Source organism: Microbulbifer variabilis (assembly GCF_052467165.1).
Genome location: NZ_CP174301.1, coordinates 4,235,343 through 4,293,013, shown reverse-complemented (window position 1 = coordinate 4,293,013; position 57,671 = coordinate 4,235,343). Strand labels below are relative to the sequence as shown.

Annotated in this window: 50 protein-coding genes (1 of these 50 only partly in view); 30 read left to right on the top strand and 20 right to left on the bottom strand. The window is 52.4% G+C overall.

The annotated features are described in order from the left end of the window. The 3 genes from rplI to ACJJIP_RS19185 form a co-directional block, all read left to right on the top strand. Positions 1 to 281 carry the 3' portion of a 50S ribosomal protein L9 gene (gene rplI / locus ACJJIP_RS19195; protein WP_020411624.1) on the top strand. The gene continues 166 nt to the left of window position 1, outside the view, so the window shows 281 of its 447 coding nt (coding positions 167-447); its start codon lies off the left edge, out of view; its stop codon occupies positions 279 to 281. 108 nt (positions 282 to 389) lie between these two features. Further along, positions 390 to 1,832 carry a replicative DNA helicase gene (gene dnaB / locus ACJJIP_RS19190; protein WP_020411623.1) on the top strand — a complete coding sequence of 481 codons (1,443 nt, stop codon included), beginning with the start codon at positions 390 to 392 and terminating at the stop codon, positions 1,830 to 1,832. Positions 1,833 to 1,886: 54 nt separating this feature from the next. Next, a complete protein-coding gene (locus ACJJIP_RS19185; RefSeq protein ID WP_444945807.1) occupies positions 1,887 to 2,978 on the top strand; it encodes a winged helix-turn-helix domain-containing protein in 1,092 nt (363 codons plus the stop codon). Here the strand turns inward: ACJJIP_RS19185 and ACJJIP_RS19180 are convergent. The 6 genes from ACJJIP_RS19180 to ACJJIP_RS19155 form a co-directional block, all read right to left on the bottom strand. Then, positions 2,968 to 3,642, bottom strand: a complete 675-nt coding sequence (locus tag ACJJIP_RS19180; RefSeq protein WP_020411621.1) for a DUF6515 family protein — start codon at positions 3,640 to 3,642, stop codon at positions 2,968 to 2,970. The two genes, ACJJIP_RS19185 and ACJJIP_RS19180, sit on opposite strands and share 11 nt — an antisense overlap. A gap of 108 nt (positions 3,643 to 3,750) precedes the next feature. Next, positions 3,751 to 4,620 carry an agmatinase gene (speB, locus tag ACJJIP_RS19175; protein ID WP_020411620.1) on the bottom strand — a complete coding sequence of 290 codons (870 nt, stop codon included), beginning with the start codon at positions 4,618 to 4,620 and terminating at the stop codon, positions 3,751 to 3,753. A 74-nt stretch (positions 4,621 to 4,694) separates the two neighbouring features. Continuing rightward, on the bottom strand, positions 4,695 to 5,888 hold the full coding sequence (gene nspC, locus ACJJIP_RS19170) for a carboxynorspermidine decarboxylase (RefSeq protein ID WP_353377118.1): 1,194 nt from the start codon (positions 5,886 to 5,888) through the stop codon (positions 4,695 to 4,697). A gap of 74 nt (positions 5,889 to 5,962) precedes the next feature. Then, positions 5,963 to 7,156 carry a saccharopine dehydrogenase family protein gene (locus tag ACJJIP_RS19165; protein ID WP_020411618.1) on the bottom strand — a complete coding sequence of 398 codons (1,194 nt, stop codon included), beginning with the start codon at positions 7,154 to 7,156 and terminating at the stop codon, positions 5,963 to 5,965. Between the two features lie 57 nt (positions 7,157 to 7,213). After that, the gene (gene speA / locus ACJJIP_RS19160) at positions 7,214 to 9,136 is read right to left on the bottom strand and encodes a biosynthetic arginine decarboxylase (protein ID WP_444945806.1); all 1,923 of its coding nucleotides are present in this window, start codon (positions 9,134 to 9,136) and stop codon (positions 7,214 to 7,216) included. Between the two features lie 246 nt (positions 9,137 to 9,382). After that, positions 9,383 to 10,084, bottom strand: a complete 702-nt coding sequence (locus tag ACJJIP_RS19155) for a DUF6515 family protein (protein WP_444945805.1) — start codon at positions 10,082 to 10,084, stop codon at positions 9,383 to 9,385. A 294-nt stretch (positions 10,085 to 10,378) separates the two neighbouring features. Here ACJJIP_RS19155 and panC point away from each other — a divergent pair, with 294 nt between their 5' ends. Further along, positions 10,379 to 11,227 carry a pantoate--beta-alanine ligase gene (panC, locus tag ACJJIP_RS19150; protein WP_020411615.1) on the top strand — a complete coding sequence of 283 codons (849 nt, stop codon included), beginning with the start codon at positions 10,379 to 10,381 and terminating at the stop codon, positions 11,225 to 11,227. Positions 11,228 to 11,241: 14 nt separating this feature from the next. Then, positions 11,242 to 11,628, top strand: coding sequence for an aspartate 1-decarboxylase (gene panD, locus ACJJIP_RS19145; RefSeq protein ID WP_020411614.1), 387 nt, complete (start codon positions 11,242 to 11,244; stop codon positions 11,626 to 11,628). A 44-nt stretch (positions 11,629 to 11,672) separates the two neighbouring features. On the opposite strand, the gene ACJJIP_RS19140 is transcribed toward panD, so the two are convergent. Further along, a complete protein-coding gene (locus ACJJIP_RS19140; RefSeq protein ID WP_444945804.1) occupies positions 11,673 to 12,590 on the bottom strand; it encodes a polysaccharide deacetylase family protein in 918 nt (305 codons plus the stop codon). 180 nt (positions 12,591 to 12,770) lie between these two features. On the opposite strand from ACJJIP_RS19140, the gene ACJJIP_RS19135 reads away from it, so the two are divergent. The 11 genes from ACJJIP_RS19135 (at position 12,771) to ACJJIP_RS19085 (ending at position 22,543) form a co-directional block, all read left to right on the top strand. Then, entirely contained in the window at positions 12,771 to 13,256 is a 486-nt protein-coding gene (locus tag ACJJIP_RS19135; protein ID WP_444945803.1) for a 2-thiouracil desulfurase family protein, read from the top strand. Between the two features lie 57 nt (positions 13,257 to 13,313). After that, entirely contained in the window at positions 13,314 to 13,679 is a 366-nt protein-coding gene (locus tag ACJJIP_RS19130; RefSeq protein ID WP_444945802.1) for a cupin domain-containing protein, read from the top strand. 243 nt (positions 13,680 to 13,922) lie between these two features. After that, positions 13,923 to 15,860, top strand: a complete 1,938-nt coding sequence (gene acs / locus ACJJIP_RS19125) for an acetate--CoA ligase (RefSeq protein WP_444946939.1) — start codon at positions 13,923 to 13,925, stop codon at positions 15,858 to 15,860. Between the two features lie 194 nt (positions 15,861 to 16,054). Beyond that, positions 16,055 to 16,471, top strand: a complete 417-nt coding sequence (locus ACJJIP_RS19120) for a RipA family octameric membrane protein (protein ID WP_020411609.1) — start codon at positions 16,055 to 16,057, stop codon at positions 16,469 to 16,471. A gap of 231 nt (positions 16,472 to 16,702) precedes the next feature. Then, positions 16,703 to 17,080, top strand: coding sequence for a VOC family protein (locus ACJJIP_RS19115; protein ID WP_020411608.1), 378 nt, complete (start codon positions 16,703 to 16,705; stop codon positions 17,078 to 17,080). 40 nt (positions 17,081 to 17,120) lie between these two features. Next, a complete protein-coding gene (locus ACJJIP_RS19110) occupies positions 17,121 to 17,504 on the top strand; it encodes a DUF6632 domain-containing protein (protein ID WP_444945801.1) in 384 nt (127 codons plus the stop codon). A 156-nt stretch (positions 17,505 to 17,660) separates the two neighbouring features. Further along, positions 17,661 to 19,160 carry a catalase gene (locus tag ACJJIP_RS19105; RefSeq protein ID WP_444945800.1) on the top strand — a complete coding sequence of 500 codons (1,500 nt, stop codon included), beginning with the start codon at positions 17,661 to 17,663 and terminating at the stop codon, positions 19,158 to 19,160. 54 nt (positions 19,161 to 19,214) lie between these two features. Next, positions 19,215 to 19,685, top strand: a complete 471-nt coding sequence (locus ACJJIP_RS19100; protein ID WP_444902326.1) for an ankyrin repeat domain-containing protein — start codon at positions 19,215 to 19,217, stop codon at positions 19,683 to 19,685. Between the two features lie 160 nt (positions 19,686 to 19,845). Continuing rightward, positions 19,846 to 20,832, top strand: coding sequence for an SrkA family protein kinase (locus ACJJIP_RS19095; protein ID WP_020411604.1), 987 nt, complete (start codon positions 19,846 to 19,848; stop codon positions 20,830 to 20,832). A 1-nt stretch (position 20,833) separates the two neighbouring features. Further along, complete coding sequence (cysE, locus tag ACJJIP_RS19090; RefSeq protein ID WP_444945799.1) at positions 20,834 to 21,661, top strand: serine O-acetyltransferase; 828 nt, start codon at positions 20,834 to 20,836, stop codon at positions 21,659 to 21,661. 81 nt (positions 21,662 to 21,742) lie between these two features. Next, a complete protein-coding gene (locus tag ACJJIP_RS19085) occupies positions 21,743 to 22,543 on the top strand; it encodes a GNAT family N-acetyltransferase (RefSeq protein WP_020411602.1) in 801 nt (266 codons plus the stop codon). Positions 22,544 to 22,580: 37 nt separating this feature from the next. Here the strand turns inward: ACJJIP_RS19085 and epmA are convergent, their stop codons facing one another. The 4 genes from epmA to ACJJIP_RS19065 all read right to left on the bottom strand — a co-directional run bounded on the left by epmA (position 22,581) and on the right by ACJJIP_RS19065 (position 26,115). Further along, positions 22,581 to 23,534, bottom strand: coding sequence for an EF-P lysine aminoacylase EpmA (gene epmA, locus ACJJIP_RS19080; protein WP_020411601.1), 954 nt, complete (start codon positions 23,532 to 23,534; stop codon positions 22,581 to 22,583). Between the two features lie 53 nt (positions 23,535 to 23,587). Continuing rightward, positions 23,588 to 24,160 (bottom strand): elongation factor P, encoded by a 573-nt coding sequence (efp, locus tag ACJJIP_RS19075; protein ID WP_020411600.1) that lies wholly within the window; start codon positions 24,158 to 24,160, stop codon positions 23,588 to 23,590. A gap of 282 nt (positions 24,161 to 24,442) precedes the next feature. Continuing rightward, positions 24,443 to 25,237 (bottom strand): aldolase, encoded by a 795-nt coding sequence (locus tag ACJJIP_RS19070; RefSeq protein WP_020411599.1) that lies wholly within the window; start codon positions 25,235 to 25,237, stop codon positions 24,443 to 24,445. Positions 25,238 to 25,404: 167 nt separating this feature from the next. Continuing rightward, a complete protein-coding gene (locus ACJJIP_RS19065; protein WP_020411598.1) occupies positions 25,405 to 26,115 on the bottom strand; it encodes an iron-containing redox enzyme family protein in 711 nt (236 codons plus the stop codon). Between the two features lie 676 nt (positions 26,116 to 26,791). Here ACJJIP_RS19065 and epmB point away from each other — a divergent pair. After that, the gene (gene epmB / locus ACJJIP_RS19060; protein WP_020411596.1) at positions 26,792 to 27,832 is read left to right on the top strand and encodes an EF-P beta-lysylation protein EpmB; all 1,041 of its coding nucleotides are present in this window, start codon (positions 26,792 to 26,794) and stop codon (positions 27,830 to 27,832) included. 342 nt (positions 27,833 to 28,174) lie between these two features. Further along, complete coding sequence (locus tag ACJJIP_RS19055; protein ID WP_444902322.1) at positions 28,175 to 30,262, top strand: EAL domain-containing protein; 2,088 nt, start codon at positions 28,175 to 28,177, stop codon at positions 30,260 to 30,262. An 83-nt stretch (positions 30,263 to 30,345) separates the two neighbouring features. Here ACJJIP_RS19055 and ACJJIP_RS19050 read toward each other — a convergent pair whose 3' ends face one another. After that, positions 30,346 to 32,007: an alkaline phosphatase D family protein gene (locus ACJJIP_RS19050; RefSeq protein WP_444945798.1), complete on the bottom strand. Its 1,662-nt coding sequence runs from the start codon at positions 32,005 to 32,007 to the stop codon at positions 30,346 to 30,348. 311 nt (positions 32,008 to 32,318) lie between these two features. Here ACJJIP_RS19050 and ACJJIP_RS19045 point away from each other — a divergent pair, with 311 nt between their 5' ends. Continuing rightward, a complete protein-coding gene (locus tag ACJJIP_RS19045; protein WP_444945797.1) occupies positions 32,319 to 34,262 on the top strand; it encodes a M1 family metallopeptidase in 1,944 nt (647 codons plus the stop codon). Positions 34,263 to 34,776: 514 nt separating this feature from the next. On the opposite strand, the gene serB is transcribed toward ACJJIP_RS19045, so the two are convergent. Then, on the bottom strand, positions 34,777 to 35,892 hold the full coding sequence (gene serB / locus ACJJIP_RS19040) for a phosphoserine phosphatase SerB (protein WP_282951828.1): 1,116 nt from the start codon (positions 35,890 to 35,892) through the stop codon (positions 34,777 to 34,779). 362 nt (positions 35,893 to 36,254) lie between these two features. Between serB and ACJJIP_RS19035 the strand changes: the two genes are divergently transcribed. The 7 genes from ACJJIP_RS19035 to ACJJIP_RS19005 all read left to right on the top strand — a co-directional run bounded on the left by ACJJIP_RS19035 (position 36,255) and on the right by ACJJIP_RS19005 (position 44,687). Then, positions 36,255 to 37,337, top strand: a complete 1,083-nt coding sequence (locus ACJJIP_RS19035; RefSeq protein ID WP_040628081.1) for a hypothetical protein — start codon at positions 36,255 to 36,257, stop codon at positions 37,335 to 37,337. Positions 37,338 to 37,466: 129 nt separating this feature from the next. Next, positions 37,467 to 37,883 carry a MerR family transcriptional regulator gene (locus tag ACJJIP_RS19030; RefSeq protein WP_020411590.1) on the top strand — a complete coding sequence of 139 codons (417 nt, stop codon included), beginning with the start codon at positions 37,467 to 37,469 and terminating at the stop codon, positions 37,881 to 37,883. 134 nt (positions 37,884 to 38,017) lie between these two features. Then, positions 38,018 to 39,187 carry an isovaleryl-CoA dehydrogenase gene (locus ACJJIP_RS19025; RefSeq protein WP_353377102.1) on the top strand — a complete coding sequence of 390 codons (1,170 nt, stop codon included), beginning with the start codon at positions 38,018 to 38,020 and terminating at the stop codon, positions 39,185 to 39,187. 118 nt (positions 39,188 to 39,305) lie between these two features. Continuing rightward, a complete protein-coding gene (locus ACJJIP_RS19020; protein ID WP_020411588.1) occupies positions 39,306 to 40,913 on the top strand; it encodes a carboxyl transferase domain-containing protein in 1,608 nt (535 codons plus the stop codon). Positions 40,914 to 40,985: 72 nt separating this feature from the next. Further along, positions 40,986 to 41,783 carry an enoyl-CoA hydratase/isomerase family protein gene (locus ACJJIP_RS19015; RefSeq protein ID WP_444946938.1) on the top strand — a complete coding sequence of 266 codons (798 nt, stop codon included), beginning with the start codon at positions 40,986 to 40,988 and terminating at the stop codon, positions 41,781 to 41,783. A 4-nt stretch (positions 41,784 to 41,787) separates the two neighbouring features. Continuing rightward, entirely contained in the window at positions 41,788 to 43,788 is a 2,001-nt protein-coding gene (locus ACJJIP_RS19010; RefSeq protein WP_444945796.1) for an acetyl/propionyl/methylcrotonyl-CoA carboxylase subunit alpha, read from the top strand. Then, on the top strand, positions 43,788 to 44,687 hold the full coding sequence (locus ACJJIP_RS19005; protein WP_444938240.1) for a hydroxymethylglutaryl-CoA lyase: 900 nt from the start codon (positions 43,788 to 43,790) through the stop codon (positions 44,685 to 44,687). The genes ACJJIP_RS19010 and ACJJIP_RS19005 overlap by 1 nt, the downstream gene beginning before the upstream one ends. A gap of 60 nt (positions 44,688 to 44,747) precedes the next feature. On the opposite strand, the gene ACJJIP_RS19000 is transcribed toward ACJJIP_RS19005, so the two are convergent. From ACJJIP_RS19000 to ACJJIP_RS18985, 4 genes are all read right to left on the bottom strand, one after another. Further along, positions 44,748 to 45,170 carry a hypothetical protein gene (locus ACJJIP_RS19000; RefSeq protein ID WP_353377101.1) on the bottom strand — a complete coding sequence of 141 codons (423 nt, stop codon included), beginning with the start codon at positions 45,168 to 45,170 and terminating at the stop codon, positions 44,748 to 44,750. Between the two features lie 202 nt (positions 45,171 to 45,372). After that, positions 45,373 to 45,522 carry a hypothetical protein gene (locus ACJJIP_RS18995; protein WP_444945795.1) on the bottom strand — a complete coding sequence of 50 codons (150 nt, stop codon included), beginning with the start codon at positions 45,520 to 45,522 and terminating at the stop codon, positions 45,373 to 45,375. A gap of 40 nt (positions 45,523 to 45,562) precedes the next feature. Then, positions 45,563 to 47,479 carry a multicopper oxidase family protein gene (locus ACJJIP_RS18990; RefSeq protein ID WP_444945794.1) on the bottom strand — a complete coding sequence of 639 codons (1,917 nt, stop codon included), beginning with the start codon at positions 47,477 to 47,479 and terminating at the stop codon, positions 45,563 to 45,565. Positions 47,480 to 47,598: 119 nt separating this feature from the next. Further along, a complete protein-coding gene (locus ACJJIP_RS18985; protein WP_444945793.1) occupies positions 47,599 to 48,513 on the bottom strand; it encodes an SDR family NAD(P)-dependent oxidoreductase in 915 nt (304 codons plus the stop codon). A gap of 209 nt (positions 48,514 to 48,722) precedes the next feature. On the opposite strand from ACJJIP_RS18985, the gene ACJJIP_RS18980 reads away from it, so the two are divergent. The 4 genes from ACJJIP_RS18980 (at position 48,723) to ACJJIP_RS18965 (ending at position 52,353) form a co-directional block, all read left to right on the top strand. Further along, the gene (locus ACJJIP_RS18980; protein WP_353377098.1) at positions 48,723 to 49,154 is read left to right on the top strand and encodes a DUF4345 domain-containing protein; all 432 of its coding nucleotides are present in this window, start codon (positions 48,723 to 48,725) and stop codon (positions 49,152 to 49,154) included. A 58-nt stretch (positions 49,155 to 49,212) separates the two neighbouring features. Then, positions 49,213 to 49,515, top strand: a complete 303-nt coding sequence (locus ACJJIP_RS18975) for a DUF1330 domain-containing protein (protein WP_020411580.1) — start codon at positions 49,213 to 49,215, stop codon at positions 49,513 to 49,515. An 80-nt stretch (positions 49,516 to 49,595) separates the two neighbouring features. Then, positions 49,596 to 50,450: an AraC family transcriptional regulator gene (locus tag ACJJIP_RS18970; RefSeq protein ID WP_020411579.1), complete on the top strand. Its 855-nt coding sequence runs from the start codon at positions 49,596 to 49,598 to the stop codon at positions 50,448 to 50,450. Between the two features lie 655 nt (positions 50,451 to 51,105). Continuing rightward, positions 51,106 to 52,353: a DUF945 family protein gene (locus ACJJIP_RS18965; protein ID WP_444945792.1), complete on the top strand. Its 1,248-nt coding sequence runs from the start codon at positions 51,106 to 51,108 to the stop codon at positions 52,351 to 52,353. Between the two features lie 110 nt (positions 52,354 to 52,463). Here ACJJIP_RS18965 and ppc read toward each other — a convergent pair whose 3' ends face one another. The 3 genes from ppc to ACJJIP_RS18950 form a co-directional block, all read right to left on the bottom strand. Continuing rightward, the gene (gene ppc, locus ACJJIP_RS18960) at positions 52,464 to 55,124 is read right to left on the bottom strand and encodes a phosphoenolpyruvate carboxylase (protein WP_444945791.1); all 2,661 of its coding nucleotides are present in this window, start codon (positions 55,122 to 55,124) and stop codon (positions 52,464 to 52,466) included. A 425-nt stretch (positions 55,125 to 55,549) separates the two neighbouring features. Continuing rightward, a complete protein-coding gene (locus tag ACJJIP_RS18955) occupies positions 55,550 to 55,903 on the bottom strand; it encodes a DUF4870 family protein (RefSeq protein WP_282951817.1) in 354 nt (117 codons plus the stop codon). 135 nt (positions 55,904 to 56,038) lie between these two features. Continuing rightward, the gene (locus tag ACJJIP_RS18950) at positions 56,039 to 57,412 is read right to left on the bottom strand and encodes a response regulator (protein WP_282951816.1); all 1,374 of its coding nucleotides are present in this window, start codon (positions 57,410 to 57,412) and stop codon (positions 56,039 to 56,041) included. Positions 57,413 to 57,671: the final 259 nt, after the last annotated feature.

The following is a 57,671-nucleotide window of genomic DNA, read 5'->3' as shown; positions in this document are numbered from 1 at the left end:
CCGCTGCTGCCGCTAAGCTGGCTGAAGCTGAGAGCCGTGCTACCAAACTGGCCGACCTGGTTGTTACCATCGCAGCTAACGCTGGCGACGAAGGTAAGCTGTTCGGTTCTATCGGCACCCGCGATATCGCTGAAGCGATCACCGCTGGTGGCGTTGAAGTAGCTAAAGCTGAAGTGAAGCTGCCGGAAGGCGCTCTGCGCGAAGTGGGTGAGTACGATGTAGACGTACAGCTGCACTCTGACGTAATTGCTGCAGTTAAAGTCGTTATCGAAGCCGAGTAAGGTTTTGCTGACGAGTGGTTGGTGCCTTGAGCGCCGGCCGCGCTACAATCGGGCGCTGCTCCCTGTCGGGTCAGCGCCTGTTTTGTTTCTGGAATACAGTAAAGTCCAATGATCGACGAATACGCCAATCCTGAAGAAGAGATCCACAGTGAGGAGAGTTCACCGCTACCGCATTCGGTAGAGGCGGAACAGTCAGTGCTGGGTGGTCTGATGCTGGACCCGGGCCGTATCGATGCCGTTGCCGAACAGCTGAGTGAAGAGGACTTTTTCAGTGCCAGCCACCGCAAGATTTTTGCGGTCATGCGCGAGCTGAGTGATGGCGAGCAGCCCCTGGATATCGTCACTCTCGCTGAAGGCCTCACCAGCCGCGATCTGCTCGGTGAAGTAGGTGGCCCTGTCTACCTGGCGGAATTGGCCGAGAATACTCCCTCCGCAGCAAACATCGTCGCCTACGCCAAGATAGTGCGAGAGCGCTCCATGCTGCGCCAGCTGATCGCCGCTGCCGGTGAGATCAGCCGCACCAGTTTTAACCCCGGTGGCCTCGCCTCTGCCGATCTGTTGCAGATGGCCGAGCGCCGGGTAGCGGAAATTGCCGAGGGGCGTGCCAAAGAGGGCGGCTTCGTCGGTGTAGATACCCTGCTGAAGAAGACTGTCGAGCGTATCGACGAGCTATTCAAGACCGAGGGCGATATCACCGGCCTCAGCACCGGTCTCACCGAACTGGACCAGCGCACCTCCGGCTGGCAACCGGGAGAGCTGGTTATTCTCGCGGCGCGTCCTTCCATGGGCAAGACCGCGTTGGCGTTGAATTTCATTGAGAGCGCCATGTTGCTGCAGGAGCGCCCAACGCTGATTTTCAGTATGGAGATGCCCTCGGATAGCCTGGTGATGCGGATGTTGTCCTCCATTGGCCGTATCGACCAAGGGAGAATCAGGAACGGCAAGCTGCAGGAAGAGGATTGGCCCAAGCTCTCCAGCGCTGTGCAGAAGATGAAGGGCAAGGCGCTGTATATTGACGATACCCCGGCGCTCAGTCCCAGTGAGGTACGCGCGCGCACCAAGCGCACCGTGCGCGATCACATCAATAAATTAATGCGTGAGAATCCCAAGCTGAGCCGTGAGGATGCAGAGGCCAAGAGTATGCCCGCCATGATTATGGTGGACTACCTGCAGCTGATGCAGGTGAAGGGCACTACCGAGGGGCGTACCCAGGAGATCTCTGAGATTTCCCGCTCTCTCAAGGCATTGGCAAAGGAATATGAATGCCCCGTGATTGCTCTGTCGCAGCTCAATCGGGGGGTGGAACAGCGCCCCAACAAGCGACCGATGAACTCAGACCTACGGGAATCTGGGGCGATTGAGCAGGACGCAGACGTAATCCTGTTTATCTACCGAGACGAGTACTACAACGAGGACAGCCCGGACAAAGGCATGGCTGAGCTGATTATCGGCAAGCAGCGTAACGGTGAGATTGGTACCTGCCGCGCGGCCTTTGTCGGTAAATATACTCGCTTCGATAACTTGGCGGCGGAATACTACCAGGGCGAGTAATCCCTTCCGCTAAGTTTGGGGCTGCCGAGTATCGGGATCCAAGGGGGTCATATATTGTTATCCGAGCAAAAGATTCGCGCCTTGGTGCTGCAGAAACAGTTTATCCACAGCCCCTGGAATGAGGGACTTTCACGGCTATTGCAACACCTGGGCGCTTTACAGCTTGATGCTATCCAGCGAATTACCAGGGCCCACCATCACCAGCTTTACATTCGCTTGCCCCGTTACCGCGAATCACACCTGGCTGAAGCGGAGCAGCGTCGCGAAATTTTCGAATACTGGTCCCACGCCGCCGCCTATCTGCCAATGGCCCACTACCCCTATGCGCGGGTGCGTATGGATCGTATTCGCGCGGGCCAGCGCCACTGGTTTGAGAAAAACGCCAAGTTATGTCGCTATGTGCTGGATCGAGTGCGTGATGAAGGCGCTTTGCGGGCCAGTGATTTTGTGCGCACCAAAAGCGGGTGGTGGGAGTGGTCCGATGAAAAGAAAGCCCTTGAGCAGCTGTTTCACGAAGGTGAATTGATGGTCAGCCAGCGTGAGGGCTTTCAAAAAGTCTTCGATCTTTCGGAGCGGATACTGCCGGCAAATACACTGACCCAAGCCGCTTCGAAGCTGGAATATGGCAGCCATCTGGTGCGCACTTTTCTTGGCTGCCAAGGTATTGGCCGCATCGAGGAAATTGCCTACCTGCGCCGGGAAGATAAACCTCTTATTCAGCTGGCAGCAGATAGCATGTTGGCAACTGGAGAGCTGACCCCCCATGGTAAAGAGCTGGTACTGACCGAACAGTTGGAGCAGAGCCTGGGGCGACCATCGCGCAAGGTGCGACTTTTATCGCCTTTTGACCCTTTGATATTGCAGCGCAAGCGCTTGCGCCGCCTGTTTGGTTTTGAATACCAGCTGGAGTGCTATGTACCGGCGGCTAAACGCCGTTACGGCTATTTCTGCCTGCCGATTTTATACGGAGACAGATTTGTGGGGCTCGTTGATCTGAAGGCTGACCGGGACGCGGGGTTGTTGCGGGTAGAGAGTCAGCACTGGAAAGAAAAGCCCGGCGGGTCTCTCGAGGCGAGTTACCACCGGGCTCTGGGGCAGTTTGCCCGCTTTCACGGGCTGGAAAGCGAAACAGCGCTTACAGCTTGACGACTACGTAGACTTCGCGACCATCGCGCTGGGTAGGCATAAAATAGTTACCGCCATAGCGGTAGTACTGAATGCCATTGATGATCTCAGCTGCATAACCTGTAGGTAGAGTTTCCACTACCTGGCCAGGCTGAAAACCGTCGGGGCCTGGATTTGGGGTGGCGGGAACTGTGGCTGGAGCGGGAGCCGGAGCCACTGTTGGGACGGCTACTACTGGCGCTGGAACCGGTACTACAGCGACGGGAGCCGGTGGTGCTACCACCACATAAGTACGGCTGGCAGGAACCCACTGGTAATAGGCATCAGCATATCGGTAGTAGGTCGCCCCCCCCACTTGAACCTGCACGGCTCTACTTGGCAGTGTTACAACTGAAGCACCCAGAGGCGCATTAACGACGACATAACCCCTTGGGCCATGGCGATAGAAGTGTCCACCGTGGTAGTAATAAGGGTGCCCGCCTACGGCAACGCGAACATGGCCCCTGGGCAATATGGGAGCGATAAACCCAACGGAAACACGGGGGCCGCGATAGTAGCCACCACCTCGGTGATGGTGGTGATCGCCCCCGCGCTCATAGCCGCGTGCATCTGCAGAGGGGCTAAATGCAAAAGCCGCCAGCGCAATGAAGGCACTGGCGCCAAGAACTAAATTCAACTTGTTCACAGTCTCTCCAGCGAAGTGATTACTCACGTCGACATACTAACCCTTATTCTGACAGCAAAGACAGGATAATTGGTTAAGAATTGTCAAAGCGCCGGAGTGGAGCCTTGGTCAGCGGTTGCGCTGGATGATACCCATCAGTTTGTACATTAGCTGTGCAGCGGCGAAGTCGTAGGCATGAAAGCCCTCGATCGGCGCGAATTCAAGCAGATCGAAGCCAATTATCTCTCTTTGCTGTGCCACAGACTCGAACAAGTTGAGGGTTTGGTACCAGCCGAGGCCGCCGGGGACCGGAGTGCCGGTGGATGGGAAGACCGATGGATCCATACCATCTACATCCAGAGTAAAGAAGACTTTTTTGGGGAAATTGTCCGGTAACTGGAATTCCTGTATGTTGTTGGGTACCAGCTGGTGAGCGTCCAGGTACCCCACGTTGTAGTCCTTGCGCGCCTGCATCTCCTCTTCGCAATAGGCGCGAATTCCCAGCTGGAACAGGGGCACACCGGCCTCTACCACCAGGCGCATAACACTGGCATGGCTATGTTTATGGCCCTCATAGCGATCGCGCAAGTCGGCGTGGGCATCAATTTGCACTACGCCAAAGTCAGTTTCTCCGGCATCCAGCAGACCTTTGATAATGCCCCAGGTCACTGAATGCTCACCGCCGATGCCTACCGGCATTTTTCCCAGTGCCCGCACCTCCTTGGTGACTGTGGCGATATTATCCATCACCTGCTCTGCAGGACCGGAAACCGATACGGGTGGGCGGGTGTAGATGCCCAGATCACATGGATTGGAGAAGTTATCGAAAGTCTCCAGCTGCCAGGAGGCCTCGAGGATGGAGGCTGGGCCCTTCCCGGTACCACCGCCGTAAGAGACGGTTTCTTCATAGGGTATAGGGATGATATGAAAGAGCGCATCTTCCGGTTTCGGCTGCTCAATTTCGGAGCCGAGAAAAATGGGATAATTTTTTTCTGACATTAAATTTCGTTCCTCAGGCGGCTGGGTCGGGTCTCTGTGAGACCCACCGCATCTTAATCTCGATCGGCAGACGCTTAAGAGAGCCGTCCCTTGAAATCGTCGTAGTCAAAGCTTTTGATCATTTTCAGCTCGTCGGTTTCCGAGTTCCACAGGGCTATGGCAGGTAGGGGAATACCATTGAATGTGTTGGTTTTCACCATGGTGTAGTAAGCCATTTCCTCGAACACTAGGCGCTCTCCGACCCGGAGTGGATCGTGAAAACTGTACTCACCGATACTGTCTCCGGCCAGGCAGCTCTGTCCACCCAGGCGATAGGTGTGGGGCAGCTCACCGGGGCGTGCAGCACCGGTAATTTCAGGGCGGTATGGCATTTCCAGGACATCCGGCATATGGCAGGTTGCGGAGGCATCAAGAATGGCCAGATTCTGGCCATTCCAGGCGGTATCCACCACTTCTGCTACCAGAATGCCGGCAAATAGTGAGATGGCCTCACCCGGCTCAAGGTAAACCTGCACATCGTACTTGTTGGAAAAGCTGCGCACGGCTTCAACCAACTCATCCACCTGATAATCGCGGCGGGTGATATGGTGGCCGCCGCCGAAATTAATCCACTCCATCTGTGGAAGCAGATCGCCAAACTTTTCCTCCACCGCGGCGATGGTGCGCTCCAGTGGTTTGAAATCCTGCTCGCATAAGGTGTGGAAGTGCAGACCGCTGATACCTTCCAGGGATTCGTCTTCGAACAGGGAGCGCACTATGCCCAGGCGTGAGCAGGGAGCACAGGGGTCGTAGAGATCGGTGTGGCCCTCCGAGTGCTCAGGGTTGATACGCAAACCGAAGCGCAATTCCGGGCGCTGCTTTTGCATTTCCAGGCACAGCTCCCGATAGCGCTTCCACTGGGAGAAGGAATTGAAGATTACATGGTGGGCAAACTGCAGTATTTCATGCAGCTCTTCATCTTTGTAGCCGGCACTGAATACATGTACTTCTTTGCCCTGGTCACGACCACCGTATTCTTCAAAGCCGAGCCTGGCCTCATACAACCCACTGGCGCAGGTGCCAGATAGGTACTCAGCCACGATCGGCCCTGTGCTGAACATGGAAAAGGCCTTGAGAGCGGCGAGTACCTTGGCTCCGCTGCGCTTCTGTACATCGGCGAGTACTGCCAGATTATCGCGCAAGGCAGTTTCATCGACGACAAAACAGGGGGAGGGTACGCGGTGGGGATCAAAGTGACCGAAATAATCTACGCGGGGAGTGAGGTCCATGAGTGGCGTTATATCCTGATGCGACGGGATGGGCACTGGCGCCCATCCCTAGGAGTATGCGGAAAAGTGCACAATTACTGGAAGGGTTTATCCAACCAGGTTTCCTGCCAGGGTAGGCCGTACTTATTCAAGTCGTCCATAAAGGGGTCTGGGTCCAACTGCTCCATATTCCATACACCCGGCTTCATCCACTTGCCCTCCATCATCATTTTGGCACCGATCATAGCGGGTACGCCGGTTGTGTAGGATATCGCCTGGGACTGCACTTCTTTGTAGCAATCCTGATGGTCGCAGGTGTTGTAGACGTAGTAGATCTTTTCTTTGCCGTCTTTGGTGCCCCGGATAATGTTGCCGATGCAGGTCTTGCCTTTGGTCAGCGGTCCCAGGCTGGCGGGATCAGGCAGCATGGCTTTGAGGAACTGGATAGGCACAATTTCCTGGCCCTGGAATTGCACTGGCTCGATGCTGGTCATGCCGACGTTTTGCAGTACTTCCAGGTGCTTCAGGTAGCTTTCCCCAAAGGTCATCCAGAAGCGCGCGCGCTCGATTTCGGGGAAGTGCTTGGACAGGGACTCAAGCTCTTCGTGATACAGCAGGTAGATGTCTTTGTCACCGATACCTTCTGGGAAGTTGAAGATACGTTTCTCTTCCATTGGTTTGGTGGTAACCCACTGGCCGTTCTCCCAGTAGCGACCGTTGGCGGTAATCTCGCGGATATTGATTTCCGGATTGAAATTAGTAGCGAACGGCAGGCCATGGTCGCCGGCATTACAGTCGAGAATATCCAGGGTTTGGATACGATCGAAATGGTGCTTCTTGGCGTAGGCGGTAAATACACTGGTTACACCGGGATCGAAACCGCTGCCCAGCAGTGCCATCAGGCCGGCCTTCTCGAACTTCTCCTGATAGGCCCACTGCCATTTGTATTCAAACTTGGCCTCTTCCGGCGGCTCGTAGTTGGCGGTGTCCAGGTAGTGCACGCCGGTTTCCAGGCAGGCATCCATGATGTGCAGATCCTGGTAAGGCAGGGCCACATTGATCACCATGTCCGGCTTCACTTTCTCGATCAATTTGACCAGCTCAGGTACGTTGTCTGCATCTACTTCGGCAGTATCGATTTTGCGCGGCAGCATGGCTGCAATCTTGTCACACTTGCTCTTGGTGCGACTGGCCAGGGTGATATTCTCAAATACATCCGCAACCTGGGCGCATTTGTGCGCAACAACCTGGCCGACGCCGCCGGCGCCGATGATCAGTACGTTGGCCATAAAGGTCTCCTCAATCTGCAGCTTTTCTTGCCGCTATCTTCTCAAAGGCGCAGGGCCTTATTTTTCAAAATAGGTGTAACCGCTCATGCTAGCGGTATAGGTCTGTAGGATCTGCTTGCGCTGCGCGGCGGTAATCAACCCCTGTTTTACCGCACGCTCCGCCAGGCGACGGAAGCGCTCGAACAGCACTTTGGGCTGGTATTCTACGTAACTCAGTACGTCTGAAATACTATCGCCGTGAATCTCGTGGCTGAAGTCGATACTGCCATCGTTCTGGATTCGCACGCTCACTACGTTAGTATCGCCAAACAGGTTGTGCAGGTCGCCAAGGGTTTCCTGATAGGCGCCGATCAGGAAGGTTCCGAGGATATAGTCCTCACCTTCTTTTAGCTCGTGCAGTGGCAGAGTTTTCTGTTCTTTTTCGCGGCCAATAAAACGGTCGATCTTGCCGTCGCAGTCACAAGTGATATCGGCAATGATGGCTGAACGTGTCGGTGCTTCGTTCAAGCGGTGGACCGGCAGAAGAGGGAACACCTGGTCGATGGCCCAGATATCCGGCACCGATTGAAATACGCTCATATTCGCGTAGTAAATATCCGACAGAACTTCTGGTAGGGCCTGTAGATCCGCTGGGATTTCCTCAGCCTCATCGAGCAGTTTGCGAATTTCCTGGGCGCCCTGCAGGAACAGGTTTTCCGCATTGGCGCGTTCGCGCAGGCTCACCTGGCCATGCAGGTAAAGGGAGCGCAATTCATCGCGGTAATAGAGGGCATCGTTGTAGCTTTCCTGCAGGTTTTTTGGAGTGATATTGCGCACCGCATCCTGCAGGTTGAGTAGCATCTGGTGATCGCCGTCACTGATCTTGGTATGTTCGAGCTCCACCGGTTCAAAACGGGTGGTATCGAGGATATCGAACAGCAACACTGAGGAGTATGCCACAGTGGCGCGACCGGACTCGGTAATAATCACCGGGTGTGCCACGCCCTCACTGTCGAGGGTGCCCATAATGGCTTCCACAACATCCACACAGTACTCATCCAGGGAATAGTTCTTGGAGTGTGTGTAGTTGGTTTTCGTGCCGTCGTAGTCCACTGCCAGGCCGCCGCCCAGGTCCAGGTAACCCATGGGGGCTCCTTCCTCCACAAGGTCGGCATAGTAGCGGCAGGCTTCCAGCACACCGGTGCGAATATCTCGGATATTCGGTACCTGTGAGCCCAGGTGGTAATGCAGTAGCTTGAGACAATCCAGCATATCGTGATTGCGCAATTGGTCGACCATGGCAATCAGGTCGTTACTGCCCAACCCGAAGATACTGCGGTCGCCGCTGGTGGCATTCCAATAGCCCCCCACTTTGGAGGCGAGTTTCACCCGCGCGCCGATATTGGGTCGTACCTGCTCGCGTTCCGCACAACGAATAATGGTCTCTACTTCGGAGGGGGTTTCCACTACAAAGAAAACCTGTATACCCAGGCGCTGTGCCTGCAGGCCGAGGTTAATAAATTCCTCGTCCTTGTAGCCGTTGCAGACAATCAGGGATTCGGTGTTATCCAGAATAGATAGCGCCGCAATTAGCTCCGCCTTGCTGCCGGCCTCCAGACCGTGGTTAAAGTGACTGCCAGCAGTGGCGATCTCCTCGATCACCTGACATTGCTGGTTCACTTTGATGGGGAAGACTCCACGGAATACGTTGCTGTAGCCACAGTTGTCGATAGCGCGAGCAAAGGATTCGTTGATGCGGGCGATCTGAGCATCGAGCAGGTTTTCGATACGCAATAACAGCGGCATGCCCAGGCCGCGTTCGGTGGCGCCGCGGGCAATCTCCATCAGGGAAACACTGTAGGACTCTCCGTTTTGGCCCTCTACCTGAACTGAAATTTCACCGTTTTCATTTAGATCGAAATAGCCGGCGCCCCAGTTGCGGATGCCGTAGAGTTCGGCCGAATCTTCGCAAGTCCAATCTTTTACTTGTTGCTGTTTCATGGCGCCTTTCTGTTGACCTTTGGCGGGCGCGAATCTTGGGCCCAGCAGGGCTGGAAAGCAATAACTATAGATAAAAAAACGCTAATTTTTGATACGGCAAAACCAAATGATTGCTCAGTCAATTTGAGAGGTATTTGCGTGCTGTGACAATGCTGAATTTTTGATCGGATTTGAGGGGTATGGAAGTAGGGGGAATAAAAAAGCGGCCCGAGGGCCGCAGGAGCGGGGGGGGGGGGTGGTATTGGGCTATAGCAGGCCGGGTCGTGGCACTACACGGTAACCGCGTCGTACATCGTCCCACAGATAGTAGGTATCGTAAGCGACGTAGTAGTTGTGGCCGCCGACAATCACGGTGAGTGCTGAGGCTGGCAAACTGTGTACTATGGCTCCATGGGGCGCATGGGTTACCACATAGCCGTGGGATGCCGGGCGGTAAAAAATACCCTCGCTGTAATAGAAGCCGGCTGCACCGATGCTAATACTGACGAAGTTGCGAGGCAGGTGGCGCCAGCGATAGCCATAACCATAGTGCGTCGGACGGTGGTGGGGGCGATGACCGCGATAACCGTGGCGGTAAAGGGGCCTATGAGCCGCGCGATGCCCATGCCGATGGCCTTTTCTGTGGCCTTTCTTGTAGCCTTTGTTGTAGCCATCATTGTAAGCATGGCGAATTTCGCGGCGATGTTTGCGTTCTTCCCTGCGCTGTTGTCTGCGCTGCTCTTTCTTGCGCTCCTGCCTGCGACGCTTTTTTTCCTGCTGGCGATCGTAGTGCTTATCGTGATGCTTTTTATGACTGCGCTCAAAATGACGCTGCTCACGTTGAGCTCTCCCTTGCCCATGATGGTCGTGGTCTATTGCACGCTGGTATCCCTGGTTGACTTCGGACAGCGCTGGGGTTGCTATCAGCAGCAAGCCCGCAGTAGCGATGGCGGTAGCAAGGTGTCTCATGGCAGCACTCCCGAGCACGAGTGGCTCTGTTATGTCGTTTGAGGTCTTTTGTGTATCTTGGCGGGCAGTTTGCCTTGGCGGGTCTGAACACTTCCTGAACTGTAGGCAGACCTAGTCAAAAGAAAGGCAGCTGATGGGGGTGACTGACAATCCATTTGTCAATGTTTTCTCCAATCTGGGGAGTTGAGCGGTACACTCGTCGGAAACCTATAGATAGCGGCGATTTTTGCTCTGTTGAGACACCCGGTCGCAGCGAGTATTATGCCGCGCTGATTCACAGTGAGCGGTAGAGAGATGCAAGTCTTCCACCACGTAGCGAGCCTGCGCGAGACGCTGGCCAAAGCCCGCAGGGACGGCAAGACCGTTGGGTTCGTGCCTACGATGGGCAACCTTCACGATGCCCATATAGAACTGGTCAGGATTGCCCAGCAACATTGCGATCTGGTAGTGGTGTCTATCTTCGTTAACCGCCTGCAATTTGGCCTGAACGAGGATTGGGACAAGTATCCGCGTACCATGGAGCGGGATATGGCCAGGTTGCGCGAAGCCGGGTGTGATTTCCTGTTTCATCCTGATGAGAACGAAATCTACCCCAATGGCATGGATCAGCAGACCCGTGTGGTTTGCCCGGCTATGACCGATGTACTTTGTGGTGCCAGCCGTCCCGGTCACTTCGAAGGGGTGACGACGGTAGTGGCCAAGCTTTTCAATATTGTACAGCCGGATAAGGCCGTATTTGGCATCAAGGATTTCCAACAATTGGCGGTGATTCGCCGCATGGTGGAAGACCTGTGCATGCCAGTGGAAATTGTTGCGGCCCCGGTGCACCGGGAGGTGGATGGCCTGGCGATGAGTTCCCGCAATGGTTATATCACGGTGGATGAGAGGCCCAAGGTTTCTGTGTTGAACCAGTCGCTGAACTGGGCAAAAGACGAGATCATTGCGGGGCGTCGGGACTTTGCCGCCCTTGAAGAAGAGGCGCGCAAGCGTATAGAAGATAGCGGTTTTCGCGTAGATTATTTCTCCATCTGCTATAGCAAGGATTTACAGCCGGCGGCAGATGACGACAAACAAATTACGATTCTGGGAGCGATGTATACCAGCGCTGCACGCCTGATCGACAACGTTTCCCTGGAACTTTAAAGGGGCATCCAACTATGCAAATCGAAATGTTGAAGTGCAAACTGCATATGGCCGCGGTGACCCAGGCTGAACTCTGGTATGACGGCTCCTGCGCAATTGATGGAGAGCTGGTGGAGCTGGCCGGTCTGCGCGAATTCGAGAAAATCGATATTTATAATGTGAGTAATGGTGAGCGTTTTCATACCTATGTAATCCTGGCCGAGCGCGGCTCAGGAATCATCTCTATGAATGGGGCTGCAGCTCGCCGTGTCCAGGTGGGCGATCGTATTATTATCGCTTCCTATGCGCAGATGACCGAGGAACAGGCTGATAGCCATAAGCCCAAGCTGGTCTACCTGGATGAGAAAAACAAGGTTGAGCGCAGCACTAATACTATTCCGGTTCAGTTAGCGGAAGCCTGATTCTTCTCGCTACAGGGCGTTGTGCCCTGTAGCATCTCTGCCGCTTATTGACCAGACATTAATAACACTTCCTGTTTAAACCTCTTTTCCAGGTAGGACTCATCCAGGGTGTAATGCCAGAGGTTTTTCTTTTGTCCTTTAGCTAGAGCGATTTCGCCAATTCTGCCGGGGTTGTATTTAATTGGTTGACCGAGTTGGTAATCAGCGATGGGGTCCTGATAGGCCTCTTCCAAAGAAATTATTTCCCACCCCTCCAGCCTTAGTCGCTGAGCCAGATCGCCAATAAACAGTGCTGTGATATCCATTTCATGCAGCAATATTACGTGTTTGGGTGAACGTCCGAGATATTTAATTGCCATATCATCGTAGTAATTAATACTTGCCATAAGGACGTCGACATAAAAGTTGGAGAGTCTCTCCAAATCAACCGGATTCCCATCTTTCACTGCCGTTTGGAAAAGCTCTTCGATATACCAGTCGTAATTATTTAAGGTGATATAGGCATTGAGATAATTATGTTCCTGCAACAGGTTTCGCATGCCATCCCGTTTTTCGACAGTCTCCCCTTCGCGCAGGTAGGGGAAGCGAAAATAAGGCTTAAAATTGTCAAATTGCTGGAGTAACTGGTGTGCCTGTAGAAACTCCTTCTGGTAGGTGGGTAGCTCTGTATTTAGAAAGTTTGGATGGCTGTGAGTGTGATTGCCAATAATATGTCCGGCTCTGTCGTATAGGCGCATTCGCTCCAAGCCTTCCTTGTCCAGGAACCGGGTATTGGAAAAAAAGGTCACTTTGCCAATCTGATGCTCTTTCAGGCTATCAATTAACGTTTTGGTTCGGGTTGGTCCATCAAAGTAGCCATCGGCTTTACGAGGGGCATCATCGAATGTAATTGCCAGTTGCTTGGCGTTAGCCACAGGGGTTGTTAACAGGCAGATTATCAACAATAAGATTGAACGCTGCATGATTTCTGTCTCTAATGAGTTTATGTATGGGCAGTTCGCTAGGACCGGTTTAACCTGTCTTGCTAATCAGGCTTTCTGTCTCAATCTGCTTGCCAGGCAACTTATCCTCACCGTGTAATCTAAAGTACACTGACCATTGAACTGGATTCCCTATTGTGTCTACTTTGGCCGCAGGTGTATATGACCCAAATACTAGTTAGTTCCTGCCTCCTGGGGTGTGCCGTGCGTTACAACGGTAGTGATGTTGAGGTCTACAACAGTGATTTTGATTGGCTTGTGGAAACCCAGGAGATAGTTCCTCTGTGTCCGGAAGTTGCGGCCGGACTGCCTATTCCGAGAGCGCCGGCGGAGATCAGCGGTGGTAATGGAGCAGACATTTTAACGGGTGCAGCCAGAGTTATAGGAAGCGAAAAAAAAGATTTAACCGACCAGTTTTTGTTGGGGGCTAAACTGGCCCTCAAACTATGTCGTCGACATAATATTCGTTATGCAGTGCTTACTGAAAACAGTCCGTCTTGCGGCAGCGGTTATATTTACGATGGCAGTTTTTCAGGAAAGAAAATAGTCGGTGTTGGTGTCGTATCTGCGCTTCTTGAAAAATCGGGAATACAGGTATTTAGCCAGCATACTGTGGGTATTCTCAGAAAACTTATCGGTTCTTCTTGACCAAATTGAGTTTTGAGCATAAATAAATTTAGACCAATGATAACTAGGCATCAAAAAGTGAGTTCTGAAGTTGTCAATTTTAAAGAAAAGCTGAGTCTTTTCTCGGAACACTGGTCCCCTAAGGTAATTGCCCAGATGAATGATTACCAGTTAAAACTGGTGAAAATCCAAGGGGAGTTTACCTGGCATGATCATCCCGATACCGATGAAGTATTTATTGTAATTTCGGGCAATATGGAGATTGAATTTCGTGATAGTGTCATTTCTCTGGGGCCCGGTGAGGTGACAGTAGTGCCTAAAGGTGTGGAGCATAAACCTAAGGCTGAACAGGAATGTGAAGTCCTGCTGATTGAGCCCAAAGGGGTTGTTAATACCGGTGATGCCTGTGGAGAGTTAACTGCTGAAAATGATATCTGGATTTAATCGGTATCTGCATTTTCTGCAATAAACAGGCGATTTATTAACCGATTTTATTCCATTACCCTCTTTTTTGTTGTGGCTTTATCTTACAGGGCCTGCATAGAATTATCGCCTACCAATACACTGGGCTGTGAGATGTGGAGATTATTTCGCAGTGGCTATGTTATAAAGTGGCAAGAATAAAGCTCTAATAATTTCAGGTTTCTCTAAGCTGGCCTTGCTGCGCTAATAATAAAGGAGAGGATGATGTCTGAAGTGCATACCCGCCCGGTTCCCCCCAGTTTTGCTGCCAACGCGCTTATTAGCGCTGAAGACTACGAAAGAATGTACCGCCAATCGGTGGAGAGCCCAGAGGCATTTTGGGCGCAACAGGCCAAGGACTTTTTGCAGTGGGACAAGCCGTTTACGCAAGTTCTTGAGGAGGATCTGCACAAAGGCCACGCCGCCTGGTTCTCTGATGGTCAGTTAAACGTAACCGTGAACTGTATTGACCGACATCTGGCCAACCGTGGCGAGCAGACAGCGATTCTTTGGGAAGGGGATGATCCCGCGGACAGCAAGGCAATCAGCTACCAAAGCCTATACGAAAATGTGTGCCGGCTGGCCAACCTACTGAAGTCCCGAGGGGTTAAAAAAGGGGATCGGGTTTGTATCTATATGCCGATGATCCCCGAGGCAGCCTACGCTATGCTCGCCTGTGCCCGTATCGGTGCGGTGCACTCGGTCGTGTTTGGTGGCTTCTCCCCGGTATCCCTGAAAGATCGCATCCTCGATTCCGATTGTCGCCTGGTGATTACTGCTGATGAAGCGGTCCGCGGCGGCAAGCGAGTGCCCCTGAAAGCCAATGTGGATAAAGCATTGGCAGACTGCCCCAATGTGCATACGGCGATAGTGGTTAAACATACGGGCACAGCGGTGGACTGGGACAGTAAGCGGGATATCTGGTATGCCGAGTCCGTGGTCGAAATGGAAAGTGACTGTCCGCCAGAAATTATCGGCGCAGAGGACCCTCTCTTTATTTTGTATACCTCCGGATCCACTGGAAAGCCCAAGGGAGTTTTACACAACACTGCTGGCTATCTATTGATGGCCACTATGACTTTCAAATATGTATTCGATTACAAAGAGGGCGAGGTTTTTTGGTGTACTGCTGATGTTGGTTGGATCACAGGACACAGCTATATCGTCTATGGACCCCTGTGCGCTGGCGCTACGAGTTTAATGTTTGAGGGAGTACCCACTTACCCCGATGCATCCCGGTTCTGGCAGGTTGTAGATAAACACAAAGTAAATAGCTTTTACACGGCGCCGACAGCAATTCGCGCGCTGATGGGAGCCGGTGATAAATTTGTAACAGGTACGGATCGAAGCTCATTACGTCTGCTGGGTACCGTTGGTGAGCCGATTAATCCGGAGGCCTGGGAGTGGTACTACAAGGTAGTTGGCGATGAGCGCTGCCCAATTGTGGACACCTGGTGGCAGACTGAAACTGGTGCCCATATGATCACCCCTCTGCCTGGAGCTCTGGCACTTAAACCCGGCTCCGCTAGCAAGCCATTCTTTGGTGTCCAGCCGGCGCTTTTAGATGGGAACGGCAGGGAAATTCATGGTGTAGGTGAGGGTTCTTTGGTGATCAAGAGAAGCTGGCCCTCAATAATTCGTGGAGTTTACGGAGATCGCCAGCGCATGATCGATACCTATTTCTCCATGTATCCCGGTTATTACTTCACCGGCGATGGGGCGCGCAGGGATGAGGATGGCTACTACTGGATTACAGGCCGCATAGATGATGTATTGAATGTGTCCGGCCACCGCCTGGGCACTGCGGAAATTGAGAGTGCCTTGGTATTGCACAATGATACGGCGGAAGCGGCAGTCGTTGGCTATCCCCACGATATTAAGGGGCAGGGCATTTATGCTTTTGTTACTTTGAAGTCAGGGTGCCTTCCCTCTGATGCGCTACATCAGGAGCTTATAGATCTCTGTTCCAAAGAAATAGGTCCTATTGCCAAGCCCGATTTCATCCAGTGGGCACCTGGATTACCAAAAACCCGCTCGGGCAAAATTATGCGTCGTATTTTGCGTAAGATTGCTTGTAATGAGCTGGATAACTTGGGAGATACCTCCACACTCGCGGACCCTTCAGTAGTTGACGAGCTGGTAGAGCATCGCGAAAATCGCTAATAGAGACTTACCACATCAATGCTTTGATTAGTCGCCATAGCGCGCTGAGACATAATGCAAAAGCCGGGTTTAGCCCGGCTTTTTTACTGGCAGTAAAAACAGCCATTTTATAGCTGACAAGGCTTGAACATAACGACAAGCTTTTAGCAGATTGGGGTAAGCCCAGTTACTCAATGCAGTAAAGGAGAATCCGTTTGGAGCAGGGACAGTATCTTTGCGAGCACTACCGTTTTGCCGCAGATCAGCGACTCAAGGTATTTAATTTCTTTGTGGTATTAACCATGTTTGTCGAGGGGGGCATCTTCACCGCGGTAGAGAAAAACTTTCATCCCCTTATCCTGGCTCTGCTGGGCGGATTTGTGGTAATCCTGGTAACTGTATTCTGGCTAATGGATATCCGAAGCCGTCAACTACTTAAACTTGCTGTGCCGGCTCTTAAAACGTTGGAGCAGAATTTTCCAGAGGAAGCCAGGATCTTTTCCAATGACGCAATACGCAGGGGGGATCTCGCTCGATATACGTTTGCATTTCGTGTGTTACTAGTCGGCCAGCTTATCTTTGGTTTTGGGGTGGCGGCCTATGGATTACATCATTGGTATGTCACCCCTTAGGTGATGACGTGAATACTAAATTTTTCTGGCCAGTTTTCCTGGCCAAATTAGATATATTATTTGAGATTTGTATACGCAATGGCATTCTCTACTGAGTTTTTTGTTCGCTTAAAGACAGTCTCATAGGCTGTAAAAGCCGACATGATTTTCCCCAAAAAGGGCACACTTCAATCCGCTGGACTATCTTGCAGGTTGTCGATATTGCCGCTGCTTTACTTTGGAAGCTTATGCATGTTGGACCATATCAAAATTCCAGTTCAGGACCTTGCGCGTAGCAGTGACTTTTACCGCCAGTCCCTCACTCCTCTGGGATATGAGCTGGTGATGGAGTTTGATAATTCTGCCGGTTTTGGCTGGGCGGATAAACCTGAGTTCTGGATCTATAGTAGCGGACCTGCCAGCGGACAATTACATATCGCATTTCGCGCGGAAGAGCGCGAGGTGGTGCGTGATTTCTACCGGGCCGCGCTCCAGGCCGGAGGCACCGATAATGGTGTGCCCGACGTCTATGAGCAGTATCATCCAGACTACTATGCGGCCTACGTTTTAGATCCCGATGGCAATAACCTGGAAGTGGTCTGCCATCTTCCAGGCGACCTGCAGGGCTAGCTGAAGAGCTTAACTTAACTGATAACTGCTGGAGAGCTTTATGGATGATAATGCTCGCGCCAAGTATCTGTCTATTGCGCTGGTTGTTGTTGGCTTGATTTTTATTCTGGCTATTTTTCCAATGATGATGTGGATATGGCCTGCGGGATGGGGCTGGACTCCTCGACAACCGGAATATGAGCAGATGATAATGGGTGTATATGCCACCCTGGGAGTATTTCTAATTTGCGCGGCCAAAAACCCGGCGGCTAATGCCAGCTTAATTTGGTTTACTATTTGGTCGAGTCTGGTGCATGCAACCATTATGTTAATTCAGGCCCTTGTTGATGTTACAGAGCGAGAAAACCTGATGGGAGATATACCTGCGCTTTATTTGGTTGCTGTAATCCTTTGGTATCTGATGCCCAAGCATGTGAAAAAATAACAGGATAATTGAGGGCATTATCTCTGGGGTAATTCAACTTTCTCTCTCAATTAATCCCCGCTATAAGAACGATAATAAGGTCCAATTTCCAGCTTATTGTTCGCCCCTATAAGCTTTTCCCCTGTGATAGAAACAACTACAGGGGCAAACCCAGCGATGAAATACCTTCCCTTATTTGCATTAACTATTGGCCTCATAGGAGGCGCCAATGCTGAGACACTTACCCGCGATAATGGTGCGCCGGTGGGTGATAACCAGAACTCCCAGACTGCAGGAGAGAATGGCGGTAACCTATTACAGGATGTGCACTTAATTCAGAAATTGCAACGCTTCGCGCGAGAACGTATCCCTGAGAGAGTGGTGCATGCGCGAGGAACCGGAGTTCACGGTGAATTTGTGCCTATAGCGGATATCAGCCACTTAACGCGCGCTGCGGTCTTTGAGCCCGGTAGCAAAACTCCCGTGTTTGTGCGCTTTTCTACTGTAATTCACTCTAAGGGTTCACCGGAAACCCTGCGCGATCCGCGTGGATTTGCCACCAAATTTTATACAGAAGAAGGTAACTGGGATTTGGTAGGGAATAACCTGCCGGTATTTTTTATCCGTGATGCGATTAAATTCCCGGATATGGTTCATTCGCTGAAGCCCTCCCCGGTGACTAATCAGCAGGACCCCAATCGCTTCTTTGATTTTTTCAGCCACGTGCCGGAATCCACCCATATGTTGAGTTGGGTCTATTCCGATTACGGTACACCAGCCAATTTGCGTCAGATGGATGGCTGGGGCGTTCACGCCTATAAGCTTGTTAATGACAAGGGTGATGTGAATTATGTGAAATTTCATTGGAAAACCCGTCAGGGTATTAAAAACCTGAATGCGGAAGAGGCAGCGGAAATTCAGAGCAAGGACTTCAGTCATGCTACCCGCGATATGTATGCGGCGATTGAAAAGGGCGAATATCCCCAGTGGGACTTGTATATTAAAGTGCTGAAGCCCTCGCAGCTGAACAGCTTTAATTACAATCCGTTAGATGCCACCAAAATGTGGTTGGACGTGAAAGAAACCAAAGTCGGCACTATGACGCTCAACCGTGTGCCCACTAATTTCTTCCAGGAAACCGAACAATCCGCGTTTGCGCCAGCCAATATTGTTCCCGGTATTGAGCCATCTGAAGACCGCTTGTTACAGGGGCGTGTGTTTTCCTACTCTGATACTCAAATGTATCGCCTGGGCGCCAACCACCAGCAGTTGCCGATCAACCGCCCCCGCGTGGCGGTAACCAACTGGAATCAGGATGGAGCAGGCAATTACGGTCAACAGGCTTCTACTGTGAATTACCAGCCGAGCCGCATCGATGTGCGCAATGAGGACCCGAAAGGCCTTTACAGCAGTAAACCTCTAAGTGGTCGCACCCAGCAAAAGGCGATTGAGAAGAAGCTGCCTTTTGCTCAGGCGGGTGCCTTCTATCGCAGTCTGAGCCCGGAAGAACGCCAGAATCTGATCGAAAACCTGGCTGGCGATCTGGGTAAAGTGCGCGATGACAATACCAAGCACATTATGCTGAGCTACTTCTACCAAGCCGACAATGATTACGGACAACGCCTGACCAAAGCTGTTGGTGGAGATTTGGTTCGAGTCAGGAAACTGGTTCAGTAAATTTAGCTGGAGAGCGGGTGGCTTTGTCACCCGCAATATTTGAGAGATGCAACTATGAGATCAATATTATCCACGCTGCTCTTACTTGCCCTGGGTGTTCAGGCCGAAGAGCCAGGAAATGCCGGCTCTGGTTTTGCCGAACTCTCCCGGTATTATTTTGCTGCGGCCAGGGTCGGTGATACTGAAGTATTGCGTGAATTTTCTGAAGCGGGTTTTCCTCTGGACGTTCGCAATTCCAAAGGCTATACGGCCCTTATGATTGCTACTTATAACGGCAATGCGCAGGCGGTGAACTACCTATTGCAAAAAGGCGCTGACGCCTGTGTACAGGATCGGCGTGGGAATACTGCTCTGATGGCGGCGGTTTTCCGCGGTGAATTTGCCCTTGCCCGCACTTTACTTAAGCAGGATTGTGATCCACAGCAAGCCAATAAAGCTGGGCACTCTGCAGAGGATTTTGCCAAGGTGTTTGGCCGCGACCGCGTAGTTCAGCTATTGCAGCAACAGCGGGAAAATGGCGGTTAAAATTGCATAGAGCACGGCTGGTACGTCAGAGTGCCGAACGGCAACACTGCACTTATTTTTCTACTGAGGCCACAGCCAGGCATAACAATCTAATTCAGTGTTTGTCCCCGCCCCTGCCACCGCGTTAGCATAGCCAGCTGCAATCCAGTTGGTACCCGCTATGGCCCAGAATCACCATCCCTACGAAGCCCTCACGCCGGACGTGGTGATTGACTGCGTTGAGAGTAGTGGGCTTGTCTCTGATGCGCGTATTTTCCCTTTAAACAGCTATGAAAATCGCGTTTACCAGGTGGGTATTGAGGGTACGGAACCACTGATCGCCAAGTTTTATCGCCCGGATCGCTGGAGCGATCAGCAGATATTGGAGGAGCACCAGTTCACCCTGGAATTGGCAGAAGAGGAAATTCCCGTAGTGGCGCCCCTGCAATTTGACGGACGCACCTTGCTGGAATCCCAAGGTTTCCGCTTTGCGTTGTTTCCCCGTCGCGGTGGGCGCCAGTTAGAAATGGATAATTTTGATCACCTGGAGCAGGTGGGGACCATGCTTGGACGCATCCATGCTGTAGGTAGTGCTAAGCCGTTTAGCCATCGCCCGTCCCTGACCCTGCAGCACTTTGCCATCGACAGCCGCGAATTTATTCTCGGTGGTGATTTCCTGCCCTTGGAGAACCGGGAGGCCTATGCCTCCGTTACGGGTCATATCATTGAGCAGGTGGCCCCACTTTTTGAGCGTGACTGGGATCTGTTGCGCCTGCACGGTGACTGCCACAGCGGCAACTTCCTGTGGCGCGATGACACCCCCTGGTTTGTTGACTTGGATGATTGCCTGATGGGGCCGGCTATCCAGGATATTTGGATGTTGATCTCCGGCAACCGCGCTGAGCAAACTGCATACCTGGACACGGTTCTCGAAGGTTATGAAACCTTCTATCGTTTTGATCCCCAGCAGTTACAGCTGGTGGAACCGTTGCGTTGCCTTCGCCAGATGCATCACGCTGCCTGGCTGGCACGTCGCTGGCAGGACCCGGCATTTCCCCAGGCTTTCCCCTGGTTCAATACGGCCCGCTATTGGGCTGAACATATACTGGCATTACGCGAGCAGCAGTCAGCGCTGCTGGAACCTCCACTGACACTGGGAGCGGTCTAACATGGAAAAACCCGCAATGAATGTCACCTGCGCAGAGGCAAAGGCGGACCTGTTATGGGAAAGAATTCGTACTGAAGTAGCGCAGCAAGTAGAGCAGGAGCCCATTCTCGCCAGCTTTCTGCATGCCACTATTCTCAATCACAGCTCTCTGGAGGCGGCGCTTAGCTTTCACCTGGCCAATAAACTGGATAACGCTGTAGCACCAGCATTGTTGATCCGCGAAGTGATCGATGAGGCCCTGGAGGCGGACCCAAGTATTGGTCACGCTGCCCGCGCAGACCTGAATGCTATTTACTTGCGTGACTCTGCCTGTAACTCCCTTTTTGAGCCCTTTTTATATTTCAAGGGCTTCCACGCGCTGCAGGTATACCGGGTGGCACATTGGTTGTGGAAACAGCAGCGCCGCTCACTGGCATTATTTCTACAACATCGGGTATCTGTAGTGTTCAGTGTGGATATTCACCCCGCAGCTAAGGTGGGAGAGGGGATATTATTGGATCACGCGACCGGTATTGTTATCGGTGAAACCGCAGTGGTGGAGAATAATGTCTCCATTATGCAGTCGGTGACCCTGGGTGGCACTGGTAAAGAGAGTGGCGATCGCCATCCGAAAATCCGCTGTGGCGTCCTGATTGGCGCTGGTAGCAAAGTACTTGGCAATATTGAAGTGGGTGAATGTGCCCAGGTGGCCTCCGGCAGTGTGGTACTAAAACCGGTCCCGGAAAAGACACTGGTGGCTGGGGTACCTGCCAAGGTTCAGGGGCCGGCAACTTGTGCCCAGCCGGCTATGTCCATGGATCAATGCGCCCTTTCACAAGTGGAAAAGTAGCGATTGTTACTCCGTTTGTATTGAAACAACGGGGTAACTTCTTCCCAAGGGAAACGGATAAATGGAACTATCCTTGTACCCATGAAATACAGTCTCAGCGCCAAAAACCTCGTCTGTCGAAACCTCGAGAACCACGCCAGCTATTGTGCGGGCTTACTCAATCCAAATCACACCAAGGAAATCACCGGAATAGTGCGTAGCGATAGTGGTCTACTGTCGGGTCGTCTCAACCAGGTGGTCTCAAATTCGGTAATGCCACCGCGTATACTGCAACGGTTTGCGCTGGATTATTTTGCTGAGCGCCACAGTCCTTTTACCCTTTGGCACAGTGCCTCCAAGCCTCAGGATGACAGCGCCTTGGCAGAAATGGGTTTGCAGCGCAGGCAGTCGCAAGTGGCTATGGCGGCAGAGATCCAGCGCCTCAGCCCGGATGCTGCGGCAGGGGCAGATGAAAATGAAAAATTGGTGATATCCCCCGTAAAAAAAGAGGATCTCGCCAGCTATGCAGAAGTACAGGCGGCTGGGTGTGGCAGCGTCCAGGAAGGGGCGCAGCTGAAAAAGTTTTATCGGGCGTTGGTAGATATACCTGAACAGAAACGTGCGCGGCTCAAGTTTGTTCTCGCGCGCTTGGAGGGTACCCCAGTGGCGGCGGGTTGCCTGTTTGCCTCCGCCGATGCATTGGGTCTTTATGACCTCGTTACGTTAGAGGCATACCGGAGCCGTGGAATCGGCCGTGCACTCTTTCGTCACTTGCTTCAGCAGGCCCAGGCCAGCCACCATCGCAGCCTGGTGGCACTTGCGCCGGCGAATAAACAGCAACTGCCTCTGGATTGTGGTTTTTTTGCTGTGGGCGAAGTAGCCCGCTATGTTTACTCTCCCTAACTTACTGTACACGTTAGTGAATAGGTATCAGTAGAATTTAGGCGCGCTCTATGGGGAAGGCGATGACATCCTCGATAGAGTCATAGCCTCCTGCCAGCATCAACAGGCGGTCCACCCCTAAAGCCACACCTGCACATTCGGGCATGCCCTCTTGCATGGCAGAAACCAGGCGTTCTTCAAAGGGGTTTGCAATGCGGTTATGGGCCCTTCGGTAGGCCAAGTCTGCCTCGAAACGACGTAGCTGTTCGGTGCTGTCGGTCAACTCCCAGTAGCCGTTTGCCAATTCCAGCCCTCCGACATAGGCCTCAAAGCGACGCGCGACCGGAATGCCCTGTTCGTCTGGAATCACTTTGGCGAGTGCGGCCTGGTCAGCGGGGAAGTCGAAGAGCAGGGTAATACCCTCGCCCATGGCGGGCTCCAGGCGATGACTCATCAGTAGATCGAGGCATTCGGCACGCTCGACAGGGGTAAAGGACAACTCCACTTCCCGTTCGACACAGGCGATCAACTCTCTGTCGCTGGCGCTGTGGGGGTCCAGTTGTAGTTCACGCTGAAAAAGCGCGCGATAACTGAGGGATTGCACCTGGGAAATACCCAGTACCTTGCGGAGTAAGTCTGCTACCTCATCCATCAGGCGGTGGTCATCCCAACCGCAGCGGTACCACTCCAGCATGGTAAATTCCGGATTGTGGCGGCTACCTGCCTCGCCCTGACGAAAGGCTTTGCCCAAGTAGTAGCAGTCGCCAATGCCTGCGGCCAGCAGCCGTTTTAAGCCGAACTCCGGGCTGGTGGCGAGGTAGGCGGGAGAGCCAATACACAGGGCACTGATAGATTCGATGTGTGGATCGCTGGTAGCGCGGCGTGATAGCACCGGTACGTCCGCCTCCAAAATCTGGCGTTGGGTAAAAAAGTGGCGGATCTTTGCTAGCAGCGAGGCGCGTTGGCGCAGGGCTTTAATGGTGGCGCTGGGGCGCCATAGGTCAGTAGTCATTGAAGTGGCTCAGGCAGCGGGCGGCCGGGTGGCCGCCCGCAGGGAAGGAAAAATCAGTCTTCTTTGGCGCGGCCCAGATATTCGCCGGTGCGCGTGTCCACTTTGATGGTTTCGCCAATCTCCAGGAACAGGGGCACCTTAACTACGGCGCCGGTAGCCAGGGTAGCGGGCTTGGTGCCACCCTGGGCGGTATCACCGCGCAGGCCAGGGTCGGTGTCAGTGATTTCAAGGATCACATGATTGGGGGGGGTTACTGCCAGCGGTACACCGTTGTAAAGGGTCACAGTGCAAATATCCTGTTCCTTGAGCCACTTAGCTGCATCCCCCACGGCATCTGTACTGGCCTGGTGCTGTTCGAAAGTTTCTGGCTCCATGAAATGGTAGAACTCTCCATCGTTGTAGAGGTATTCCATTTCGCGATCCATTACATCCGCGCTTTCCAGGCTCTCGCCGGAGCGGAAGGTACGTTCCCAAACTCGTCCGGTCTTCAGGTTGCGCAGTTTTACGCGGTTAAATGCCTGGCCCTTGCCAGGTTTTACGAACTCGTTTTCCACGATAGAGCAGGGGTCGCCGTCCAGCATTACCTTGAGGCCGCCCTTAAATTCGTTGGTGGAGTAACTAGCCATAGCAAATAGAGCCCTTATAAGTCGTTTATCTATATGATTTTTAACGAGTTTTTCTTCCCGTTCAGGCCGGGTAGCTCTGTTGGCTGCCGCCAAATCTGATAGCTGCGAGCGACTCGTTCGGCTCCGGCGCAAAGAATTCACCGGCAGCCCTGAAAAGATGGGGCGAGATTATACAGGAGGGGGGCGCCTTGAACGAAGCGCTACGGCTGGGCCTAGTGGTAGATTTGAAGCAGTCCGCGAACCGCAAGGCTTGCGGACTGAAGAGGGTGACAGGAGTGTGTATCAGCTCAGGGGGTTATCGCTGGTGTTATCAATGTCCCGCAGCAGGCGCCTGGCGTAATAGGCAAAGGTTGCCTGGCTGCGCTTTTCCTGCAGTATCCAATCGTGAGCCTCGCGGCCCAACTCCGGCGCTATGTCCTGAATGGTACCTGCAGATTCCGCCAGCATCTGCAGCTGGGCGGCACGCTCGCATTGCAGGGCCATGGAGCAGGCTTCCTCCACCGAGCGACATGCGATGATCAGACCATGGTGGGCAAGGAGAATGGCACGTTTGTCCCCTATTGCCTCCGCAATAATTTCGCCTTCGTTGTTTCCTACCGGTACGCCGGGCCACTCTTTGAGGAAAGCGATATCCTCATACAACATGCAGGCGTCCATATGGGAAATTTTCAGTGGACGCTCCAGCATGGACAGTGCGGAAATATGAATTGGGTGGGAATGCACAATACACTTTACATCCGGCCTTGCTCGGTAAATCCAAGTATGAAAACGGTTAGCGGGGTTAGCCATCCCTTCACCGGACAGGACATCAAGGTCTTCGTTGACTTCGAGCAGGTTGGATGCGGTAATTTCATCAAAGCCTAAGCCAAGGCGCTGGGTATAGTAATTGCCCGGGGTTTCTGCGCGGGCTGTAATTTGCCCTGCCAAACCGGAATCGTGCCCATGAGTAAATAAAATGCGGCAGGTAAGTGCAAGCTTCTCCCGCAGGGACCATTGGGGCATGTCCAAGTGTAGTTTCATGGATTTGCTGGCGCGCTCAATAAGCTCGCGTTTTTGCATGGATAGTGTTTCAGCCATGTTGTACTCCAATGCTGATAGCATAGGATTTCGAGGGGCACTGTCTTGCAGAATGCCTCTAGAAAAATCCCATTTTGAATTTATCGCAACAGGTGTGGGGTTAGTGCTATTGCCTTCACATCCTTGTGCAGTGCCCAGCTACTTTTTAGTTGCTGGGCACACACGGCTTAGGCAGGGATTGCCTGGACTTGCTCTGGGGTCATGGCGTGGTAGGCAGTTTCGATCGAGTCAAAAAACTGCTGGCGGGCTTGTACCAGGCGGCGGCCTGCATCCAGCATAACGTCGAGTTGCGAGGCATCCTGACTGCCGATCTCGATCATAATGTCACGAATGGTTTCTGCATGACCATCATCACATTCAATGTGCAGCAAGAAGAAGGTGAGATGTTTGTCAGCGATACCACAGGAGCGGAAGCCGGCAACAATATCGCTGTACAGATCCGGTACCAAGGCTTCGGCTCCCAGACACAGTGCGCCCAGACCGGAGCTTGCTCGCAGGTCGCGACAGTGCTGGAACATAGTGTCTATCAAATATTGAGTGCCCGGCAGCATTTCCGCATTTTCCAGGCTCAAGCCAAAATGCTCGAGGGTTTCACGGTAAATTTCTGCATGTGGCTTGGGGCTGTCCGGCTCCAGGCCAAGCTCCTCCATCAGGTTTTCTGCCAGTTCGTGAACTTCTTTATTACTGGGGAGATTTGCCATCATCGCACACAGGTAACGCACGAAGTAACTACTGTAAATTCCCTGTTGTACCAGGAAAATTTTCAGCTCTTCTATGGTTACAGAGCCATCGCGGCAGCGCTTGAGGAAAGGATGAGCGCGGGTCTGCTCAATCAGTAAATCTTTATTTGCCTCAAGTAATTCGAGCTGCATTTCCATCGAATTTTTCCTTTTTGTAATTCCATTTTTCTGCAGGGCTAGGTTATTACCCCGATTTAATTTTTATTGAAATTCGAGTGCACTGAATTCAAGAAAGACAAGGTTATTATTGCTTTGTCTTTGGTTAAATTAACACCGTATTAACCCTGTTGGGAATGGGGGAATTATGAAGAATTTCCTAAAGAAATTTGTACGAAAAGTAATATTTTCAATTTGATAGTTATTTTTTTACTAAGCGTGTTTCTTTATTCAAGGATAATTCTTTGTTCTCTCGGGCGATGAAGTTGCCGCTTCGCTTCCAGGCCAAGCCCATAGGGACCTGCTGGGGCGAACCGTATTGCTACTACTGTTTTCTCAAGCCGTTTGGCGCTAGTTTATTCTTCAATTTTTTTTTACTGTTTTTGTGATGAAGTTGAATAGAGAATAGTTGGAAAATATACGGATAAACTCTTGCGTTGGGCTTGCTTCATAGGGTTAAGGTCGAGCTTTTCGGCCTGGATCGATATTTGTTGGTTTGCAGTGCGCGTGACTATATGGTTCTGATCCTCTTGCTTTGATGATATTTGGCTTCGAGCCAGGATTATTCAGGCATGCATCGCAGAGTTGCCCGGGCTGTAGTCCGCTTCTGGTACAATTGCCTCACCTCTAGTGTTTTCCCTAATGCCTGCGTAACCCTATGGCGAATCCATCACCTATCGACAGCAAACTGATCGGCACTCGTGAGTCCCGCCGCTGGCAGGACGATTTATCTGATGTGGTCACTGATCCTGCCGAGCTAATCCGGTTGTTGCAATTGGATCCAGCCCAATTACCCGAAGCCCTGAATGCTAGTAGCCAGTTTTCCTTGCGCGTGCCGCGTCCATTTATCAAGCGTATGCGACCTGCTGACCCGAAAGATCCATTACTTCTGCAGGTTTTACCCGGTGCTGCAGAGTTGGAAACAGTGGTGGGGTTTAGTGCAGACCCTCTTCAGGAGGCTGAGGCAAACCCTCTGCCCGGAGTGGTGCATAAGTATCACGGTCGCCTGCTGCTAATTACTGCAGGGCAATGTGCGGTGAATTGTCGTTACTGTTTTCGCCGCGAATTTCCCTACAGTGAGAACCACCTGAATCGAAAGCAGTGGTCGGCGGCTCTGGATTATGTGCGTGCACATACGGAGTTGCGAGAAGTGATTTTAAGCGGTGGTGATCCTTTGGTGATCAATGATCGCCAGCTCTCTTGGCTAAGTAATGAGCTGGTGCAGATAGCACATCTGGATAAACTGCGCATTCACACCCGCTTACCAATAGTGGCGCCGAGCCGTATCACCGACGAAATGCTGTCCTGGTTTACTGGCTCACGCCTGAAGCCGGTATTGGTTCTGCACTGTAATCACGCCAACGAAATTGATGATGAGGTACGTAACGCACTTTCTTGTCTTCGCGCTGCTGGAGTCACATTGCTGAATCAAGCGGTACTGTTGCGTGGTATCAATGATAGTTGTGCAGCCCTGGAAGGCCTTAGCGAAACACTGTTTGACGCGGGCGTGTTGCCTTATTACCTGCACCAGTTAGATAGGGTCAAGGGTGCGGCGCATTTTGAAGTGAGTGATAGCAGGGCGTTGCAAATAATTGAAGAACTACGTCATCGATTGCCTGGATACTTGGTACCGAAATTGGTGCGGGAAATCCCCGGTGTACCCTCCAAAACACCCATAGAGTTATCTGAAAGCAACTAGAAAATACAGAAGGTTATTCCTCTATAAAGTACCAGGATTAAAGTGCTGTAAAAATAGCGTTAAATTGATCTAGGCTAAATGTACCGACTCGCCTATCTATATAGTTGCCGCCGAGCTCTGGGCTCGTCTTAGGCTGTAGGTTGAAAGAGATAAGGTTTCCAGAGCCAATTAGTGATTGCTAATTAGCAGATGATAATTCTAAGGCGTGCATTTACGACAGGGAGATTTGTGTGACTTGAGTCACGCGTACCACCCCGATGTGGCCTTGTATGCCACTACAGGAGGCCCCTAAACTTACCGCATGCGGTAGCGGTACGCTGCCCTGAATAAATAGAGCAAAAAATGAGTAGCAACGACACTATCCGACTTCTCCTGATTCACGATATGCCCTCCGAGGCGCAGCGCTTGGTCAGCATGCTGCACAACGCGGGTCGACCCAACCGGGCTCAGCATGTTGCCAGTGAAGCGGTCTTTACTCGCTTGGTACAGGATAAAACCTGGGACCTTGTGATCGCCGCAGAGGGTAGCACCCAGATTCCGCCGGCAGTGGCGCTACGCACCATCAGTAAGCTGCAAAAAGATGTACCGGTTATCCTGTTGACCGAACGCAGTGGTTCCCAGCCAATTGTGGAGGGGTTAAAACAGGGTGCACGGGATGTGGTGACAGTAGATGAGGACCAGCACCTTCTGCTGGTGATTCAGCGAGAGATGCTCGCCTTGGATAACCGTCGCCAGGCACGCCTGCATGATCGTCGTTACCACGCAACTCTCGGTCGTGCCAAAGAGCTTCTGGACAGTTCCAAGGATGCAATAGCCTATGTATCCGATGGGCTAATCGTTTATGCCAATGATTCTTTCGCCGAGCGCTTTGGCTATGAAAGTGGTGAGGATGTTGAGTACCAGCCACTGATCGACATGCTGGCTGAAAATGAGCAGGGAGGCGCACGGGATTTTCTCAAGCGCTGTGCGATCGATAACAATGAAGTGGAAGCTAAGGAGTGGAAGTTTACTGCTCGAACCGTTGCAGGTGATCCGTTACCCACTCGCGCGGAGGTACTCAGTACTACTTACGAAGAGGAGCGCTGCCTGCAAGTGCGCATCGCCATGCGCAAGGGCGACACTGAGCAATTGGAAGCCCAACTCAGTGATATTAAAAACCGCGACCCGCTAACTGGCCTGTTTAATCGACAGCACTTTTTATCGTTACTTGACTCCACGATTAAATCTGCAGCGGACTCCCATCGCACCGGTGGCCTGATGTTTATCCAGGTGGATCGCTTTGCCGAGGAGGTGCAAAAGACCGTAGGCGTTGCAGGTGCAGACGCACTGCAGAAAGCCATGGCTGAACTGCTACAGGGATGCCAGCGAAGCGGTGATACCCTGGCGCATTATAGTGATGACAGCTTCTGCCTGTTGAGCCCGGATACCACGCCGGACAGTATTGAGCAGCGCGCGCGCGATATCCTGAAGAAAATTTCCGATACCATTTTTGACGCTGCAGGCAAAACCCAGCAGGTTACTGCCTCTATTGGAATTTCCCTGCTAAGCGAGGCCTCCAGTGGTTCACAGCAGGTGCTCGAGCAGGCGCAGGTGGCTCATAAGCAAGCTCTGGGAGAGGAGAGGCAGGGTGGCAATTTTGTCCTGTATGAGCCGGATACCGAAAGTGGCGCTGATGCTGATACTTACCACCGCGCTCGGGTGGTACAGGCCCTGGAGGCGGGTAACCTAAAGCTTTTATTCCAGCCGATCCTGAGCCTGCAGGGCACTGGGGAGCAAATGTATGAAGTGCTGGTGCGTATGCTCGATGACAAGGAAGAACTGGCACCACTGGCGTTCCTGCAGGAATTGGGCGACGCTGGTCTTTCCGCCAAGATGGACCGCTGGGTGATTCTCACCGCGATTAAGGCTGCCGCTGCGGCTCGCGCTAAGGGTAAGGATGTATCGCTGATGCTGCATATGACCACAGCCTCCCTGCTCGATACGAGTTTGCCTGCCTGGCTGGGGGTGGCTTTCAAGGCTGCCAAAGTTCCGCCAAGCACGGTGATTTTCCAGTTGCGCCAGGAGGACATCACCAGCAACCTGCACGCAGCGCGTGATTTCACTACCCAGGTGCAGCAGCTCGGTTGCCGCGTGGCTGTGTGCCACTTCGGTACCGGCTTGAACCCCTTCAAAGCTCTGGAGCATGTAAAGGTGGATATGGCCAAGGTAGATCCGTCGTTTGTGCGTGAAGTTCAGGACGAGGGAGAGAGCAGCGAATCTTTAGCCGGGCTGGTACAGCGTTTGGGTGAGGCAGAGACCAAGGTGATTGTGCCTCATATCGAGCAGGCCAGCATGTTACCCACCCTGTGGCAAACCGGTACCGATTATATTCAGGGCTACTATGTGCAGGCTCCGGCGGAGGAAATGAGTTTCGACTTTAGTCTGGATTAATTTCCGCAAGCCTATATCTGTAAGAAAAGCGCGTTTCCCATCGGGTTACGCGCTTTTTTTTTACAGGACCTAGCTCTGTGAGGTCATACGTTGTAGCGGTTGCGCAGGGCAGCGATAGCATTGCGGGCCAGGGCGCCATACTCAGGCGCAGGCGCCGGTGCATTCTCCGGGGCTGTGCTCTCGCTCCAAGCGCGTTGTACGTGGTTTTGGCCGGCCTTCTGCTTGTACATCCTCGCCAGGCTAGCGTTGTAGCTCTTACTGGTGACGGTATCCACATGGTACCAGTGGGCCTTGGCACGGGAGTGGGAAACATCCATCAGCAAATAGCCGCGCTGGGTGACATTGACCCACTTTAAGTGCGGAATTAATCCGTCCATGGCGATCGCGGCTACGTCAGTTAGATGTGACTTATCGAGGAAGCTGGAGGTTACGCCGGGAGTTACAAACTCTCCCCCGAGAGCACCGCGACCGGTAAGGCGTCCGTATTCGAGAATGCTGAATGGGTTGCTGGCCAAGTCCCAGGCCCAGGAACTGTGAATATCTCCGGTGAGCACAAAGAAGTTTTCGATGTTGTTGTTGGCAATGTGATCGAATAATCGAGTACGGGAGGCGGTATAACCATCCCACTGATCCATGTTAATGGAGAAATCCTTGGCCAGGGTGAGCTGCGCCATCATCACCTGTTGTCCGAGTACCCGCCAGCGTACGCCGTCCGATTGAGATTGGGTGAGGCCGCGGTACAACCATTCTTCCTGCTGTCGGCCGAGTAAGCTGCGCTCTGGATTGTCGGCTGTTTTCTGGTCAAACCAGTTGGCCTGTTCATCCCTTGCGGCGATGCGGGTATCCAGCATCATCAGGTCCATCAGGTTTCCGTAACGGAAACTGCGATAAATGGCTCTATCCCCAAACAGGTCCAGAATGCCGTTGTCGCGGATGGGCATCCACTCGAAGTAGGCCTTATTTGCCACTGAGCGACGCACATACCAGTCACCTTCGCCATCTTGGGGATCGTGGTTTTCTGCCCCACCGGCCCAGGCATTGTTTGTGGTTTCGTGATCGTCCCAAACACAAATAAACGGGTGTTGGCGATGGACTTCCTGCAAGTCGGGGTCGGAACGATACTGGGCGTAGCGCAGGCGATAATCCTGGATATCCACCATTTCCTTTGCGGGGATAGGTTCGCGTCCAAGCCCGGTGCCGGTGCCAAAGCCGCCGGGGCCGTATTCATAGATGTAGTCACCCAGGTGCAGCACCACATCCAAATCGGGACGTTGAGCGATTTCACGGTAGACGTTGAAAAAGCCCATTGGATAGTTGGAGCAGCTGGTTACTGCAAAACGCAGGCGGTCCACATGACCTACAGGCAGGGTCCTGGTTCGCCCTACAGGAGAGTCCATGCTGTTGGAATAAAAACGGTAGTAGTAAGTTGTCCCAGGCTGCAGGCCACTGGCATCCACCTTGATGGTGTAGTCCACTTCGGGGCCGGTCATGCCGTTGCCGCTGTTCACTACCAGCGCCATTTCCGGGTCCAGGGCGATTTGCCAGCTATAGGGCACCATGGACTGGAATAAAGGGTCTTCCGATGGGGTAATCCTGGTCCAGAGAATCACGCGATCGGCCAGGGGATCACCGCTGGCAACGCCGTGCTGGAAAGGCTGCTGGCCGGAGCCGTAGGCCTTAAGAAGTGGCAGGGATGCCAGGCCGGCGCTGGAAAATTGCAGAAATCGCCTCCGGGACAAAGACATAGTGCTCTCCTTTTTATGTGCTTGTTATAAAGGACACGCAGTCTGTCTTCGAAAGGTGAACGCTTTGTTAATTTCCAGTCAGTTTTTTTCTGAAGCAGCTCAATTAGTCGGTAAATTCGTCCGCAGCGAGCTAAAGTGAGACTTTTGTCTATTTTGAAGGCATTAAAAAGTATGACTGTCGGCTTGAGGATGCTTTGGGGGATGATCTTAGGGCTGTTACCGCCGTCGATTAACTCCCTATCATTCCGCATCTGTGCACTCTCGGGTATGCTGTGTCGCGATTAAAAACAGAACACCCTGGGAGTAGATCCATGTTGCCCCGCTTACTTTGCACCAGCCTGATTGTCGGCGGCCTCGCCGTAGCCGGCGGGTGCTCAAAGACCGAGCCGTCTAAAGTCGAAGCTGAGAGTGCAAGCGCGTCGGTAAAAGCAGCCGCCGTGATTGAAAAGAAAAGTGCCGCTGAGAAGGCGCCTGAATCCGGTGTGGATTACCACTCCTTTGCCAACAGTAATGACTACCAGGTACAGCACCTGGATCTGGACCTGACTGTAGACTTCTCCCGCAAGGTTCTCAAGGGCGAAGCCCAGCTGGACTTCAAGCGCCTCAACGACAAGAACCTGCCGATGGTGCTCGACACCCGCGAGCTGGAAGTGGTTTCTGTAGCAGCCAATGGTGCGCCGGTGAAATTCTCCATGGGCGAGAAAGACGGTCACCTGGGCACCCCGCTGAATATTGAGTTGCCGGAAGATGCCAACAGCATCACCATCCGCTATCGCACAGTGCCGGGCGCCTCTGGCGTACAGTGGCTTGAGCCTCAACAGACGGCGGGCAAGAAGCACCCGTTCTTGTTCACTCAGGCCCAGGCGATCCATGCGCGTAGCTTTATTCCGCTGCAGGACTCCCCGAAAGTTCGTATCACTTACAAGGCGACCGTTCGTACCCCGAAAGAACTGCGCGCGGTGATGAGTGCGAACAATGACCCGCAGGCGACCAAAGATGGCGTTTACGAGTTCGAAATGCCCCAGCGCATTCCCTCCTACCTGATCGCCCTGGCGGTTGGCGACCTGCAATTCAAACCCATGGGCAAGCGCACTGGTGTCTACGCCGAACCCTCCATGTTGGAATCTGCAGCGGCGGAGTTCGCCGATACCGAATCCATGCTGGAGGTGACCGAGAAGGTTTACGGCCCCTACCATTGGGACCGCTATGACCTGCTGATCCTGCCGCCCAGCTTCCCCTTTGGCGGTATGGAAAACCCGCGTCTGAGCTTTATCACTCCAACCGTAATCGCCGGTGACAAAAGCCTGGTGGCCCTGATCGCCCACGAATTGGCCCATTCCTGGTCCGGCAATCTGGTGACCAATGCCAGCTGGCGCGACTTATGGCTGAACGAGGGCTTCACTACTTACCTGACCAACCGCATCATGCAGTTTGTCTATGGTGACGAGCGTTACCAGATGGAAATGGCCCTGGGTTATGACGATCTGCAAGCGGACCTCGCGGACAAAGAGCCCCGCGATGAGATTATGGCGATCGACCTGCGCGGCCGTGATCCCGATGAAGTGTTCTCCAATATTCCCTACGAGAAAGGTTCACTGTTCCTGTATGAGCTGGAGCAGAAAGTAGGCCGCGAAGCGTTTGACCGCTTCCTGATGGAGTACTTCAACCACTTCTCCTTCCAGAGCATCACCACTGAGGACTTCGTTAAGTACCTCGACAAGACCCTGCTGGTTGAGCACGCCGATAAACTGGATCGCGAGCGGATTCACCAGTGGATCTTCGAGCCGGGTATTCCCGAAGGTGCACCGCACCCGCAGTCCGATGCCTTCAGCAAGTTGGACCCGGTGCGTCAGCAATGGTTGGACGGTAAATTGGCGGCGAAGGATATCGATACCAAAGGCTGGACCTTCCATCAGTGGAAGTATTTCCTCGACGGTATGCCTGAGAAGCTGACGGAAGCGCAGTTGAAAGAACTGGACAGCGCCTTTGGCCTGACCAAATCCCGCAATAACGAAGTGGCCTTCAGCTGGCTGATGATTGCTGTGCGCAATGACTATGAGCCGGCCTTCGATCGTTTGGAGAGCTTCCTCACCAGCATCGGCCGCAACAAGTTCCTGCGCCCGCTGTATCGCAATATGGTTGAGTCTGGTAAACAGGATGTGGCTGCACGCATTTTCGAGCGCGCCAAGGTGGGGTATCACCCGCTGACGGTGAAAGTGAACAGCCTGGTAATTTACGGTAAGAAAGAGGGCTAGATCGACCTTCGTCGCTTGTGCGATTTTGGTGCTGTGCACCGAAATCGCCGCCCTTTATACCGATTGGGGCCAGCGCAACACTGGCTACCACCAAGTTTTCCCTGGTTTTTTATCTGCATCTTCCCGTTTTTACTCTTCCCAAAGATTAACCAAATAAATCCGCTAAAAAGGCTTTTGGGTACCGTTTGAGCGGCGGGCAATACTAAAAAATGCCTGTGTAATCTCTTGTGTAGCAAAGCTGAACGAATTGGTACAAAAAGAAGATTTTCACGTCAATTTTCTGGCATAAAAATCATTAAACTGCTGTTCAAAGTGGAACCCTTTGCGTACCCTGCTGCTCGAATAAAAATCCATTAAGGCAAAGGGAGGTACCTATGTACAGACGGATTTTAATGCTGGCTTTTCTCAGTTTTTTGGCCGTTGGCTGTGAGTATGAGCCGAGCGCCTGTTCTGATAACCGGCCGAATTCATTTCCCTTCCCACATGCAATGACCTGACTTTTCCTGGGGCAGCTTCAGGGTTGCCCCAACTCGGCAATCTGGCGGTCGTTAAGGCCGAATAGGTATAGTGCCGCATCAAGACCGAATAGGGTGATCGCCTGTGGTGCCTCCAGGCGTACCTTAGGCTTTGGGTGAATCGCGATACCCAGGGCACCCAGGTTCAACATGGGGATATCATTGGCCCCGTCCCCGACTGCAATCACTTGTTCCAGCGACAGCCCCATATTCCTTGCTGTTTCCTCCAGCAACAACCGCTTGCGCGTTCCGTCCACGATAGGTTCTATCACTTCACCGGTGAGTGCACCCTCGGCAAATTCCAAATCATTGGCGTATATCAAATCTACGGCAAGTCGTTCCCTCTGCAGGAAGTTGGCGAAGTAAGTAAAGCCCCCGGACAGAATGACGGTTTTGCACTCAAGCTCACGCAGGCAGTACAACAGTTTCTGTGCCCCTTTCTTTAGGGGCAATTGTTGGGCAATTTCTGCCAGGCGCTGTTCGGAGAAGCCCTTGAGTAGCGCCATACGTTTTTTGAAACTATCCCGGAAATCCAGCTCGCCACGCATCGCGGCTGCGGTGATGGCTGCTACCTGATCGCCGATACCGGTAACCTTGGCCAGCTCGTCGATCACCTCCGCATCAATTAGAGTGGAATCCATGTCGAAGCCTGCCAGTGTCGGTACTCTCTGGCTGGCCCCATCCTGTAAAACCAGGTCGGCTCCGATTTCCTCGGCCAGTTGCAGGCAAGCGAAACGCGCAGGGGAAAATTCCAACTCAGCACTGAGCTGGAGGCGAATTACCGTGCACTCATGCCGGTGGGCGAGAGTGTCGATAGTGTTGATTTGCCATTGTTGTTCGGTACAAAGCTTTAGTACGCGTTGTAGCTGTGTCAGGGTGGCGGCTGGGCTCAGAAGGGTTAAACACCAAGGGGACTGTACGACTGAAGGCTTAGCACTGGGCAAGCTCAGCTCACAACTGGTGGCGTCCGGAAAAGGGTCTGCACCTCTGTATTCAAGCCCCAGTCGCGCATAGTTGCCGCTATAGGTGAGGTAGCGCACAGGGCTGTCCAGGGGCGACTGGATAACTTGTGCCAGGGGCAGATGAAATTCTTGTGCTTTTGTCTCGTCGCCCATGGCGCAGCTCCCCAATTTAATCAATAAGCGACGCATTATAGCTCTAGCGGGAATCTTCGTTAAAATCAGCGCCGCAGCCTGGGCCCGCTTATTTGTTACAAAATAAAAAAACCCGTGGAACTATTTTGTTGCCGGATCGACCAACGGCACAGGAAATTACACTGGGCCTTATTGGCTTTTTGTGAGGATAAAATACGCCGCGGCCGCAGGCCGTCGTGAGCCTAAAAACACCAGTGGGTCCATGCACCTTTGCCAGTGTTTTTTGGGCGACGTCTTTATCAGTCAGGATGATTTATAAAGACGAAAGGAAAAAGAAACGCAAGGTAATAAAAAAACAAGGCAAGGTATTTCAGCCGCTTAATATGTCTGTATCGATTATTTCTCTGTTGCGCAAGTTGCCCGAACAATTTGCACGCCTATCTAAACGTATTCGCCAGCGCCTGCTGGCCGTAGCGATTTGGGTGATTCTGGCCGTATTCTGCAGCGCTGCTCTTGGCCATTACTATGGGCAGCGACATGCTGATGCTGTGGAAAAAGACCGGGCCTCGGCGCAGGCTGCCGCCAGTTTTCTCGCAGGGCAGAGCCTGGAGCGTATCGTTGCTGATGATCGAATCAGCATGCAGCTACTGGCCCGGCAATTACTAGAGTTGCCTGCCGTCATTGGTATCTCTATTGAAGATGTGGAGTCCAATAGTCTGGCAGAAGTGGGCGATTTAAAAAATGGTGAGACCATCAGTGTGCCAGTTGTGTTACACGATAGTATCGCTGGCAATGTTACCGTGGCCCTGGCTCCCGGTGCGGGTGTTACTTTTCCTTGGGCCAGTTTGTTGCTGACCCTGGTCTTTGCTTTGCCTTTTAGTGCAGTGGCGGCACTGATGGCAGGAGGCTTCTCCGCACCGCGCAGTCTGCCTTCTGAAGAGTCTCACGCATCGGTGAATATTCCTGAAGAAAAAGGGGACTCTATAGGCCTTTACCTGCGCCCCCTGAATTGGGCTCAGTTGACCAACCAACTGAGCCGCAGTGCGCTTGAGGGAATACAGCGGGAACTGGATGGGCGCATGCAGCTACTGCGCCGAATTTACGGTGCCCACCCTCTGAGTAGCGCCGGGCCTCAGGTTGGCCTGGGGTTTTCCGGCACTGATGCAGCCTTTCGCGCGGTCTGCTGTGGTCTATTGTTGCGGGAGATGCAGAGTGTCAGCCGAGCCACTGGTCTGAAGCTGGCCCTGGCTGTGGTGCCCTGCGAGCCTGGCTCACCGGACTTCTCCGCCGAGCAGCTGCTAAATCAATCTCGTGGATTGTTCCTGCATCCGGAGCTGCTGGAGGAAACCTCCCTGGCTGGACGCATCGAGCACCATGGCGCTGGCTGGAACCTGGAAGTTACGGGGCTGACGCCATCGTATCAAAAGTTGCTTAACAACCAGTTGCAACAATTATTGGGCGCCTGAATACCTACCGCTGGTCACAGCGGCGAGTAAATGACCCGTTTGCTCTCCGTAGTTATTTTTTGGCACCTGCCTTACGTTTACGTTAACGTAAACTCTTGTTAGGCTTGGTTGCGTCTCGAGGAAGTACTTATGAAAGCCAAAGCCAGTATCGTAGAGCCCCATAGTTACAGTATTTCGGAGTTGGCCCGTGAATTTGATATCACTACCCGCGCCATCCGTTTCTATGAGGACAAGGGACTGCTCAAACCTGAGCGGCGCGGCCAGACCCGTGTTTATAGCCCTGAGGAGCGGGTACGGCTGAAGCTGATTTTGCGCGGTAAGCGCTTGGGTTTCTCCCTGGATGAGAGCCGCGAGATTATCGATATGTACGATCCCGCTCATGGCAATGTGGAGCAGTTGCAGCGCCTGCTGGAGCGCATTGCCCAGAAGCGTGCACTGTTGCAGCAGCAGCTGAGAGATATAGAAAGCCTGATGGGGGAGTTGGACGAAGCCGAGGTCCGTGCACAAGCGGCCCTGGTGAAGAGCCGCAGAGAGGACAACCCCTAAACCAAAATCCTGAAAATTTCGGCAAGTGTGCGATTGCCGGTGACCTCCAGAGGTTTTACGGGGGCGCCTGATGTAACGGCAGTCGCAGGCGCGGCCAATTTAATTAAAACTCGCAAATTTAACGTGGAGTCATTATGAATACCTCCTACCCAACTCTGAATTTCGGTCTCGGTGAAGAGATCGATATGCTCCGTGACATGGTTTACAAGTTCTGCCAGGCGGAGCTGGCCCCGCGCGCGGCACAGATCGACGAAGACAACCTGTTCCCCGCCGATATGTGGAAAAAATTCGGTGAGTTGGGCCTTCTGGGTATGACCGTGGAAGAGGAGTTCGGCGGTTCCAATATGGGTTACCTGGCACACGCCGTGGCCATGGAAGAAATCTCCCGCGCCTCCGCTTCTGTGGGCTTGTCCTACGGTGCCCACTCCAACCTGTGTGTAAACCAGATTCGTAAAAATGGTACCCGCGAGCAGAAGCTCAAGTACCTGCCCAAGCTGTGTTCCGGTGAACATGTGGGCGCCTTGGCCATGAGTGAACCCAACTCCGGTTCCGACGTGGTAAGTCTGCAACTGCGCGCTGAGAAGCGCGGTGATCGCTTTATTTTGAACGGCAATAAAATGTGGATCACCAACGGTCCCGATGCCGATACCTATGTGATCTACGCGCGCACTGAGCCGGGTATCAGCTCCGGCGGTATTACTGCGTTTATCGTTGAGCGCGGTTTCGCCGGCTTCTCCCAGGCGCAAAAGCTCGACAAGCTGGGCATGCGCGGTTCCAACACCTGTGAGCTGGTGTTCGAAGACTGTGAAGTGCCGGAAGAAAATATCCTCGGTGAACTGAACGGCGGTGTGCGTGTTTTGATGAGCGGTCTCGACTATGAGCGCACCATTCTCTCCGGAGGCCCTGTCGGCATTATGCAGGCCTGCCTGGATGTGGTGGTTCCCTATATTCACGAGCGCAAGCAGTTCGGCAAGGCCATCGGTGAGTTCCAGCTGATGCAGGGCAAGATCGCCGATATGTACGCTGACCTGAATGCCAGCCGCTCTTACCTGTACGCTGTGGCCCGGGCTTGTGATCGCGGTGAGGACTCGCGCAAGGACGCCGCCGCTGTAATCCTGTTTACTGCAGAGCGCGCAACCCAGATGGCCCTGCAGGCTATCCAGACTTTGGGCGGCAATGGCTACATCAACGAGTACGCTACCGGTCGTCTGCTGCGCGATGCCAAGCTCTACGAGATCGGCGCGGGCACTTCTGAAGTGCGCCGTATGCTGATTGGTCGCGAGCTGTTTAAAGAGACCCGCTAAGGCTGGGCATTTCTTCTCGCCGCCGGCGCCTGTCGGCGGCAGCTGTCTCCAGCCGGGCACTGCGGCAATAAGCTGCGCCCTGTGGAGGTCTTTTCTCCGGGAAAGTGAATCGGACTTTATGAATCAGTTGCAGAGCAAAATAAACACGCGCGATGCCGCCTTTGGCGAAAACCGCGAGCAAATGCAGGCGCTGGTGGCAGACCTGCGCGAGAAAGTGGAAGCCATCGCCCAGGGCGGCGGCGAGCGCGCAAGGGAAAAACACCTGGCGCGAGGAAAATTATTGCCACGGGACCGTATCGACGCACTGCTCGATCCGGGGAGCCCTTTTATGGAATTTTCCCAGCTGGCCGCTCACGAGGTTTACGGTGAGGATGTTCCGGCCGCGGGCATTATTACCGGCATCGGCACCGTCTCCGGTCAGCCCTGTGTGATAGTGGCCAACGATGCCACTGTAAAAGGTGGAACCTATTATCCCCTCACAGTAAAAAAACACCTGCGCGCGCAGACCATCGCCGAACAGAACAACCTGCCGTGTATTTACCTGGTGGATTCCGGTGGTGCCAATTTGCCGCGCCAGGACGACGTTTTCCCAGACCGTGAGCACTTCGGTCGCATCTTCTTTAACCAGGCCAATCTCTCTGCACAGAATATTCCGCAGATTGCGGTGGTTATGGGTAGCTGCACCGCCGGTGGTGCCTATGTGCCGGCCATGGCAGACGAATCCATTATGGTGAAAGAGCAGGCTACTATCTTCCTGGCGGGCCCGCCTTTGGTAAAAGCGGCCACCGGAGAAGAAGTTTCTGCCGAGGAACTCGGCGGTGCCGAGGTGCACTGTCGCACTTCCGGGGTTTCTGATCACTACGCCAATAACGACGTACATGCGCTGCAGTTGGCGCGGCGCTCTGTAGCGCGCCTGAATCGCATCAAAAATCCCGGCCTGGATATCCAAAAGCCAGTGGAGCCGATTTATCCACCGGAAGATATTTACGGTGTGGTGCCCAAAGAATCGCGTCAGCCTTTTGACGTGCGCGAGATTATCGCGCGGGTTGTGGACGGATCGGAGTTCGATGAATTTAAAGCGTTGTACGGCACCACTCTGGTAACTGGTTTTGCCCGTATCCAGGGCTATCCGGTGGGAATTGTTGCCAACAACGGCATCCTGTTTGCGGAGAGTGCTCAGAAGGGCGCGCACTTTATTGAGCTGTGTGCGCAGCGCAAGATTCCATTGGTTTTCCTGCAAAATATCACTGGTTTCATGGTGGGCAAACAGTACGAGGCGGGCGGCATCGCCAAACACGGCGCCAAGATGGTGACCGCTGTCGCTACCGCCAAGGTGCCCAAAATTACCATCCTCATCGGCGGCTCTTTCGGCGCCGGTAACTACGGTATGTGTGGCCGCGCCTACGATCCCAACTTCCTGTTTATGTGGCCCAATGCGCGCATCTCGGTTATGGGGGGTGAACAGGCTGCTGGCGTATTGGCCCAGGTGAAGCGCGACCAGATGGCCGCCCGGGGTGAATCCTGGAGCGAAGAGGAAGAGCGCCAGTTTAAGCAGCCGATTGTGGATAACTACGAACACCAGGGGCACCCCTACTACGCCTCCGCGCGCTTGTGGGATGACGGCGTTATCGATCCGGCGGATACCCGCCGCGTGCTCGGTCTGTGCCTGGCGGCGGCCAGCCACAAGGAACCGGAAGAGACCAGGTTCGGCGTGTTCCGCATGTAAGGAACCGTGGTTGCGGCGCCAATGAAATGTTCCGGTGCCGCTTTTGAGAGACGCCCCAATCGAGGAATAACAATGAGCGATAAATTGCTGTGCGAAGTGGATAGCGAGGGCGTGGCCACGGTCACCCTGAACCGGCCGGAAATCCACAACGCTTTTGATGATGAACTGATCCACGAGCTGGCCACCACCTTTGACACCCTGGCGCAAAAACCCGCTGTACGTGTGTTGGTACTGGCTTCCAATGGCAAGAGCTTTTCTGCCGGAGCCGACCTCAACTGGATGAAGCGCATGGCGACCTACTCAGAAGAGGAAAACCGCCGAGACGCCGCTGCGCTCGCCGCCATGCTGTACAAGCTCGACACTTTCCCAGCTCCCACCATTGCGCGAGTACAGGGCGCCGCTTTTGGCGGGGCCGTGGGCCTGGTGAGCTGCTGCGATATGGCCGTGGCCTCTGAGCGCGCCAGCTTCTGTTTGTCCGAGGTCAAAATCGGGTTGTTGCCCGCCACCATCAGTCCCTATGTCATCAATGCGATCGGCACCCGCCACGCTCGCCGTTATTTTGTCACAGCGGAGCGTTTCTCCGCCGAGCGCGCGGAACAGATCGGTTTGGTATCTGAAGTCTGCGCCGAGGGCGACCTGGACCTGCATGTGCAGAAATTAGTGAATGCCATTGCCGACAATGGCCCCAAGGCAGTTGCAATGGCCAAACAGCTGGCCATGTCCATGTCCAACCGGGTTATTAATAATGAGTTGCAAGGGCAGACCAGCGCACTGATTGCTGCCGTGCGTGTATCGCCGGAAGGGCAGGAAGGGTTGAGTGCGTTTTTGGAAAAGCGCGCGCCCAGTTGGATGAATGGTAGCGAAGGGTAATTTTATGATTCGCAAACTGTTAATAGCTAATCGCGGCGAAATTGCCTGTCGCATTATCAAGACCGCCCGCCGCCTGGGGGTGGCCACTGTCGCCGTTTATTCCGATGCGGATGCCGACGCTCTGCATGTGCAGATGGCGGACGAAGCGGTGCACCTGGGTCCGGCCCCGGCCAGGGATTCGTATCTGGATATCGACAAAGTATTAGGTGCTGCCAAGCAGACTGGTGCCGATGCCATCCATCCGGGTTATGGCTTCCTGTCGGAAAACGCCGAGTTTTGCCGCGCCTGCGATAGCGCCGGCATTATTTTTGTCGGCCCGCCCACCGGCGCGATTGAGGCGATGGGCTCCAAGTCCGCAGCCAAGCGTATTATGGAAGAGGCCAATGTGCCCCTGGTGCCCGGTTACCATGGCACCAATCAAAATGAAGAGCTGTTGGAAGGCCATGCCAATCGCATCGGTTACCCGGTATTGCTGAAAGCTGCTGCCGGCGGCGGTGGTAAGGGCATGCGCCGTGTCGACAGTGCCGATGAATTCCACGAAGCTCTGGCCGCTGCCAAGCGTGAGGCCATGAATGCCTTTGGCGACGACATCATGCTGCTGGAGCGCTATGTGGTGAGTCCCCGCCATGTGGAAATCCAGGTGTTCTGTGATCAGCAGGGCAATGGCGTCTACCTGTTTGAACGGGATTGCTCGGTGCAGCGCCGCCACCAAAAAGTAGTGGAAGAAGCTCCCGCACCGGGCATGACTCCGGAGCTGCGCGCCCGCATGGGTGAAGCGGCCCTGCGCGCGGCCCACGCGATTGGTTACGTGGGTGCCGGCACGGTGGAATTCCTGCTGGATGCCAGCGGTGCCTTCTACTTTATGGAAATGAATACCCGCCTGCAGGTGGAGCACCCGGTGACAGAAATGATCACCGGCCAGGATCTGGTGGCCTGGCAGCTGTCAGTTGCCGCTGGCGATACCCTGCCCATGGGCCAGGATGAGCTGCAGATCAACGGCCACGCCATGGAAGTGCGCATCTATGCCGAAGACCCGGACAATGATTTCCTGCCGGCAACGGGCGTGTTGGTGCGCCACCAGCCCCCGGCGGAAGGCGAGGGTGTGCGGGTGGATACCGGTGTGCAGACTGGCGATGAAATCAGCGTGCATTACGACCCGATGATCGCCAAATTGATCTGCCACGGCCGCACCCGCAAAGAAGCCCTGGCCAAATTGGATCGCGCACTGCGTGATTATCAGATTGCCGGTGTGCGCCACAATATCGAATTCCTGCGCCGAGTGATCAATCACCAGGCATTTGCCAGCGGTTGTATTTCGACGCACTTTATCGAGGACTACGAGGCGGAAGTACTGCACCAGGAGCAGACACTGACGCGGCTGAAATGTGCTGCTATTGCCGGCTATTTGCAGCAGCGTGAAGAGCGCGATCTGCGCAATAGCGCACCCCAGCGGGATCCTTTCTCTCCTTGGCACAATGGCGATAACTGGCGCAATGCTCTGGCTGGCAGTCGCACCCAGACGGTGGACTACCGTGGCCAGCACGCTCAAATTCGCTTTGTTGCGGAGGGCGATAGCCTGCGCTGGACTTGCGATGCCTTGCCTGAGGAACAAAACAGCGGTGAGATTCGCCTGCTCCCGGGACGTGACTTGATGTTGGTGGATGGCCGCCGCATGAGTTTCTCCGCCGTGGATACCCGCGATGGCGGTGCTGTATTTATCGATGGCACCCAGGTGGAATTCAAGCTGTTGCCACCGGATATCGGTGAGAGCAATGACCAGGCCCACGGCCTCGATGCCCCCATGAACGGCACCATAATTTCGCTGCTGGTTGAGCCCGGCTCTACGGTGGAAAAAGACCAGCCGCTACTGGTAATGGAAGCCATGAAAATGGAACACACCCTGCGGGCTCCAGCCGCCGGCACCGTGCAGCAGTTCTTCTGTGCCGAAGGTGAATTAGTGGATGGCGGTAGTCTGCTGGTGGATTTTGCCGGGGAGGAGCAATAATGACTTTGCCCAAACAGGTCAAAATCGTCGAAGTGGGCCCCCGCGATGGGCTGCAAAATGAAAAGCAGCCTATCTCTGTGGAGACCCGTATCGCTCTGGTGGACAAGCTCAGTGCCAGTGGGCTGTCGGTTATTGAAGCCGGCAGTTTTGTCAGCCCCAAGTGGGTACCGCAAATGGCCGCCAGCGAGGAAGTGCTGGCGGGTATCCAGCGCAAAGACGGAGTTATCTACAGCGCGCTCACGCCAAACTTAAAAGGCTATGAGCGTGCAGTGGAAGCCAAAGCGGATGAGGTCGCCGTATTCGGCGCGGCCTCAGAAGCCTTCACCCAGAAAAATATTAATTGCAGTATTGCTGAGAGTCTTGAGCGCTTCCGTCCACTGGTGGAAAAAGCGAAGCAAGACGGTATACCCGTGCGCGGATACGTATCCTGCGTACTTGGTTGCCCCTATGAAGGCGATATTGATCCGGCCAAAGTGGCAGAAGTTAGTGCCGCTCTATTGGAAATGGGTTGCTACGAAATTTCCCTCGGCGACACCATCGGTGTCGGCACCCCGGAATCCGCCAAGCGTATGCTGGAGCAGGTAATGACCCGCGTGCCTGTGGAAAAACTTGCGGTGCATTTCCACGATACCTACGGCCAGGCCTTGGCCAATATCTACGCGGCCTTACAAATGGGTGTCGCAGTAGTAGATTCCGCCGTAGCCGGCCTGGGCGGCTGCCCCTATGCCCGTGGCGCTTCCGGTAATGTTGCCAGTGAGGATGTACTCTATATGCTCAATGGCATGGGTATTGAAACCGGCGTGGATTTACAGTTGCTGGCAGAGGCTGGGAACTTTATTTCTGAACAGCTGGGGCGGGAGACTAACTCCCGTGTGGCTAAGGCTTTGGTGCCTTGCTGAGAAATTTCTAGGGCGGTTGGAACACCGCCCAGATACTATGGATTCACTTATTAGCGAAGATCAGATATTTACCCGATAAATTAGTGGGTAATTATTTCCGTTACCTTCCCTGCAATCCTCTACTCCAAAACCTACAGTATTAGATTTTGCAAAATATGCAGACAAAAGTGATGAGAATTGCTCTTTCGTGTCATTATTATTTGTTCCATCATTGCGGTCGAATTCTATGACTACATGGTTGCTGGAAGCTGATGGGCAGCCTTCCCCTAATTCGTTGCCGCTAGCATTTGGTGAGAATTTAATAACTGCATAGTATTTATAGGTAGTAATGCCTTCGATAGTTTTATTAGGCTCAATTGTACTTGATGCAAAACTGGTGCTGGCTAGTAGCGCTAGAAGTAGTCCGGAGAATAAATTTTTCATTTTCATAATATAATTAAAAACTCTTAACTCACTTAAAGTGTAATGAAAATCATCTGTCAATTTTTAGCCCGGCCATTTTATGGTTAATTAAGAAAGATTGAAATCGATTTATTATTATTTTGTACCCCTCGTTTAATTGGAATTAACCGCCATATTTGCAAGTGATAGTTATTACTAGAAGCTCCCGTGCTGCGCCTAAAAAAGGAAAGAGTAGGTGTGGATAATAATTTTTAACCTGGGTTTTTTGGTTTTCTATATAGGGTTAATTGTCGCAGGTGGTAAGCTTTTTTGTTTCTATTTCAGTAAGTTTTTGTTGGTTGGTTGTTTTAAGCTTATAGCTAGAAATTGCTGTATTTGCTTCTTGTTTTCTTATTGTCTTATTAAATTTGAGTTGTTGAATAATGATAGCCAATCAATACTCCGGTCTTGAGTTGAGATTAAAGGTTATCTGTTTAGTGATTATTTTCCGGTTTAGGCGCCAATACCTTAAACGGTCGCATCATATCGTAATCTTCATGAGAGAGTAGATGACAGTGCCATACATAGAGGCCCTCACGGTCAAAGCGAGCTATTACCCGTGTTACTTGGCCGGGAAGGGCAATGACCGTATCTTTAGGGCCGCTTTCTTCTGGTTGTGGTGGAAGGGGTTTCCCCTGTAGAGATGTTACTTCCAGTCGTGCCCCCTGAAATACCTTATCGGTATGCATAAATTTCTGCGGCTTGGGGATAAGTTTGCCTTTAAAAGGCTGACGATCCAGCACTTGGAATTCCACCAGATGAATATGGATTGGATGAGCCGATACTGTAGGGTTGTATATCTCCCAGATCTCTACGGCGTTGTGCTGGATAATTTCCGTGGTAGGGTCCTCGAAAAATAGGGAGCCTTCTTTTACTGGACCTAACATCAGCAGATTACGGCCATAGGGGTCGTCCAGGCGGTAGGTGGCAAGCTGTCGTGTATAGTTCGCTTGACTAAGCCTATTAAGTGGAGGGCGCAGGGGAGTATTCAAGGTTAGCTTTAAACCTCCAATCATATCTTTGACCGCTGCTTTCTGTTTATCGGGAGAGGCTTTTGCAGGTGCCGAAGCAATATGGAATTGCAAAACTTGGCCAGTGGTATCGGGGTCGGTAGCTGGTGTGGTGCCACCGCGCCCATCACTTAATACACGTTTACCATCAGGGTTGTATACCAGTGGAATTGAACTCTTTGGATCATTGGCCTCTACAAATCCCTTAAAAGGGATATCCGGTCCAAAATTTCGCAGTGTCAGTTTGTGTCCTTCATAACCACTGAAATCCACTAAAACATCTGCTCGCTCTGCGGGCGCCAATACCAGCTCGTTAAGTTGCACAGGGAGATCGAGAAAGCCACCGTCGCTGCCGACCTGCACAAAGGGGGTACCTTCGTCGATCCTGAGTATCAGTGTGCGTGTATCGGACGCATTGAGAAATCGCAGTCGATAAACGTGTGGTGTGACGTTGACTTTGGGCCAAGCCATGCCGTTTACCAACATAAAATTGCCAAAAAATTCGTCCAGGTGAGAAGGGTTGGGCCAATTGGCCTTCACTGCCTTGTGGGAAACCGGTGATGGAGGCTGGTCCCTCCAACCAGGAAAATAGAGCTGCCCATCTGAGCTAAACAGGCTGTCTGTAATAGCGGCAACCAAGGTACGCTCTTCTGTGGGAAGTAGTTTTTCCTGTATCAGGCGATCTTCATTGTCGTCGCCGACCAAGTAAAAACCGAATAATCCTGCATAAACATTAAGTCGGGTCATTCCCAGGGTGTGATCGTGATACCAGATAGTGGTGGCATCCTGGGAGTTGTCGTATTCGTAAATCTTTTTTTCAAATAACGGGCCCGTCTCGTGATAATTTCGTGTGTACCAAGCGAGGGGATTGCCGTCACTTTTCCATTCTGTATGCCCGCCGTGAAGATGAATAACCATGGGTACAGCTTTGGGATCTTTTACATCGGCGAGGTGAATGGATCGATCCACCGGAAATAGATGCGGCCCCCGTAGCTCATTGGCCCAGTGTACAAATACCGGTTGGCCTTCCCGGGCGCGAATAGTAGGGCCGGGAGAGTGGATGCGACCTGCATACTCAAAACCCCAGGCCTTTGTCATTAAACGTTTGCCTTCCTTATCCCGTAGCCCCATCCAAACCTGGGTGGGCCTTGCTGGCAGTTTGAGTGGAGCTGAGCTCTTGGGTCGGATCTCTACAGGTATTGGCAGCTCGTTAACGAATTTATCCACAGTTGTTGGATCCAGGAGGGTCAGGGGAGGTGCCTTGACGACGGAAATTTTTTCCTCGCTAGCAATTAGGGAAATAGGAAGTGATAACAATAGGCAGAAGAATATCCGAAGCATTGGCTGCTCATGGTGGTTCGTATTTAACAGCCAAGTATAGGTAAGGGAGTACTGTCAGATCGGAGAGACCTTAAGTGCAGACAAAGGCGCACAGGGCCCTTACCTGATGCGACCCTTCACTAGATAAAGCGATTGATCGCCGTTTTGGCATTGTCCTGATAGGTAGGGTTGTCCAGGTCCGGGAAAAGCTTCCGCTGTTCACCTAGAGGTCCTGTCAATCCGCGTTCACTGCCGTAAAAAATACCTGTGCGGAAGGATGCTGTATCCAGCAGGGCATCGATATAGCGCTTGGCGCCTATTTCGACTTTGTGGGCTTTGCCCAATAGCAGCATAATCCGCATCATGCCCTTCATCATATATTGCTTGAATAACGACAGTGTATTGAAGCCCTCTGTGCCTACAGTAGCCCCCGGACTCATGGTTACGAAGCGGATATGGGGGAATTCCCGTGCCATGGAAGACATCCATAGGGCGCCCATATACTTTATCGGACCATAGGGTACCGTAGCGTCTTTGGTGCTGGCATAGAGCTCTCCTTCACAGATCTGCATAAATTCCTCCACAGAGGCGCTTTTCAGCTCTGGTCGCTTCATACCCATCTCTTTTACACCGCGAGCGGCCTCGGAGCCGGCGTAGATAGCAGTCTGGGTTAATTTATTGGCTTTCAGCAACTCGTTAGTCAGTAGTGCATGCCCGAGCAGGTTGACGGCGAAAATTTGTGTGACTCCCTCAGGGGTTTTCTTATAAAACTCTTTACCTCCAGTGCCGCCAGCATTCATAACCAGTGCATCAATTGGGGAGTCTAAGGTTTGAACCGCCTCTTTCACGGATTGTTGATCTGCGACATCGATCAGCAATACTTCGAAGATATTCCTGCCTGTTTCCGACATCAGCTCGGCCTGGGCTTCTTTGACTCTCTGCAGATTGCGGCACCCGAGATAGATCTTGTTAATCTGCTGGTACTCCGCCAGTTGCTTGGCGCACTCCCTGCCTAAGCCTGCATTCGCTCCGGTAATCAAAACACTCTTAATCATCTTTCTGTCTCTGTGGATATTGGGAACTGGTACCCGGATATGGATATACCCGGCTGTTGGAGGGAAAGATAAGCGGTTAAGCGCCTCGGGTTTTGATATTTCTTGCTGTCCTCATGGGATACCAAGACCGCAAGAAATATCAAAAATTGGGCCTTACCGACCAATATGATTAGGTCATCTCTTCAAATACGGCAAACTAAGGTGACACTGTGAATCAGGCGAGTTCTATAGAAAGAAAAATTTTCCAATTGTTAGTGGTAGCACTGGCAGTGATCTGTTTTGTTCCTGGCGGGATCAGTGCATTTGGGGGGCTGAATGGCAGTGCTGCCCTGAGTGGTGGTGCTATGCTTTTCGGCCCGGATAGCCCCTTGAGAGGATTTGGGGATAATCAATATCGATTTGCCTTTGGTGTTTTCTTTGCCCAGGGGTTGGTTCTACTGTATTTCCTGAGCAATATCGAAAAACATAAAGCATTGTTTTACTTCGTGGCTTTATCCCTCTTCATTGGCGGTCTGGGTCGCTTAAGCAATATTCTGGAATTTGGATTGGTGGATGACCAGGTCTTACCGCCTACGATTATTGAGCTTGCGATAGTTCCACTTCTGGTTTTTTGGCATAGGCGAGTGGCCTCTCAAAGTTAGTCATTAGAAGCTCTTAGTCAAGCAACTTAAAATTTTTTATGCTTAAGAGGTTATTGCTTTGTTACCAGTATTTTTACATATAGAGTCTTCACCAAACCTACAGGAATCGCAGGCTCTTCAGCAGTATATAGGTTTGGCTCCGCAATTAATGCAACAGTATGGGGGGGTGCCTATCGCCTCTTATGATGTGGAAGAAGCCCTGGACGGAGGTCGGTCACCAAAGGCATTTGTTGTGGTATCTTTTCCGGATCGGGAGGCGATCTATGCATTCTTCAATGATCCAGCCTACCAGGCGATTATTCCTTTGAGGGACAAGGCATTTGCCCATTTACGCTTTTTTATCACTAGTGAACGAATTTGATTTAAAGGCATGCTAAACCGGGAAGGTATTCCTCAAAAATCTCACCGTCCCAACGTAAATAGGCAGTAAAGGAGCCTCTCATGCAGCGATTTTTTAAAAGTATCAACTTCGTAGAGCAGCATCTATACGACAAAATTTCTGTTCACGAAATTGCCGCTGCCTCTCATTACTCCACCTACCACTTCAGCCGTATTTTTAAGGCATTAGTGGGGGACTCACCGAAAGAGTATTTGCGTAAGCGCCGATTGACCGTCGCTGCAAAGAGGTTGTTGAGTGAAGATATTGGTATTCTTGAGCTTGCCATGGAGTGCCAATTTGATTCCCAAGAAGCGTTTACTCGCGCGTTTAAAGCTTTATTTAATGTAACCCCGGCGCAGTATCGAAAGCAGCAGGACCCTTTCCGGTTGCTATATAAAGATCAATTTAGCCCCCATATGCTGCACTTCTTGAAAAATGAGCTGTCCATGGAGCCACAAATTATTTCGCGCCCAGCGATGCAATTGGTGGGGATAGCGCAGGAATACGATCATGAAAATCTCAGCTTGCCAAAGCTCTGGTCTGCATTTCGACCTTACAGGGATAAAATCCCCAATCGTATCAACGATGAATCGTTTGGCATCTATGAGTGTTATGAGGAAGCGGGTGATGAAATTCAGTTTAAGTATGTCTGCTGTGCGCCGGTTGCCGACCTGACTCAGGTACCCGAGGGAATGGTGGCGCGGGAACTACCGGAGCAGCTATATGCAAAATTTGTTCACCGCGGATCTATTACCACCCTGGAGCAGACATTGAAGTATATCTGGGGGAGCTGGCTGCCAAAGTCTAATTATGACTATATCGAGAAACCAGACTTTGAGCTCTATCCGCCCAGGTATCAGGTTGCCAGCCCGACAGCCGAAATGTACCTCCATATCCCCGTTAAAGAGAGACAATGATCGTTTAACAATAACGCAGATTTATCACTATTCAACATTTTTGGCTACTTGATCTGTGCCATACCGATTTTGCAGATTGCTTCTTCGATCGAAATTTTTATGTAATAAATTCTATATTGGAGGGAAGTACTCCCTGCAGGTGTTCGCGAAAGAAGGCAGGCTTATTGGGTGGAAAGATAAATTCTGGAATTTTTCCTGGTGAAATCTGGTTGTAGGATAGGGAAAAAAATAGCCACGCTCCTCAACTGAGTCAATGGCTATCTTTCTTTTTTCGGATTTTTTGATTGATAAATTGCCAATAAAGGAAAACGTTTCATCGAGTCGTACATGGGAAACGGCAAAGCCGATCACTATGGTGCTATAGGAGAATGGCCTCTTTTACTTTAAATTGTGAGAATTGTTCTGCCCTTCAAAAAGAAGAATAATTTTTAATTTCTTAAGCAGAACTCCCTTACTCTATATCTTGGTTTTCTTGGCTTCTCTAGATAATGGTTGCCAAAGTGGATAAGGCGCTATGCCCAGTGGTTTATTTTTAGAGTGGTTCTAAAGAGTAGCAACTATAAACCTCGCTGGTTTCTATCTTGGTATTTCGATCGTACTAGTTTCTGCATAATCTGCTAACATCGGCGTAAATCCTGTTGTTAGATCAATCCCTATGAAACTATTACGTTGGCTCCTGCTTATTGTGCTTGTCTTATTGGTGATTTCCGCCCTTGCGGCGCCGGGTTTCATTGGCCCCAAGGTGGAGGAGGTCTGGAAACAGCAGGTCGGTAGGTTACAAGGGGGTAATTCCACGAGTTACCAGCGTGGCTGGTTTGGTGCTGAGACTAATACTGAGGTTGGACTGCAAAATGGTACTACCGAGCTGCATACTGAAATTCACCATGGCCCTGTACTGTTTACTTCCCAAGGGCCGAGATTAGGGGTTATCTATAGTGAAACACGCTTGGAATTGGAGCAGTTAACCCCTGAATTGCGCGCACGGCTTGAGGGCATATATGGCCGTTTACAGGATAGCCCATTGGTGCTGGAAACTCTTGTAACAGCTGATAACCGCGTACTGAACACACTGCGTTTTGAGCCCTTCAAAAATACCGGTACCTATGGCCAGCTGGAATTTGATGGCGGTGAAATCACAGTAAAAACGGATTATAGCGGAGCCATGTTAGATGGCGTTATTGATTTGGGTAGCCTGCGACAGATACGGGACGGGGTGGAGGTATTATTTACTGAGCCCCTCAAGGGTGAGTTTCAAGTAGAGCCCGGGCGCGGTGGTAAGGCGCAGCTGCAATTATCGTTGTTACGTGCTGAGTCTGATTCGGGACCTGTACAACTGCGAAATATTACTCTCGACCTGGATTTGGAAATGCTTGCTGCACAGACTTTAAAAATTGTAAGTGATTTGCAGTTGCCCAGTGTAGAGTCTGCAACTCCGATCATCTCCGCTCGTCAACAGATGACCTTGCCCGAAATCACCGCTGCAGACTTGGGCCACTACCTGCGTGTGTTGTTGCCCAATCCTGAGCGCAACTGGGCCCGTGAGATGCGCCCACCTTTGCGTCTTCAACAGCAACTGGTAGTGGAGTCACATAATGGTCCGGTGTTAGTGGATGCGGATATTGACTGGAAAGGGTTACAACGTCCACCTCGTCACCGTGGGGGCAGCCCACTGAATCAATGGTTGAAACCACTGGTGGGCACCATGACATTGAGCGCGGCGGAGTCAGCCCTATTGCAGTCACCATTAGTAGCTCAAGCAATGATGTTACGAGAATATGGGCTGCTACTGGAAAAAGATGGTGAGCTGCAAATGCACCTTGAAGTAAAACGGGGACGGTTGGAAGTGAATGGCCAGGATTTGCCACCGGACCTATTTATCATGGCGCTTACCGGGCGGTTTTGATCGGAACTAAATAGGGGAGCGGCCCGTCCGCTCCCCGCATACTATCGAGTGGCCTCGATTTGATCACACAGCTGTGCTGCACTTATCTTGGAACAGGTTTCCCACTACCCTCAACCAGTATTGCGCATACCGGCTGCAATTCCGGCGATGGTAACCATTAAGGCACTTTCCAATACCGTGTCGGCCTCCCTCTCCCGCAAACGCGCCATCAGCTCTGCCTGGAGCAAGTGAAGTGGATCTGTATAGGGGTCACGTACGCGTATCGACCAACGCATTACCGGATTATTATCCAACAGACTTTCCCGCCCGGTGAGCCGCTGCAGTGCACTCACTGTGTGGCTGAGGCGCTCTCGGAGGTTCTCACCAAGGGCAATCAATTCCTGATCGTCGGTCAGTCGCTCCTCATACCAGGAGGCGACCCGTGTATCGGACTTGGCCAATACCATTTCCAGCATATCCACCACGCCTTGGAAAAAGGGCCACTGGTGGTTCATTTCGCGCAGAGTATCGGCCTCGTCAGCGTGCTTTAAGGCCTGCTCCAAGGCGGTACCGGTACCCAGCCAAGCGGGTAACATTAAGCGAATCTGGGTCCATGCGAATACCCAGGGAATGGCACGCAATGTTTCCACGCCGCCACCGGGCTTTCGTCTTGCAGGGCGGCTTCCCAGAGCGAGCCGGCTCAACTCCGTTTCGGGAGTGACGGTGCGTAAGTAAGCGACCAGCGCGGGGTCGTCGCGAACAACCTCCCGGTAGCTATCGACAGAGATATCCGTAAGGCGCTCCATTTGGTTGCGCCACTCAGGTCGTGGTTGCGCGGGTGGCATTAGGGTGGCCTCAAGTGTTGCAGCCACGTACTGCTCCAGGTTATAGGCAGCAACTGCCGGACGGCCGTATTTAAAGCGGATCATTTCTCCCTGCTCGGTAACCCGGATGCGGCCGGCAACAGAACCTGGCGGCTGAGAGAGCAGAGCCATCCGCGTGGGGGAACCGCCACGGGAAATGGAGCCTCCGCGACCATGGAATAAAGTCAGTGGAATACCGTGGTTGCGAAAGATATCGGTGAGTGCTTCCTGGGTGCGAAATTGCGCCCAGGCGGCACCGAGGAAGCCGGCATCCTTGGCGGAATCTGAATAACCAATCATTACCTCCTGGCCATCCAGCACACGTTGCTTGTATTGGGAAATATTGAGCAAGGTGCTCATGGTGGTAGCAGCATTGTTCAGATCGTCGAGGGTTTCAAACAGTGGTACTACGCGCATTGGTTGTTGAACGCCGGCAATTTTTTGCAGCAGCATTACCGCCAGGACATCGGAGGATTTTTTCGCCATGGAAATCACATAGGCACCGAGACCTTCGGTGCCCTGCTCAGCGACTACCTTGCAAGTTTCCAGCACTTCGCGCACATCTTCATCGCAGAAATCTGTTTGGTAAAAATCTGCGTTGATCAATGGCCGGCGGTTGTCCAGCTCTGCCAGTAGGAACTCCAGTTTGCGCTTCTCATCCCAGGTGGCGTAGTTGCCAATACCGAGATAGCGAGTGATGGCATCGAGAGCATCTGCATGGCGAGTGGATTCCTGGCGAATGTCGAGACGTAGCAAGGTAATGCCGAAACAATTGAGACGGCGCAGGGTATCTTTAAGCTGGGCATCGGCAATTGCGGAGAGGCCCATCGAGCGGAGGGAGCGGTCGATTAGGCGCAGTTGTTCGGACAGTTGTCCGCTGGTGAAGGTTTCGCCCTTGGGCTTCGGTTGGTTATTGATGCACGCTTCTATCTGCGCGCGAGTGTTGCGCAAACGGTTGCGGATCTGGCGCAGCACCAGGCGATAAGGCTCGTGGCTGGGTCCGGTATGCGCTAATAACTCTTCGCTGGCTTTGTGCATCGATAAGTCTGCAAGCAGATTTTCCACATCCCGCAAGTAGAGATCGGCAGCCATCCAGCGCGCAAGTAGCAACACCCTACGGGTTACCGAGGCAGTGACATTGGGGTTGCCATCGCGATCGCCCCCCATCCAGGAGGCAAAGCGGATAGGCACCCAGTCTTCCGGCAGAGGCGGTAACTCCGCCAGATCAAGCTCTTTCTCAATGGCGCGCATGCTTTGGGGAACTGCCTGCCACAGGGATTGTTCGATAGTGGCGAAGCCCCACCTGGCCTCGTCGACCGGTGTCGGTCTTTCGCGCCGAATTTCATCGGTGTTCCAGGCAGAGAGAATCTGTTCATGTAAATGTCGCCGTAGCTCCTGGCTTTCCTCTACAGTGAGGTCTGGCCGGTCCAGCTTAGCGAGCAGGTCAGCAACTCGGTCGTACTTGCGGATCAAGGTGCGGCGGGTAACCTCTGTAGGGTGGGCGGTAAGGACCAGCTCTACTGACAGGTTCTGCAAAACCTTGTGAATTTCATCCGAGGGTATCTTGGCCCGTTTCAGCTCCTCCAGCACCTGGCGTAGGCCGCGATCGGTGTCTGGGTCGCCGGAGAAGCGCTGGTGCTGCCGGTGCAGGCGTTCGCGATGGCGTTGCTCAGCAATATTCGCCAAGTTCAGGAATTGGCTAAAGGCGCGCGCTACCTCGAGCAGGGTCTCATCATCGAGGGGGTCAAGTAGATGACGCAGGCGATCTACCTGCATCTCTCCAGTGCTGCGGCTCTCTACAGCGGCCTGGCGTATCGTTTCGACGGTATCGAATAGCTGCTCGCCAGCCTGCTCAAGCAATACCGAACCCAGCTCCTCGCCAAGCAGACGCACATCTTCCCTCAGTGGGGTATTTTGATCCTGACTCACGAATCCTATTCTCCCTAGCAAAGGCAACGAGGCGATTATCTTCGCATAATTTCACCTGCTGGGGGATTGGACTTCTAGCCATATTGAAAATCAGGGCGAATAATCCGAACAATAAGAAATTTAAATTAGTAAGTATTCAACTAATTAATAGCTGGTTGGTAGTTATTTGTCATAAATTTACACAAATTGGGGGAGGAGGCTTTTTCTAGTGGAATTAGTGAATTTAGAGAGGCAAAAACATTTTACTTCGAATAATCGAGCAGAATCTTTGTTTCTTTTGTCACTGGGTGTGTGTTCTTAGCAGTAGTGATTAAAAGGAAAATATTGGCTTTAGGAAGGCTTACAAAAATTAAAGAGAATGTAAAACCTGCGCAATATGTTGCGCAGGTAAAACGCATATTTTGAATTTATTAACTTTTGCAAAGTCAGTAGGCTGGGCGACGATCTACGAGTACCAGCCAGCCGCGGATGACACGGTAGAAAACCCAGATCCAGTTAATGGCGAGAACGATATAGCCAAGGCCAAAAATCCATACGGTGCAGATGCCTACGATGGTCCACAGCAGCCAGAACCAGAAGGTACGAATCTGCCAGCGAAAATGGGATTCTGCCAGGGTGCCGCGCACATCGCTGCGTTTAAAGTAGTTGATCAGCACACCAATAAACATTGGAACAGCAGTAAACAGGCTGATGGCCTGGATTAAATAAACCATGATGGCCAGGTCGCGTCCGCTTTGCTCTCGGGCTTCCTGGGACCGCACGGGGTACTGCTCAGACATAACTTTATTCTCTTAAGGGTTCAGTAAAATATAGTGTGGCCTGAGCGATTCAATTCAACTTAGGTGAGTTGGAATGGCAGTTATTTGCGACAATCGGATGTGGTTGCCGCCTTTGACGATATGGAGCTACCCCTTTTATTTCAAGGCCCACTCTGTGTGTACATTGCGTTCACGCCAGGCTTTTAGTTGGCGAACGGATTCACGCATAAGTTGCAGCAGCTCCGTGCGCTGTTGCCTGCAGTGCTCCCGCTCGCTGTCGATCGATAGATTGGCTGCGAGGCTGCGCAGGCGTGCGGCGACACTGTCGAGCCCAACCTCTGATGCTGCTCTGGATATATTTTGTGCCTGTTTTTCCGCATCCCGCCAGTGGCGTCCAGTCAGGGCACTGGTCAGGGTGGTTATCCGTTTGGGCAAGGTGGCACTGCGATCACTTAGGAGTTCGGCGAAAGTCAGGTGATCGAGAGTGTCCCGTTGGCGAAACAAAGTGTTGGTATTGAGAAGTTTTGCTGGCCGCGGTTTTTGTTGAATATTGGCGTCCTGGCTGCGTCGCCCGGCCCAGCTCATTAATTGCATTATTTGGCGGTCGGCGACAGGGTGAGTAAGCACCCCGGTAAAACCGCGGGCCTGGTAGCGCTCTTTGTCTCCAGTATTAGTATTTTGCAGCAGGGCAAAAATTGGGAGTTCAGCGCCGCGTTCACGGCGAATTTCACGTACTGCTTCAACACCATCCATTAGTGGTAGATGAGTGTCCGTGAGAATCAAATCAAATGTTTTTTGCAGCGCGGCACTACTGCCGTCAATACCATTACATTCCCGTTGCACATGGTGTCCCATGGATTCCAGGACTGACTGGAGGGATTCGTGTTTATTATTTTCTACTAATAACACTGAAAGGCGAGTACCGTTATTTCCAATAACTTCCTTTGGCAACTTCAGTTCCACCATTTCCACTTTTCCAACCTGGCGAAGGTCATCCAGGGATTTAAGTACCGCATTAAGTTGGCGCTTGCCGATTTCCACCAGGGCCTTGATGTTATTGTCTTCACTACGTGCCAGTAAATTAAGGGTGCCGAGTAAAGTATCTAGTGGATGGTGTAACTGGTGACGGGCGATAGTGAGTAGATCAGATTTTTCTTGTCGTAAAAGTTCCAGGCTTTCGCGAGTTTCTTCCAGTTGCTTTCCCATAGCATTAAATTCGCTATTGCGGCTGTGCACTTGCTGAAACAGACTGGTATTTTCCGCGCCCAGACTATCAATGCGTCGGTCAGTTTCCCGTTTTAATTTGCTTAGACTCAACTGTCTATTCAATGCAAAAGCACAAACTATCAAAAACGCAATGACCGTTAAGACGAGCCAGATAATTGGCAGCTGTTGATCGAGAGTGGGCAGCTCGTAAGCCTGTGCGATACTGGAGATAAACACAGAGCCACATACTATTGAGCCGATCAGCAGGGCGTGTAAAGAAACACGACGAGAGGGTACCCTCCCAGAAGATATGGTCTTTATCATCCTTGTAACCATTTTTTGTTGGGGCGGACTAAATCCTGCAGTCCGCATTCTGTTTTTTACGGTGGGTTTCTATAGATACTCCCGAATACTTCAGACCGTTTGATACTGCAATATTGCACAGGGTACAAGAGATATTTTTTGGATGAAGGCCCTATGCAGGAGGAGAAAACAGTCACATGTATGATTGCTTTCTCTACTATCCAAGTAATATCGCGCCAATCAGGCATTGGCGGTTTTTTTGTAGGGGTTAATAGGTAGG

What these genes read in the sequence shown, in the direction of transcription:
- efp (WP_020411600.1), bottom strand. Translation starts at nt 24,160, where the DNA reads ATGGCTAGTTACTCCACCAACGAATTTAAGGGCGGCCTCAAGGTAATG.
- ACJJIP_RS19035 (WP_040628081.1), top strand. Translation starts at nt 36,255, where the DNA reads ATGTCTGTATCGATTATTTCTCTGTTGCGCAAGTTGCCCGAACAATTT.
- dnaB (WP_020411623.1), top strand. Translation starts at nt 390, where the DNA reads ATGATCGACGAATACGCCAATCCTGAAGAAGAGATCCACAGTGAGGAG.
- ACJJIP_RS18990 (WP_444945794.1), bottom strand. Translation starts at nt 47,479, where the DNA reads ATGCTTCGGATATTCTTCTGCCTATTGTTATCACTTCCTATTTCCCTA.
- ACJJIP_RS19115 (WP_020411608.1), top strand. Translation starts at nt 16,703, where the DNA reads ATGTTGGACCATATCAAAATTCCAGTTCAGGACCTTGCGCGTAGCAGT.
- ACJJIP_RS19095 (WP_020411604.1), top strand. Translation starts at nt 19,846, where the DNA reads ATGGCCCAGAATCACCATCCCTACGAAGCCCTCACGCCGGACGTGGTG.
- speB (WP_020411620.1), bottom strand. Translation starts at nt 4,620, where the DNA reads ATGTCAGAAAAAAATTATCCCATTTTTCTCGGCTCCGAAATTGAGCAG.
- ACJJIP_RS19110 (WP_444945801.1), top strand. Translation starts at nt 17,121, where the DNA reads ATGGATGATAATGCTCGCGCCAAGTATCTGTCTATTGCGCTGGTTGTT.
- serB (WP_282951828.1), bottom strand. Translation starts at nt 35,892, where the DNA reads ATGGGCGACGAGACAAAAGCACAAGAATTTCATCTGCCCCTGGCACAA.
- ACJJIP_RS19025 (WP_353377102.1), top strand. Translation starts at nt 38,018, where the DNA reads ATGAATACCTCCTACCCAACTCTGAATTTCGGTCTCGGTGAAGAGATC.
- ACJJIP_RS18965 (WP_444945792.1), top strand. Translation starts at nt 51,106, where the DNA reads ATGAAACTATTACGTTGGCTCCTGCTTATTGTGCTTGTCTTATTGGTG.
- ACJJIP_RS19085 (WP_020411602.1), top strand. Translation starts at nt 21,743, where the DNA reads ATGAAATACAGTCTCAGCGCCAAAAACCTCGTCTGTCGAAACCTCGAG.
- ACJJIP_RS18985 (WP_444945793.1), bottom strand. Translation starts at nt 48,513, where the DNA reads ATGATTAAGAGTGTTTTGATTACCGGAGCGAATGCAGGCTTAGGCAGG.
- ACJJIP_RS19050 (WP_444945798.1), bottom strand. Translation starts at nt 32,007, where the DNA reads ATGTCTTTGTCCCGGAGGCGATTTCTGCAATTTTCCAGCGCCGGCCTG.
- acs (WP_444946939.1), top strand. Translation starts at nt 13,923, where the DNA reads ATGTCTGAAGTGCATACCCGCCCGGTTCCCCCCAGTTTTGCTGCCAAC.
- epmA (WP_020411601.1), bottom strand. Translation starts at nt 23,534, where the DNA reads ATGACTACTGACCTATGGCGCCCCAGCGCCACCATTAAAGCCCTGCGC.
- ACJJIP_RS19015 (WP_444946938.1), top strand. Translation starts at nt 40,986, where the DNA reads ATGAGCGATAAATTGCTGTGCGAAGTGGATAGCGAGGGCGTGGCCACG.
- ACJJIP_RS19045 (WP_444945797.1), top strand. Translation starts at nt 32,319, where the DNA reads ATGTTGCCCCGCTTACTTTGCACCAGCCTGATTGTCGGCGGCCTCGCC.
- ACJJIP_RS18970 (WP_020411579.1), top strand. Translation starts at nt 49,596, where the DNA reads ATGCAGCGATTTTTTAAAAGTATCAACTTCGTAGAGCAGCATCTATAC.
- ACJJIP_RS18955 (WP_282951817.1), bottom strand. Translation starts at nt 55,903, where the DNA reads ATGTCTGAGCAGTACCCCGTGCGGTCCCAGGAAGCCCGAGAGCAAAGC.
- ACJJIP_RS19070 (WP_020411599.1), bottom strand. Translation starts at nt 25,237, where the DNA reads ATGGCTGAAACACTATCCATGCAAAAACGCGAGCTTATTGAGCGCGCC.
- speA (WP_444945806.1), bottom strand. Translation starts at nt 9,136, where the DNA reads ATGAAACAGCAACAAGTAAAAGATTGGACTTGCGAAGATTCGGCCGAA.
- ACJJIP_RS19020 (WP_020411588.1), top strand. Translation starts at nt 39,306, where the DNA reads ATGAATCAGTTGCAGAGCAAAATAAACACGCGCGATGCCGCCTTTGGC.
- panD (WP_020411614.1), top strand. Translation starts at nt 11,242, where the DNA reads ATGCAAATCGAAATGTTGAAGTGCAAACTGCATATGGCCGCGGTGACC.
- ACJJIP_RS19135 (WP_444945803.1), top strand. Translation starts at nt 12,771, where the DNA reads ATGACCCAAATACTAGTTAGTTCCTGCCTCCTGGGGTGTGCCGTGCGT.
- ACJJIP_RS19030 (WP_020411590.1), top strand. Translation starts at nt 37,467, where the DNA reads ATGAAAGCCAAAGCCAGTATCGTAGAGCCCCATAGTTACAGTATTTCG.
- panC (WP_020411615.1), top strand. Translation starts at nt 10,379, where the DNA reads ATGCAAGTCTTCCACCACGTAGCGAGCCTGCGCGAGACGCTGGCCAAA.
- ACJJIP_RS19055 (WP_444902322.1), top strand. Translation starts at nt 28,175, where the DNA reads ATGAGTAGCAACGACACTATCCGACTTCTCCTGATTCACGATATGCCC.
- ACJJIP_RS19155 (WP_444945805.1), bottom strand. Translation starts at nt 10,084, where the DNA reads ATGAGACACCTTGCTACCGCCATCGCTACTGCGGGCTTGCTGCTGATA.
- ACJJIP_RS19100 (WP_444902326.1), top strand. Translation starts at nt 19,215, where the DNA reads ATGAGATCAATATTATCCACGCTGCTCTTACTTGCCCTGGGTGTTCAG.
- epmB (WP_020411596.1), top strand. Translation starts at nt 26,792, where the DNA reads ATGGCGAATCCATCACCTATCGACAGCAAACTGATCGGCACTCGTGAG.
- ACJJIP_RS18950 (WP_282951816.1), bottom strand. Translation starts at nt 57,412, where the DNA reads ATGATAAAGACCATATCTTCTGGGAGGGTACCCTCTCGTCGTGTTTCT.
- ACJJIP_RS19005 (WP_444938240.1), top strand. Translation starts at nt 43,788, where the DNA reads ATGACTTTGCCCAAACAGGTCAAAATCGTCGAAGTGGGCCCCCGCGAT.
- ACJJIP_RS19140 (WP_444945804.1), bottom strand. Translation starts at nt 12,590, where the DNA reads ATGCAGCGTTCAATCTTATTGTTGATAATCTGCCTGTTAACAACCCCT.
- ACJJIP_RS19010 (WP_444945796.1), top strand. Translation starts at nt 41,788, where the DNA reads ATGATTCGCAAACTGTTAATAGCTAATCGCGGCGAAATTGCCTGTCGC.
- cysE (WP_444945799.1), top strand. Translation starts at nt 20,834, where the DNA reads ATGGAAAAACCCGCAATGAATGTCACCTGCGCAGAGGCAAAGGCGGAC.
- nspC (WP_353377118.1), bottom strand. Translation starts at nt 5,888, where the DNA reads ATGGACCTCACTCCCCGCGTAGATTATTTCGGTCACTTTGATCCCCAC.
- ACJJIP_RS19165 (WP_020411618.1), bottom strand. Translation starts at nt 7,156, where the DNA reads ATGGCCAACGTACTGATCATCGGCGCCGGCGGCGTCGGCCAGGTTGTT.
- ACJJIP_RS19065 (WP_020411598.1), bottom strand. Translation starts at nt 26,115, where the DNA reads ATGGAAATGCAGCTCGAATTACTTGAGGCAAATAAAGATTTACTGATT.
- ACJJIP_RS19105 (WP_444945800.1), top strand. Translation starts at nt 17,661, where the DNA reads ATGAAATACCTTCCCTTATTTGCATTAACTATTGGCCTCATAGGAGGC.